Raw genomic sequence first — 56,423 nt, 5'->3', positions numbered from 1 at the left:
AACCGGCCGTCACCCGCTCCTTACCATCGAGTAATATCGCGCGGCAGGCCCCCGGAGGAGGAACCGTGCCACGGTCCGAACGCTCACCCCTGCTGCTCGCCGGCCTGCTGGCCGCCGCGGGCGTCGCCCATTTCGCCCAGCCCCGCCCGTTCGACGCCACCGTCCCGCGCTCCCTGCCGGGCACGCCCCGGGCGTGGACGTACGCCAGTGGCGCCGCCGAACTCGCGCTGGCCGCCGGGCTCGCCCTGCCGCGCACCCGCAAGGCCGCCGCGCTGAGTGCCGCCGCCTTCTTCGTCGGAGTGTTCCCCGCCAACGTCAAGATGGCCTGGGACTGGCGGCACCGCCCCACCCCGCAGAAGGCCGCCGCCCTCGGACGGCTGCCGGTGCAGGTGCCGCTCGTGCTGTGGGCCCGCGCCGTCGCCCAGGGCACCGGAGGCCGGTCGTGAGCGCGCTCCCCGCCGTCGGCGACACCGTCGAGGACTTCACGCTGCCGGACGAGACCGGCACCCCGCGCCGCCTGTCCGACCTGCTCGCCGACGGCCCGGTCGTCCTGTTCTTCTACCCGGCGGCCCTCACCACCGGCTGCACGGCGGAGGCCTGTCACTTCCGCGACCTGGCCGCCGAGTTCGCCGCGGTCGGCGCCCGGCCCGTCGGCGTCAGCGGCGACCCCGTCGAACGCCAGCAGGAGTTCGCCGGGCGCCACAGCCTGGGCATGCCGCTGCTGTCCGACGCCGACGGCGCGGTCCGGGAGCGGTTCGGGGTGAAGCGCGGATTCAGCCTGGCCCCCACCAAGCGCGTGACCTTCGTCGTCGGCCGGGGCCGCACCCTGCTGGAGGTCGTCCGCAGCGAACTGAGGATGAGCACGCACGCCGACCGCGCCCTGGCCGCGCTCCGCGCCCACCGGGCGTGACGGGGCCACCCGCGCCACGTCCCGGTTGATACCGCATCGCCCTGGGATGATCCTGGACGGCATGGAGGATTCCTCCGCCGCGATGATCGTCGACGCCCGCGGACTGGTGACGGGGTGGAGCGACGGCGCGCGGCGGCTCACCGGGTACACGGCCGAGGAGGTCGTGGGGCGCCCCGCGCGCGACCTGCTCGCGCGGGACGCGCTCACCGGTCCCCTGTCCGGCACCGGCCCCTCCGGCACCGTCGTGGTCCGCCACCGGGACGGCCGCGCGGTGAGCCTGCGGGTGCGGGTCCGCCCGCTGCCGGGCGCCGACGGCGCACCGCGGGGTTGCGCGGTGACCGTCGAGGCGCCCGGCGGCCCGGCGGCCGCCCTCGTCGACGACGCCGTACGGCAGGCACCCCTGTCGATGTCCGTCCTCGACCCGGGCCTGCGCTTCGTGCACGTCAACGAGGCCTCGTGCCGGATGCTGGGCAGATCCGCGGAGGAACTGATCGGCCACCGCCTGTCCGACACGCTGGCGGACTTCGAGGGCGACGCACAGAGCTTCCTGCACCATCTGCGGGTCGTCGCCGACCGGGGGCGGCCCGTCCAGTACGAGAGCTACTCGCCCGCGCCCGCCGGCACCCGCCCGCACGCCTGGACCGTGGAGATCTGGCCGGTCCACGACGCCTCCGGCGCGCTCACCGCCGTCGCCATGGCCGCGCTCGAGAGCACCGAACAGTACCGGGCGCGCGAGCGGCTGGACCTGCTGAACGCGGCCGCCGAGGTCGGCACCACCCTCGACGTCGTACGCACCGCCGAGGAACTGGTCGAGCTGCTCGTGCCCCGGTTCGCCGGCTTCGCCGCGGTCGATCTGCTCGACTGGGTCCTCGGCACCGACGAACCCCTCGACACGCCACCCGAGCACGCCGCCCTGCGCCGGGCCGCCCACGGCTCCGCCACCGAGGGCTTCCCCACCCCCGCCGTGCATCTCGGCGGCCCCGAGGTCCACCCGTCCGACAGCCCGCCCGCCCGGGCCATGCAGGAGGGCCGCGTCGTCCTGAGCGGCCCCGGCGACCCGGAGTTCGACCGGTGGATGCGCACCCGCGACGCCGCGGCCCCGCACAACCGCCCCTTCCGCACCGCCGTCAGCTCGATCCTGGCCGTGCCCCTGCGGGCCCGCGGCACCACCCTGGGCGTCGCCCTGGCCATCCGGACCGCGCCCCGGGAGCCGTACGCCACCGAGGACGCCGTCCTGGCCGAGGAACTGGTCGCCCGGGCCGCCGTGTCCATCGACAACGCCCGTCGCTTCGCGCGCGAACGCTCCACCGCCCTGGCGATCCAGCGCAGCCTGCTCCCCAAGGACCTGCCCGGACAGGCCGCGGTCGAGGTGGCCCACCGCTACCTCCCCTCCGCGTCCGCGGCGGGTATCGGCGGCGACTGGTTCGACGTGATCCCGCTCTCCGGCACCCGCGTCGCCCTCGTCGTCGGCGACGTCGTGGGCCACGGCATCCCGTCCACGGCGACCATGGGCCGGCTGTGCACGGCCGTGCGCACCCTCGCCGACGTCGACCTGCCCCCCGACGAGCTCCTGACCCACCTCGACGACCTCGTCACCCACCTCGCGGCCGTCGGCGGGGACAGCGGCGACGCGGAGATCGCGGAGCTGGGCGCCACCTGCCTCTACGCCGTGTACGACCCCGTCTCCCGGCGTCTGGCCCTGGCGGCGGCCGGCCACCCCGCGCCCGTCCTCCTCCTGCCCGACGGCACCACCCGGACCGTCACCATGGCCGCCGGGCCACCGCTCGGGGTGGGCGGGCTGCCCTTCGAGGCGACGGAGCTGGAACTGCCGGAGGGCTCCGTCGTCGCCCTCTACACCGACGGACTGGTCGAGGGCCGCGACCGCGACGTCGACCACGCCACCGCGGAAATGTGCCGGGCGCTGACCGCACCCGCGCACTCGCTCGACGCGCTGTGCGACGGTGTGCTCAAGGCCGTGCTGCCGGAGGAGCCGGGCGACGACGTCGCGCTGCTGCTGGCCCGCACCCGGGCGCTGGGCGAGGACCGGGTGCGCACCTGGGACGTCCACCCGGACCCGGTCGGCGTGGCGGCCACCAGGCGGTCCGTCGGCGAACAGCTCACCGAGTGGGGGCTGGACGACACGGCCTTCGTCACCGAACTCGTCGTCAGCGAGCTGGTCACCAACGCCATCCGGTACGGCGAGCCGCCCATCCAGTTGCGCCTCATCCGCCACACCGCCCTCATCTGCGAAGTGTCCGACGCCAGCTCCACCTCGCCCCACCTGCGCCGCGCCCACGCCTACGACGAGGGCGGCCGGGGGCTGCTCCTGGTCGCCCAGCTCACCCAGCGCTGGGGCAGCCGCCAGACGGACACCGGCAAGACCATCTGGGCCGAGCAGCCCCTGCCCGCACGGTGAACCGCCCGTGCGGTGCACCGCCCGCGCGGGCCCGTGCGGCCCGGCGCCGACCGTCTACTCCCCGCCCTCCTCCGCGGCCACCCGGGCCAGCGTGCGGCCCGTGCGCGCGGACCGCGCCCGCCGCGGGTCAGGGGTGCCGCGCCCCCCTCCGCCGCCGGCCGTCTTCACCAGCAGCCACGCCGCGTCCTCACCGGAACCGGCGCCCGGGCCGCCCCGGAACCGGGTCAGCGCGTACTCGCCGCGCAGTTTCGCACCGTGCAACCGGAACCGGGCTTGTCCGCGTGCGAGGGACTCGGCGAAGTCGACCGGACGGCCCCGGCGGTCGTGGCTCAGCGGCTCGTAGGTGCCGTGGTCCCACACGATGACCGTGCCGCCCCCGTACTCACCCGCCGGGATCACCCCCTCGAACTCCTCGTACTCCAGCGGGTGGTCCTCCGTCGGCACCGCGAGCCGCTTGTCGCTCGGGTCCGCCGACGGGCCCTTCGGCACCGACCAGGACTTGAGCACGCCGGCCACCTGCAGGCGGAAGTCGAAGTGCAGGGTGCTCGCGTCGTGGATCTGCACGACGAAGCGGGGCTCCCCGCCTTCGCCGGGCGCCCCGTCGCCGGCGGGCTCACCGGTCCGGCCGAAGTCCCGTTTGCCGTGGTAGTCCCGCAGTCCGTCGTCCTCGTCCTCGCCGCCCACCTGCCGCTCCTTCCGGAAGATCCCGGCCCGCGCGCCGACCCGGGCCGGGTACCCCGCTCAGAACTCCTCGTGCACGTCCGGGTCGCCGCCGATCCGGCGGTGGGCGCGGTCCGCCACCGCACGCATCTGCCCTGCGTCCAGTTCGAAGCCGAACACGTCCAGGTTCGCCCGCTGCCGTGCCGGGTCGGCGGACTTCGGGATCGGCACCGCGCCCAGCTGGGTGTGCCAGCGCAGGACCGCCCGGGCGGGCGTCACACCGTGTGCCGCGGCGACCGCGGCCACGGCGGGATCGTCCAGCAGGTCACTGCCCCGCCCCAGCGGGCTCCAGCTCTCGGTGCGGATGCCCTTGCGCTCGTGGTACGCGCGCAGCTCGTCCTGCGGGAACAGGGGGTGCAGCTCGATCTGGTTGACCGACGGCAGGACACCCGTCTCCTTCTCCAGCCGCTCGATGTGCTCCGCCGTGAAGTTGGAGACGCCCACCGAACGCACGAGGCCCTCCTCGCGCAGCTTGACCATGGCCTTCCAGGAGTCGACGTACTTGTCCACGCGCGGCAGCGGCCAGTGGATCAGGTACAGGTCGACGTACTCCAGACCGAGCCGGGCGCGGGACTCCTCGAAGGAGGCGAGCGTCTCCTCGTAGCCGTGGTGCCGGCCGGGCAGCTTGGTCGTCACCACGACCGCCTCGCGGGGGAGCCCCGCGGCGGCGATCCCGCGGCCGACGCCGGTCTCGTTGCGGTAGTTCACCGCCGTGTCGATCAGGCGGTACCCCGCCCGCAGGGCCTCGCTCACCGCCCGCTCGGCCTCGTCGTCGGTCATCGGCCAGGTGCCCAGGCCCAGGGCGGGGAGCGTGGTGCCGTCGTTGAGCGTGTACGCCGGGATGCTGATCACCGTGGGACCTTTCCTCGACTGTGCGCGGCGGTGTGCCGCCCGGTCCAGCGTCGCCCACCCGGGGACCCGTGATCAACCGGACGGCGTGGCGGAGGGTCTGCCACGATCTCCGCATGACGATGCGGAGCGCGAAGGACACGGCGACGAGCCCGACGAGGGACAGCGCGCAGGACACGGTGACGGACCCGACGAAGGACAACGCGAAGGACACCGCGACGGACGCGGCGGCGGAGCGCGCGGCGGCCCGGGCGGCGGGGATCGAGGTGCTCCCCGCCGCCGGCCACATCGGCGCCGAGATCCAGGGCGTCGACCTCGCGGCCGGACTCGGCGCCGCACAGGTCGCGGCGGTGCGGGCGGCCGTACTGCGCTGGAAGGTGGTGTTCTTCCGCGACCAGCGCCTCGACCACGCCGGACACGTCGCGTTCGCCCGCCTCTTCGGCGATCCGGTCGTGCTGCCCCGGCGCGGCAAGGCCTCCCCGGCCGGCTACCCGGAGATCGAGACCACCGCCGACCGGCTGGAGCTGGGCGGGCGGTTCGGGATGGAGCACGAGGAGTGGCTGCGGCGCCGCCGCCACACGCTGCTGCGCGGCTGGCACTGCGACCACGGCGCCCGCGTCGACCCGCCGGCCTTCACGATCCTGCGCGCCGAGACCGTCCCGCCCTACGGCGGCGACACCACCTGGGCGAACCTCGCCACCGCCTACGCCGGACTGTCCGCCCCGCTGCGCGCCTTCGCCGACACCCTGCGCGCCGAACACCGCCTGGGCGTCGGCTACCAGCCCCGGCCCGGCGACGACGCCTACGTCCGGCACCTCCTCGACCACCAGACCGCGACCGTGCACCCGCTGGTCCGCGTCCACCCGGAGACGGGGGAGCGGGTGCTGTTCGTCAACGGCTACTACGTCGAACAGATCACCGGGCTCTCCCGTCCGGAGAGCGCGGCGATCCTCGGACTCCTGACCGAGCAGGCCACCCGCCCCGAGTACACCGTCCGCTTCCGCTGGGAGCCGGGCAGCGTCGCCTTCTGGGACAACCGCGCCACCGTCCACCTCGCCCCGGGCGACAACGCCCACCTCGACCACCCGCGCACCATGCACCGCGTGATGCTCACCGGCGACGTACCGGTCGGGGTCGACGGCACCCCCTCCGAGCCGTTGCTGGGCAGCGAGGCCGGCCGCTGGTGAGCGCGGACGGCAGCCGGCGCCGCGTCACCCGAGCGGGATCGTCACCTCGTCCTCGACCGGCGGGTCCACCTCCTGCGCCCGGTTGCCGGTGGCCGCGTAACAGCGCAGCCGCACCGCCTGCGGCGTCACGTCCAGGCGCAGGAAGCACTTGAAGAAGGGCGGGCTGTACGTCGCCGAACCCGGCGAGAACAGCTGCGTGTAGATCTTGCGCACGGGCAGCCGGAACCGCTTGCGGCGATCGGGCCGCCGCGCGGTGCCGAGCAGTCCGGCGACGATCCGGGTGCGCAGGGTGACCCGTGCGCCGTCACCCGGCGGGCGGCCGGTGCGGATGCCGAGGCGCTCGGCGATCACGGCCGTCGCCTCGGCCTCCGTCAGGGTGAAGAAGCGGCGCATCCGCAGGCGTCGGCCGTACAGGGCGCTGTAGAAGGCGAGGGAGTCGCCGCGCAGCGGATAGGAGCGGAAGTCGTCCTCGGTGACACCGGCCACCGAGACGCGCGGGATGGTGTGGGTGGCGTGCATGAAAGCGCCGCCGCCGCCCGCCACGACGTACTGGACGGTCCGGCCGTCCACGTCGACCGGATAGCGCTGGTAGTTGTGGATGTCGCCGCCGATCGCCGCGACGTAGTGGTGCGCGGGATCGCGCACGATGTCGTCCACCGTGCCGCCGCCCTCGACAGGGCACGGGTGGTGCTCGCCGTCCACGTACAGGGGCGATCCGGTGAACAGGATCTTCGGCCGGTCGCCCGCCGACACCTCGCGCAGCCAGGCGCCCTGCTCGGCGTCGACCGTGCCGAGCAGCCCGGTGTCGATGCCGACGATCCGCACCGGACCGGCGTCGACGGCCCAGTACGGTCCGGGCTGGACGGCCTGCTGGGCGGGCGCCGGGCGCAGCTTGCGCGCCTCGTCGAGGTGCCGTCCGTCGTCCGGGCGCGGCCGGTGCCACAACAGGGACCGCAGCCGGGCCGGGGTGAACGGGCGCGGCGCCGGCTCCGGCGGCAGGGGCGGGGCGTCGTCGCAGAAGACACGCATGAACCCGGCGAGGTCCTCGTACCAGTCGTGGTTGCCCGGTATCGCGTACACGGGGGCCCGGTAGTCGGCGTAGGGGCGGAAGAACTTGGGGCCGTAGTCGTCGGCGCTGCCCACCGGGTAGATCACGTCGCTCGCCAGGACCGCGAACCGGGTGTCCCCGCCCGCCTTCAACAGCCCGGGCACGACGGCGTACTGGGGCTCGTCGCCCTCGCCCGTGTCGCCGATGACCAGGAAGGAGAACCGGTCGGGGTCGTCCCGCCTGATCACCTTGTCGGCCGGTGCCCCGGCCGCCGCCCGCTGCGCCACCCAGCGGGAGCGGGTGCGGCCCGTGGGGTCCCCGAACCAGGAGGCCAGCACGCCGTTGCGGGCGGCCCACAGGGTTCTCGGGTTCAGCCAGGACAGCTTCTCGGTGCGCTGCGGCATCAGCGCCCGGTAGGTGCCGGGCTCGGCGGAGCCCCAGCCGGCGCCTTCGGCGGAATCACGTGAGGAGTTGGACACCCGGGCACCGTAACAACGTCCACCCGGGGGGCCGGACGAGGGATCGCTCGCCAAGTCCCGCCCCCGCCGGGCCGTTTCGCGTCCTCCGGGTCAGAACGTCCGCTTCAGGAGGTCGAATACGGCCTCCCAGTGGCGTTCCGTCGCCTTCTCGTCGTACGCGGCGGTGTCGGCCTGGGTGTAGCCGTGGTGCGCCCCCGCGTAGACCTCGCAGCGGTGGGGCACGCCCGCCGCGGTCAGCGCCGCCTCCAGCCGCTCCTGCTGCTCGGGCGGCATGCCCGGATCGTGGTCCGCGTGGGCGAAGTACGCCTCGGCGGTGAGGTTCCCGGCCACCAGGTGCGGACTGTGCGGGCCCTCCGTCGCCAGGTTCCCGCCGTGGAACCCGGCCACCGCGGCGACCCGGTCCGGACGGGTGCCGGCGGTGCGCAGGGCGAGCCCGGCGCCCATGCAGTAGCCGATGAGCGCGACCGGTCCTTCGGCCGCCTCCGGAGCGCGGGCCAGCCACTCCAGGTAGGCGTCCGCGTCCCGCACCGCCCGGTCGGGGGTGAGCGACTTCATGATCGGACCGAGCCGCTGGAAGATGTCCGGACGTGCCTGCGGGTCGATGAACTCGGGCAGATCCACGACGGGCGCCCGCCCGCTGCGGTAGAAGACGTTGGGCACCAGGACGGTGTACCCGCCGCCGGCCAGCCGGTCGGCCATCGCCCGCAGCCGGGGCCGCAGCCCGAAGGCGTCCATGTACAGCAGGACCGCCGGGTGCGGCCCCCCGTCGGCGGGGTGGGTCAGATAGGCGTCGGCGGTGCCGTCGTCGGTGGGGATGTCGACGTCGGTCCCCTGTACTGCGCTCATCGCGGGGTCGTGCCCTTCTCTCGTTCCCTCGGTTCCTCGGGTGCGGCCCGTCACTCGAACCGCGTCGTGTCGCCCGCGCCCCGCCGCACGATCTCCGCCTCGCCGTCGGAGAAGTCGACGACCGTGGTCGGCTCGGTGCCGCAGTCCCCGGAGTCGACGACCGCGTCCAGCACGTGGTCGAGCCGGTCCTTGATCTCCCAGCCCTGCGTCATCGGCTCCTCCTCGTCGGGCAGCAACAGCGTGCTGGACAGCAGCGGTTCGCCGAGTTCGGTCAGCAGGGCCTGGGTGACGACGTGGTCGGGGATGCGCACGCCCACGGTCTTCTTCTTCGGATGCTGGAGCATGCGCGGCACCTCCCTCGTCGCGGGCAGGATGAAGGTGTAGCTGCCGGGCGTCGACGCCTTGATCGCCCGGAACACGTCGTTGTCGATCTGCACGAACTGGCCGAGCTGCGCGAAGTCCTGGCAGACCAGGGTGAAGTGGTGCCGGTTGTCCAGGCGGCGGATCGACCGGATGCGGTCGATCCCGTCACGGCTGCCCAGCCGGCAGCCCAGTGCGTAGCAGGAGTCCGTCGGATACGCGATCAGCGCTCCCGAGCGGACGCTGTCGGCGACCTGGGCGATGCTGCGCGGCTGGGGGTTGTCGGGGTGCACGTCGAAGTACTTCGCCATTCACCGAGCTTATGCCCGCGCGCCCGCCCCGCCCGACAGGCCCCGCGCGCCCGCCCCGCCCGACAGGCCCCGCGCGCCCGCCCCGCCCGGCAGCCCCGGTGCTCCGGCCCCCACGCCGGCGCGGAGCCGGGCGCGAGGCCATGGGGTAACGTCCCCGGCCTGGGCCGGATACGAGGCGAGACAGGGAGAAGGCCGACGTGGCGGGCCGAAAGGACGCGGGACGGCAGCGGACCTCCGGGGCCGGTGAGCACGCGGGATGGGCGCAGGAACTGCTCGAGCACCTGCGGCCGGGCGGACGCGACCTGAACCGGGTCGTGGCCTGGCTCGCCGCCACCGCCCACGCGAGCGTCTCGCTGCGGGACGACTGCGGCCGGCTGCTGGCCGGCACCCGCGTCCCGCTGGACGAGGGCCTGGTCGCCGACGTCACTTCCGGCCGGATCGCCTCGGCCGCCCTGGAGGACCGGGGGCGCCACCTGCGGCTCGTGCGGGTCGAGCGGTCCCTCCCGGCCCGGGCCGCCGTCCTCGCGGTGGCCCGCGGGGCACCTTTCGACCGGCGTGTCTCCGACATCGTCACGCACGCCGCCCAGGTGGTGGAGCTGTTGCTGGCCGGCCACGAGTCGGCCGCGGCCGGCCACCGGCTGCGGCGGGCCACCTCCGACCTGCGCCTGGCCATCCTGCAGTTGCTGATGGTCGAGGACACCGTCTCCGCCCGCCGGGTGGCCGCCGGACTCTGGCCCGGTCTCCTCGACACCGACACGGCCCGCGTCTACGTCGTGGAGAGCGGCCCCGCCGAGCGGGACCGCCTCGCCGAGGAGTGCCTGTCGGCGACGGGTAAGGAGGCGCTGGTCGTACGGTGCCCGGCGGTGGACGGACACGTGATCGTCCTCGCGCCGCGCGACACGGCCGGGCGGGAACTGCGCTCACTGGTCGGCCGCCGCCCCGGCGTGTTCCTCGGCGGCAGCGCACGGCAGGGGCTCGCCCGCACCGCGGCGGCCTACGGCCAGGCCGTCAGCGCCCTCGCGGTGGCCCGGTTCCGCCCTCAGCAGGCGGCCCTGTACGCCGAGCGGACCCGCCCCGAGCGGCTGATGGTCCCGGCGGAGCTGCACGACTGGACGGCCGGCGTGCTGAGCCCGCTCGACACCCTGGCGCACCACACCCGCGCCGAACTGCTCGCCACCACCCGGCTCGGCCTGGAGTTCACCGCCGTCAACGCGGCCAAGATCCTCGGGGTCAGCCGCAACACGGTCCGCGCCCGCATGGACCGGGTCGAGTCACTGCTGCGCACGGACTTCGACGACCTGACCGTCCGGGCCGTCGTCCACCTCACCCTGAACGCTAACGTCGGGCTCGCCGAACCCCCGCCCGGCACCGGCGCACGGTCCGGGGCGGCCCGGCTCACCGACCTGCTGTCCGGGCCCGCGCTGCGCACCTGGGCCGCCGGCCTGCTCGGCCGTCTCGACCCGGACGGCCGGGACCTGCGCCGCACCCTGCGCACCTGGATCGCCGCCGGCGGCAACGCCGAACGCGCCGCACACCGGCTCGGCATGCACGCGCAGACCGTCCGCGAGCACGTCCGCAGCGCCGAGCCGGTCCTCGAACGGCAGCTGCTCGCCGCCGGGAGCGACCTGTACGAGGTCGTGCTCGCCCATCTGGCGGCCGGCGACCTCGACCCGCCGTCCCTGCACGGGACGAAACCGGGCCATCCGGACTCACCTGTGCACGAGTGAGTCCCCCTGGCCCGGCAGCGGGCACCGGCACTGTTCACAACGGCGGAGCCGTCCACGTAGGTTCGACGGGACGGGGGCACGACCGGAACGGGGGACCGGTCGCGCCCCCGGGTGCCGCTCAGCCGTGGGGGAGGATCACCGCACGGCCGTTGACCTTGCCCTCGTGCAGCCGCTCGTAGGCGAGCGGGGCGTCGTCCAGCGAGTACGTCTCGGTGTGCACCGACACGGCGCCGGAGCGGGCCAGGTTCAGCACCTCGATCAGCTCGCTGCGGCTGCCCCAGTACGGCGCGTTGACCGACACCTCGAACGGCAGCATGCCGAACCCGACCGGCAGCGAGCCGCCCCCGATGCCGACCAGCGTGACGTCGCCCTCGACGGCGGCGACGGCTCCGGCGGTCCGCACGGTGGGCGCGACGCCGACGAAGTCGAACACGGCCTCGGCGCCGAGACCGCCGGTGATCTCACGCACCGCGTCCGCCGCCCCCGCGTCCGACAGCACCGCCTCGTGCGCGCCCACCGCACGGGCCAGCCGCAGCTTCTCCTCGGTGACGTCCAGCGCGACGACCCGGGCGGACGTCAGGGCGCGCAGCAGCTGGATGGCGACGTGGCCGAGACCGCCGGTGCCGATGACCACCGCGGTCGAACCGGGGACCAGCTTGGGCAGCGACCGCTTGATCGCGTGGTACGGGGTCAGCCCGGCGTCCGTGAGCGGTACCGCCGCGACCGGGTCGAGCCCGTCCAGCGGGACCAGGTGGCGCGGGTCGTCGATCAGCAGGTACTCCGCCATGGAACCCGGACGGCCGAGCCCCGGCGGACGGATGCCCAGCCGGTCGGCGCGCAGGCAGTAGTTCTCCTTGCCCTCCGCGCACTTGGCGCAGGTGCCGCAGCCCCAGGGCCCGTACACGGCGACCGCGTCGCCCTCGGCCAGTGTGCTCACCCCGGCGCCGAGCGCGGCCACGGTGCCGACGCCCTCGTGGCCGAGGGTGAGCGGCAGCTCGTAGGGGAAGCCCTCGGCGGGCCAGCTCATCACCGCGATGTCGGAGTGGCAGACGCCGGCCGCGGTCACCTTCAGCAGCACCTGGCCGGGGCCGGGTTCCGGGTCGGGGACCGTGACGACCTCGGGCGGGGCGCCGATGGTGCGGTACTGCAGTGCCTTCATGTTCGGCCTCCTTCGTTCTCCCCCCTGGCGGGTGACCGGTGTCAGACGGCCGTGTAGGCGCCGTCGACCAGGTGGTAGCTGCCGGCGACGAAGGACGCGCGGTCCGACAGCAGGAAGGCGATCAGCTCGGCGACCTCCTCGGAGCGCCCGAGGCGGCCGGCCGGGTGCAGGGCGACCAGGCCCTTGTAGGCGGCCTCGTCCATGCTCTTCAGCAGCGGGGTGTCGATGAAGCCGGGACCGACGGCGTTGATCCGGACGCCCTGGGCGGCGTACTCGGCGGCGGCCGCCTTGGTCAGCCCGACCACGCCGTGCTTGGCGGCGACATAGGCGGGCGAGCCCGCGAAGCCGACCGAGCCGAGGATGGAGGCGACGTTCACGATCGAGCCGCCGCGGCCCGCGGCCAGGATCGCGGGCAGCTCGAAGCGCATCGAGTAGAAGACGCCGTCGAGGTTGGTGCGCACCACCCGCTGGTAGGCGTCCACGTCGTACTCACCGGTCGGGGCGCTGGGGCCGCCGATGCCGGCGTTGTTCACCGCGAGGTCCAGTCCGCCATAGGTGTCGACGGTGAACCGGACCGCGGCCTCGACCGACTCCGGGCGGGTCACGTCCAGCTCGACGGCGGCGGCGCGCACGCCCTGCGCCGTGAGGTCGGCGACGGCCCGGTCGGCGCCCTCGGTGTCGAAGTCGGCGACGACGACGTTCGCGCCGCCGGAGCCGAGCCGGTGGGCGGTGGCGAGGCCGATGCCGGAGGCGGCACCGGTGACGAGGGCGGTGCGCCCGGCGAACTCGGCGGCGGAAGTGGTGCCGGTGGCGGGGGTGGTGTCGGTGGTGCTCATGGTGCTGTTCTCACTCTTCGATGGTGCCGGCGGGGGTCGCGGCCGCGGCCTCCGTGATCAGGGCGTCGTAGGCCCGCTCCACCAGGGCGGCGAGGTCTGCGGCTCCCGAGTCCCCCTCACCGCCGCGCGCCCACAGGCGCAGGGCGGCGATCAGAACCCCGGCGGCGGCGTCGACGACGGCGGCCGGGCGCACGTCCCGGGCGGTCTCGTCGATCCCCAGCCGGGCGGCGACGATGCGGATCGACTCCTCCTGGGCGTCGACCCGGATGCGCTGGTAGGCGGCGAACAGCTCGGGCTCGGTGCCGGCCAGGGCCAGCAGGCGGCGCATCCGGGGACGCACGTGCCAGGCCGGGTCCTCCCCGTCGGCCAGCCAGTCCCGCACGGCCCTGCGGTAGGCGAGCAGCGGCGGCTCCCCGGCGGGGCGGGCCCGCAGCAGCGCGTTGATCCGGTCGCCGTCCCGGCGGACGAAGTCGAGCGCCGCGTCCTCCTTCCCGGCGAAGTGCCGGCTGAACGTGCGGCGCGTGACGTCCGCCCGCTCGGCGATCGCCTCCACGGTGGTCGCCGCCGGCCCGCGCTCCAGGATCAGGTCGCAAGCGGCGGTGGCCAGCGCGTCGCGGGTCTGCCGCGCCTTGCGCTGCCGCCGGTCGTCGGTGGGGGAGGGCTTCGTCGCCGTCATGCCTCCGAGCGTACACCCGGAAATGTCTCACTGAGACATATGACCCACTGGGACACATGGCCCGCTGGGACATCACTCGCCCGGACTCCCGCCCTCACCCCACCTGCCGCAGTGCCGAGCGGGCCGCCGCGACGGCCTGCTCGGCGTAGCCGCGCCCGAACAGCACGGCGTGCACCAGCAGCGGGAAGAGCTGGTGCACACCGACGCGGCCCGTCCAGCCGTCCGCGAGCGGAGCCGCCTCCTGATAGCCCGCCAGGATCCGGTCCAGGTGCGGACAGCCGAAGAGGCGCAGCATCGCCAGGTCGCTCTCCGGGTGCCCGCCGTGCGCCGCCGGGTCGATCAGGTGGACCCGCCCGTCGGCGCCCCACAGCACGTTGCCGTTCCACAGGTCCCCGTGCAGCCGGGCCGGCGGCCGCGCGGGCCCCGCCAGCTCGGGCAGCCGCTCGCAGACCCGCTCGACGTCGGCTGCCTCGGCCGTGCGGACGGTGCCGGCGTCGACCGCGCGGCGCAGATACGGCAGCACGCGGTGCGCGGCGTACCAGCGGGGCCAGTCGTCCCCGGGGACGTTGCGCATCGGGGCGAGCCCGATGTACGCCTCCTCGGGTCCGCCGGGCGGCGCGGCGCCGAACGCCGGTGCCCCGGCGGCATGCAGCCCGGCCAGTTCCCGGCCGAACCGCTCCGCCGCCCCGGCGCTCGCCGGCCCCTGCGCCACCCGGTCCGTGACCAGGGCGCGCTCGTCCGCGCCGTGCACCGCCGGGATCCGGACCGTCCCGGCGTCCGCGAGCCAGCGCAGCCCCGCGGCCTCGGCCCGGGCCGCGCCCGGGGCTTCCTGGAACTTGACGACGACCGTGCGGCCGTCGTCGAGGGCGACTTCGGTGAGCGCCCCGGACAGCGGACGCTCACCGGTCACCGCCCGGCCGGTGAACCGGGCCGCGACGGAGGAGGGCGAGCTGGTGGGAGTCATGTCCACGAGCCTAGGACGCTGCCGCGGCCGGGCCGGGAGCCCACCGCGGCCGGGCCGGGTCCCGTCGCGGCCGGATCACGTCCCCGCCGCGGCCGGCGGGCGCGATGCCGTGCCCGGCTGCCGCCGACCCGGTGAAAAGCGCCGGGTGCGCCGATCGGAGAGCCCGGGCGCGGGGGAGCAATGGGACTATGACCAGTTCAGCGTTCCATCGCACCATCACCCTGCCCGCCCCCGTGTGCCGGCAGGCCGCACAGCACCTGGAGCAAGCGGTGCACAAGGCCATCGACGGTGCCGCCACGCCGTGGCGCGCCTTCCGCGGCGCCGACGGCGACGACTTCGCGTTCTCCGTCCCGGTCGTCGAGCAGGCCGCGGGCTGTCTGCTGGTACTGGCCGCCGAGAGCGCCCAGAGCCTGCGGCCCTCCGCGCTGCGCGCCCTGATCACCGTCGCCCTGCACCTGCGGGACGCGGCCGAGGCCGTCCGCCGCCCGGCGGCTCCCAGCGTGGCCTGGTGAAGGCGCCCTCCGGCACGGGCCGGGTGCCGATGAGGTGATCCGTCAGGTGCCGACGAGGTGAACCGCCCCCCACAGGGCCACCGTCGACGCGGCGACCGTGGTCGGCACGGTGAGCAGCCCCAGCAGGGTGAAGCGGCCCAGCTCCACCTCGATGCCGTGCCGGTGCAGGATGCGCCGCCAGAGCAGGGTCGCCAGCGAACCGACGTAGGTCAGGTTGGGTCCGAGGTTCACTCCGATCAGCACGGCGAGGACCTGGGCCGGGCCGGCGGGCGCGGCCAGCGGGAGCAGGGCCAGTACCGCCGGCAGGTTGTTGACCAGGTTGGCCAGCAGCGCGGCGACCGCCGCCACCGCGAGCAGCGCCGGCAGCGAGTCCCCGTCCGGCAGCAGCCGCCCCAGCTGCGCGGCCGGTCCGCCCACCACCACCGCCTGCACCACGACGCCGAGGGCGAGTACGAACAGGCAGAACAGCGGGGCGGCGGCGCCCACCATCTCCCGGGGCGTGACATGGCGCCGGGCCAGCGCCCGCACCCCGAGCACCAGCACACCGCCGAGCGCCGCCCAGGCGGGCTCCACCCCGGCCGGCGAGGCCACCGCGAACCCGGCCAGGGTGAGGGCGACGACGACGACGGTGAACCGCGGCACGGCGGGCGGGGGCGGCGTGGCCGGCACGGTCGGTCCGGCCCCGGGGGCACCGCCCGGCGCCTTCGGGGCCGCCGGGCCGACCCGCGCGGGAGCGACGGGCACGGGAGCGAGGGGTGCGGGATCGGCCAGGTCCGCGCGGAAGAACCCGCGGAACACGGCGTACTCGACGACGATCGCGGCCAGCCAGGGCAGCGCCATCAGCGCGGCGAACCGGGTGAAGGACAGCCCGCTCGCCGTGAACGCCAGCAGGTTGGTCAGGTTGGAGACCGGCAGGAGCAGCGAGGCGGAGTTCGCCAGGTGCGCCGTCGCGTACACGTGCGGGCGTGCTCGGGCGCCGGCCCGGGACGCGGTGGCGAGGACCACGGGCGTGAGCAGGACGGCGGTGGCGTCCAGACTGAGCACGGCCGTCACCGCGCAGGCCACGGCGAACACCCCGGTCAGCAGTCGTCGCGGACTCCCGCCGCACCGGCGGGCCACGGCCGCGCCGACCGCCTCGAACAGGCCCTCCTTCGCGCACAGGTAGGCCAGCATCAGCACCAGCGCGAGGAAGACGACGACCGGCAGCAGCGTGCGGGTCTGCTCCCACGCCTCGGTCGGGGTGACCGAGCCGAGGGCGACGACCAGCACGGCGGCGGGCACGGCGGCGACGGCCTCCGGCAGGCCCCGGGGACGCAGTACGGCGAAGGCCAGGACAGCCAGCAGCAGGGCGACGGGGACGGCCTCGGAGAGGACGGTGGTACTCAGGACTTCTCCTCCACACCGGAGAGCCGGGCGGGAACCCGGTGATCGGCGAACGGGGTACAGGGTCGCACTCCGGACGGGACGACGTGCGCAGGGCGGGATGTGGCCGAGGCCACGCCGTGGGCGAGAGCCGGGCCACGTCCCGCGCGGTGCGCCGCGGGCTACCGTCCGCACGGACCCGTGTTCCCCACGACGAGCAGTTCGGACGGCCCGCCAGTGCACACAGATCTCTCCCCCGTCATCGCGGCGACCGCCCAGTGGCTCACCCGCGCCTACCCGGCGTCCGGGGGTGCGCTGGCGGACGCCCTGTGCGAGGTGCAGGCCCGGCAGGCCGTGACGGTCGCGGCCCGGCTGCGCTGTCCCACCCCGATGGACGTGGCGCTGCTCGGCGTCGTGGGCCCCGGTGGTGCCGCACGGCTCGACTGGATCACCGGTGCCGACGGTGCGTCCTTCGCCGGCCCCGACGCGGACGCCTGGCGTACCTGGGTGGACGAGGTCGTCGCCAGCTGGGCCGCCTGCCTGCTGACCGAGCCCGCGCTCGCCGGTCCCGCCGTCGCCGCGCCGGCCGACGGCGGCCCCCCGGCCGGACCTCCGGTGGAGTTCCGGCGCCTGCCGGCACCCGACGAGTCCGACCGCCGGGCGGCGGCCCTGCTGCGCCATCCGGACCTCGTCGCCCCCGTCGCCGCCCTGCACCACGCCCAGCTCCTGGCCCGCCTGGATCCGGGCCGGGCCCTCGTCGCCTGACGGGCGACGGGCGGCCGGCGGGCATGGGGCGGCAGTCGGCGGCCGGCGGGCACGGGACGGCAGTCGGCCGGCGGCTGTCGCTGTGTGCAGGCATCGGGCGCCAGTCGGCCGGCGACTCCGTGCGGGTGTGTGTGGGCGGGTGTGTGCGGGCGGCCGGCGGCAGGATCCGGACGGCAGGCATACGAGGCCGGGGGTGATGCCCGGCGCCGCCCGACGTGGGCCTCAGGCAGCCGTCTCCAGGTTCGCCACCGGGGACACCCGCGGCGCCGTCGTCCCGCGCTCGCGCAGCAGGTGGCCCGCACCGATCGTGCCGGCGATGATCAGCCCGCCCGCGATCAGGGCGCCGCGGGCGCCGGCCATCTCCATCAGGAGGCCCAGCGCGGGCGGCCCGCCCAGGCCCCAGACGGTGCCGATGCTGCCCCACACCCCGAGGACCCGGCCCCGCAGGTGGGCGGGCGGGTCGGTCTGGAGCACGGCCGTGCCCGCGGTGTCGGAGACGGACTCCACGACGGCCATCGGCAGCACCATCACCAGCAGGACGGCCAGCGACGGCGACATGCCCGCCACCACCTGGAGCAGCCCGCCCGCCGCCGCCAGCGCCCCCACCACCCGTACGGAGGGGCGGCGCAGCCGGGCGCCCAGGACGGCGCCGACGATGCCGCCGGCCGCCAGCACCGTGGACACCGTGCCGAACGATCCCGCGCCGCCCGCGAGCGGCCCGGTGACCAGCACGGCCAGGGTCAGCTGGTAGTTGCGCCCGAAGACCGCGCTCACCCCGGTGACACCGGCCAGCGCCAGCAGCCGGGGGCGGCGCACGAAGAACGCGAGCCCCGCGCGCACGCTCATGGTGTCCGGCGGACCGTCCTCCCGCGCCGTCCGGGTCTGCGCGGCGGCACCGCGCGCCGGACGCAGGAACGGGATGACCGCGGCCACGAACAGGAACGACAGCCCGTTGGCCGCGTACGCGGCGGCCGTGCCGAGGAAACCGACCGTCACACCGGCCAGCGCGGCGCCCGTGAGCCGGCCCGCCTGGTGCACCAGCGCGCCCACCCCGATCGCCGAGGGCACGTCCTCGCGCGGGACGAGGTCGTTGCCGAGCAGGGAGCACGCCGGGCCGTCGACGGTGGCGATGACACCGGTGACGGCGGCCAGCACCATGAGCGTGGTCAGGTCGAGGCGGTCCAGCGCCACCATGACCGCGGTCACGAACGCGACCGTGCCGAGCAGCGCCTGGCTGACCGCGGCGGTCAGTCTGCGCGGCCAGCGGTCGACGGCCGCACCGCCGAACACGCTGATCAGCAGCGCGGGCGCGGCCTGCACGGACATGGACAGACCCGTCGCCGCAGCGGACCCGGTGATCTGCAGGACCAGCAGGTTCTGCACGGTCAGCTGCATCCACGTACCGGCGTTCGACACGAAGTTCGCGACCGACCACCAGCGCATGCTGCGGTACCGCAGGGAGCGCCACGGCGAGCGGGTCGCGGACCCGGACGGCGCGGCGGGGGAGGACGGCGGGGCGGGGGCGGAGGAAGAAGACACAGGGGCGCCACTCGAAGGCGGGTCGGGGACCCGGAAGGGAAACGGACGGGAACGAGTAGGCCGGCTGCGCTGCGCGGCCGTTCCACTGGGCCGGAAACGGCGCCGACCATCGTGACAGAAGGCATCGGCGAGTCGTCGCCGGTCCGCGCTCCGCCCGCTGCCCGGCCGGGTCAACGACCGCCGGGAGGAACGCACTTGACGGGCCGAGTGGATTTGAACACAGGAACGTGATCACGGCACCGGTACCTGCCGCCCGCCCGTCGGCCGCGACCGCGGTCACGGAGCGTGACACCGTCGGTGGACACCGGCGCATGCGGGCGCCCCGGCGGGGCACCCGGGGCAGGCTCTTCGGCGCTCCGTGAGTGCGCCGGGCGCACCGCTGAGGCGCGCACCGGTACTCCGGTCGCGCCCGCCGAGGGAGAAAGGTCGTCCTCATGATGCCGACGGCGGCGTTCGGCCCACGGGGGGAGTCCCGGGCGCCCTGGGACCGTGTCCTGGTGACCGGCGGCGCAGGATTCCTCGGCTCCCACCTGTGCACCCGGCTGCTCGACGCGGGCGCGGGCGTCGACTGCCTGGACAACCTCTCCACCGGCCGTGCGGAGAAGGTGGCCCACCTGGCGGGGCGCCCCGGCTTCCGGTTCCTGGAGGGAGACGTATCGGGACCCGGCTGCGCCGACGCCCTCACCGGCCCCTACGACCTGGTCCTGCACCTCGCGGGCCCGGCGCCCCCGGCCGCCCGGCCGAGGCGGCCCGTGGAGGTACTCGAAGCGGGCAGCCTGGGCACCCGTACCGCGCTGAACGTCGCCGGCCGGGACGGCGCCCGGTTCCTGCTCGCCTCCTCCGCGCCGGCGTGCTCCGACGCCCATGCCGGCCTCCCGGACGACGCCGATCCGGTACGTCCCCACCGTGCCTGCGCCGAGGCCGTCCGGTTCTCCGAGGCGCTGGTCGCCGCGCACGCGGAGGCCCACGGCTCGAACGCCGGGATCGTCCGGCTGTTCTCCGGATACGGACCCGGCATGCGGACGGACGGCGCGAGCACGCCGGCGGCCGCCATCGAGCAGGCCCTGGCCGGGCGGCCGGTCACCGTCGTCGGCGACGGCAGCCGGACCCGCCCCCTGTGCTATGTCGACGACATGGTCGACGGCGTCCTGCTGGTCGCGGCCGGCCGTTCGGTGCGGCCGGTGGACATCGGCGGCGACGAGGAGCCCACGGACGCCGAGATCGCCCGGCTGGTGATCGAGCTGACCGGCTCCGACTCGCCGCTGACCTTCGTCGAGGACCCCGGGCACGGGCACGCCGAGCCCCGGCCGGTCACCGGCTTCGCCCGTGAGATCTTCGGCTGGCTGCCGGGGGTGAGCTGGCAGGACGGACTCGAACGCACCGTAGCCGCCCTGCGCGGACGGCACCCGGTTCCCGGGGCGACCGGCGGGGCCGCGCGGGAGGAGACGGGGGAGTGGTGGGCGTGACGTGAGAGCGGGGCCGGGGGGAGCGGTGGGCGTGGCGTGAGAGCGGGGCCGCCCAGCACAAGCGCGTGAGAGGGCCGTTCACCGTGGCGAAGGGCCCTCTCACGTGTGGCGGCGGTGACCGCTCAGCCGGACTTGCCCCGGCCCGACATCGCGTCCCGCACCCGGTCGACCATGCCCGCGCCGGGGGCGAGCAGCTTGTTCATCGGCGGCTTGTCCGGGGCGGCGGGGTGGGGCCGGGTGGGCGCCGTCTTCTTCGCCTGCCGGACCTTGTCGCCCAACTGGTCCAGGGCGTCCGCGGGACACGCCTCGCGGAGCCTCGGGAACAGGTTGCCCTCCTCGTCGGCGATGTGCTCACGGATCTCGCTCATCAGGTTGCCGATCAGCCGGTCGAACTCGGCGTCGTCCGCCGCGCACCCCTCCAGATCCTTCATGATCTGCTCGGCGCCGGCGTGATCCTCCAGCTCCTTGTCCGCGAGGGCGTCCCCGTTCGCCACGTGCTCGCGGACGGCCGGGTACAGATACGCCTCCTCCGCCACCGAGTGCCGGATCAGCTCGATCGTGGCCTGATCGGCGTACAGCTTGCGGTCCTTGTGACCGGGCGGCAGCGCCTCGATCCTGCCGAAGAGCTCCTCGACCTCGCGGTGATCGGTCGTCAGCTCGTCGATGACGTTTCCTCCGTGTCCCATGCTCCACCTCCAGCGAAGTCGTGGCGGTCACGGGACCGACCCGCCACGGGGGTAGGGACCACCGGGTCCCCGGGGGCGCCGCGGGCCAACGCCCGTCTCAGCTTCCGAGCTTGGCCCGCACACCGCCCGCCCGGGACGCCGGTCCGGCCGTGGCGCGGACCGTGCGCTGCACCAGGTGGGCGTCGCGCCGCAGACCCCGGGCGGCGTGCCGTCCGCGCCACAGCCACGAGGGCGCGGCGCCCGTGTCGTCGGCCGCGATCAGCAGGCCGCCCATCATGGACAGGTTCTTCAGGAAGTGGATGCGCTGCTGGGCCCGGTCGGACGCGTCCTCCGCGTCCCAGAACCGGTGCGCCGCCAGCGTGGTGGGGACCAGGGTCGCCGCGAGGGCCAGCGCGGCCACCCGCGGACACCGGCCGAGGCCGAGCATGAGGCCGCCCACCACGTGCACGGCGCCGTTGAGCCGTACGAGTTGCTCGGTGCTGTCCGGCAGCACCGACACGCGGTCGGTCACTGGCCGCACGACAGGCTCGGCCGCCGGTGCCACGTCCTGCGGCCTGCGCAGCGACTGCAGGCCGCCCGCGACGAACATCGAGGCGAGCATCGGCCGGCCGGCCAGACGCAGAAGACTCATGACGCTCTCTCGCTCTCTCCGAGGGGGTGCGACGGGATCACCAGCGGGGTGGTGCCCCTCTGGGATCATCTGGTGCCCCGGCCGGGCGGCGCCATTCGGCGTGCGGGGCGGCACCGGTACGGTCCGGCACCCCGCCGGGCGGGAAAAACGCAGGTCACGGACTGGTGAGGATCTGGGGCGACAAGTTCTTGATCATGGTGTTGGTCCAGCGCATCTGGCGCAGCGTCCGCCGTACGGACTGGGTCTCGGCGATGTCGTGGCCGAACCTCGCGATCACGTCGGCGTGGCCGAAGTCGTCGCGGCTGCCGGGCTGTCCGTCGCAGCCGAAGCGCGATGCGGGTCCCTCCGTTGTGGGAGCGCTCCCAAGCGGGCAGGATGGTGGGGTGACCGCGACTGCCTCCGTACGCCCCTACCGACCGGCCGATGCCCCGGCCCTCGACGACATCTGCATCCGGACCGCGCACAACGGCCGCGACAGCAGGCCGGAGTACGTCGACCCCGCCATCCTCCCGGCCGTCTTCGCCGCCCCCTACGTCCACCTGGACCCCGGGCTCGCCTTCGTGCTGGACGACGGGGCGGGCCGTGCCGTCGGCTACGTCCTCGGCACGGCGGACACCGCGCGCTTCGCCGAGGAGTTCCGGGTGAAGTGGCTGCCCCGGGTCGCGGACCGCCACCCGGCGCCGCAGGGACCGCCCGGCACCCCGGACGAGGTCATGGCCGGGCTGCTGCACGACCCCGAGCGCATGGTCGTCCCCGAACTGGCCGCGTACCCGGCCCACCTGCACATCGACCTGCTGCCCGAGTGGCAGGGACGGGGCCACGGCCGGGCCCTGATGCGGGCGTTCTGGCGTGCTCTGCGGGAGCGCGGGGTACCGGCCGTCCACCTGGTCATGGCGACGGCCAACACCCCGGCCAGGGCCTTCTACGACCGGCTGGGCTTCCACGAGATCGCGGCGGCCGGACTCGACCCCGCCGACGTCACCTGCCTGGGCCGTACGACGCAGGAGACGGTGCCGGACTGGCGGACGGGGCGTCAGTCCGCGCCGAGCTGATACACGTTGAAGGCCCGGCGGATGACCGGCTGTGCCACGTTGCGCACCCGGACCCCGCCGGCCGTCATCCCGTGCTCCGAGCCGAGGTGCGCGTGGCCGTGGACGGCCAGGTCGGCGCCGGCCGTGTCGATCGCCTCCGCCAGCAGATAGCTGCCGAGGAACGGATGGATCTCCGGCGGCTCCCCGGCCAGCGTGTCCGCGACGGGGGAGAAGTGGGTCAGTGCCACCCGGGCCGTACAGCCCTTCTCTCCCAGTTCCTTCAGCGCGGCGTGCAGACTGTCCGCCGAGCGGCGGGTGGTACGGACGAACTCCTTCATCACCGGCTCACCGAACTCGCCCGCGCTGCGCCCGACGAAGCCGCCGCCGAACCCCTTGGTCCCGGCGATCCCCAGCCGGCCGCCGGCACACTCCACGACGGTCGCCTCGCCCTCCAGCACGGTCACGCCGGCGTCCCGCAGGACGGCGGTGACCTTCTCGGGCTGCTCGTCGTGGTGGTCGTGGTTGCCGAGCACCGCCACCACCGGGACCGGCAGGTCCCGTACCTCCCGGGCCACCACCCGTGCCTCCTCGGGCGTGCCGTGACGGGTGAGGTCCCCCGCCAGCAGCAGGAGGTCGGCACAGTCGGGCAGGGTGTCGAACGCGGGTCGCAGCAGGCCTTCGCTGTCGGGCCCCATGTGGATGTCTCCGACGGCGGCGACGCGGATCATCACAGCTCCTCGGCATGGTCGGGGCGGGTGGTCTCCGCCACCACGACGTCGGTGTGCACGGTCAGCCCCGCCAGCTCCTCGCGGGCGAGACGCAGCACGGCATCGCGGCACTGCGCGGACGGCACGGTGCCCGTGAGCGCGACCGCCCCGGCCCTCAGCTCTGCGCGCACGCCCAGCTCACCGAGTTCCTCGGCGGCGAGCCGCTCCTGCAGGTGGGCCACACGGTACGCGGCGTTCTGAGTGCTCTCGGTGCTCTCGGCGTGCCCGACGTGCCCGGCGTGCCCGGCGTCGTCACGGTCCCCGGCCGCGGAGGCGGGGCCGCTCGCCGCGGGACCCTGGTGTCCGACGGGGTCGCTCATGACTGCTCCTCCTTCGCGGCGGTGACCGGCGAACCGGACGGCGGGACGATCTGCAGCCGTTCGAGGATGAAGAAGAACGCGGCGGGCATCGGCTCCTCGCCGCACTCCCGGCGCAGCGCCTCCCAGTCGATCTTCTCGCGCAGGGTGCGGGCGATCGGCAGCACCGCCCCGAAGTCGCAGTGGTGCTCCGAGAAGGCCGCCAGCAGACCGCGCAGCAGATCGGTCGGCGACAGGACCGGCATGAGCACCGAATCGACCGACAGGTCCCGGGCCCGGGCCAACAGCTCCGTCGTGACGGGATCGTGCGCCATCTCGAAGATGAGGTCCACCTGCTGACCGAGGCAGTCCGCCTTGAGCAGCCAGTCCTCGGGCGGCGTGTAGACCACCAGCCCCGCCGCGCGCAGGGTCGCGGCGACGGCGTCCGCGTCCTCGGGCCTGATGCAGAAGTCGACGTCGTGCTGCAGGTTCTGCGTGCCGCCGTGCGCGTACACGGCGACGCTCCCCGCCAGCGCGAAGGGGTGCTCCGCCTTCTTGAGGATCGAGCCGACCTGCTTGGCCGCCTGGAGGATCGCCTGGTTGCGGTCGAGCGGCAGGTCCTCGTGCCGGGGGACGGGCCCGGCCTCCCCGGCGGCCGGGCGCAGCTCGGAGACGCCGGTGCGCCTGCCGGGAGCGTGGTCGTCGGCGGGCTGCGTCATCACTGTCCCCTTCCGGATGTCGCCATCGGCGGACCGGAACGGACCGGCCCTCCCCTTGCCCGTTCGGGTACCCGGCGCCGTACCGCCGACACCGTGGCCCATGGCGGGGTGGGGTCCGCGGGGAACGGGCACTCGGCCCGCATGAGCGACAAGCGGATGCCACAGCAGACCGATCCCGCCGACCGCCGGACCGTGGAACGGCTGGTGGCGGCGTTCCTCGAGGAGACCGAACGGCACGAGCCCGCGGCCGCGGGCGAGGCCCGCGAGGGCTGGGAGCGCGGCGCGCTGTCCGAGCGGGCCGCCCAGGACCTCGCCACCTGGGTCACCGCCAGGGTCACGGACACCGGCTTCACCGAGGACGAGGGACCGTACGTGGCGGGCCCGGTCCGGATCACACCGGCCGACAAGGACACCGTGCACGCCTGGCTGCGCGCGCAGGGGCACGCCGTGTGAGAGCCGCGCGAGCCAGGTGACCGGTGCGCGTGCGGGTGCCACGTCGGGCTCGGCCCGGCGCCGCCCCGCCGGGCTCCCGCTCCGGTCGGCCCTCCGGCCGTGCGGTCGTCAGCCGGAGCGCGGGCGTGTCCCGGCGCCGGAGGGCGGCCGCCACTCGAACATGAGCAGCGTCGCGTCGTCCCGCAGCCGGTCCTCCTGGGTGGCCAGGATCGAGTGGATCAGCCGGCGCAACGACTCCGGGGCCAGCTCCCCGCCCGCCGTCGCCCGGATGACGTAGTCGGCGAAACGTTCGAGCCCCAGCAGCTTGGCCTCGCGGGTGCGGGCCTCCACGACCCCGTCGGTGTACATCAGCACCCGGTCTCCCGGCTCCAGGACGATCCTGTGCGTCCGGCGCTCCTGTGCGGTGAGCAGGGACGGCATACCCATGGGCGGGTCCGTGTCGCGCTCCATCGCATCGATGATCAACCGCTCGTCCCGGATCAGGATGGGCGCCGGATGACCGCAGTTGACCCAGTGCAGCAGCCCCGTGACCAGGTCCAGCTGCGCGACGACCGCCGTGCAGAACTTGTCCGGCAGCCAGTTCGACAGCGCCTCGTCCACACTCCGCACGAGTTCGGGCAGGGGCAGCCCGCTGCGCCGGGCGTTGCGGCAGGCCGCCAGCGCCACGGTGCTGGTGAGTCCGGAGGCCAGGTCGTGTCCCATGGCGTCCAGAACCGCCACGTGCAGGGTCGTGTCGGTGAGCGCGTGGTCGAAGGCGTCGCCGCCGATCTCGTAGGCGGGTTCCAGTACGGCCGTCGACACGACGGTGCCGTCGCCGATGGTGCGCGGAGGCAGCAGCGCGCGCAGCATCTCGGCCGGCAACTGCATCCGCTCGGTGCGGGTGCGCCGGACGAAGGAGTCCTCGTAGGCCCGCTTGGACGTGATCATCATGGCGAGCAGCGAAGCGAGCGCCCGGCCGCGGGTCAGCGAGGAAGCGGTGAGGGCGGTCTCGTCGACGGCCAGTACGCCCAGCCGCTCCGCCCCGTCGAGCAGCGGGAACCAGGCGGTGATACCGCCGCCCGTCCTGGACTCCTCCACCCGCAGCGACTGCGTGCGGTACGCCCATCCCGCCAGGGAACCGTCCACCGGGAGCGCCGGTGCCACGGCCGTCTGGGGGACGAGGCAGCGCTGCTGGATGTCGACGAGGTAGACGACGGCCTGCCGCAGCCCCAGCGCCTTGGCGGAACGTACCGTGGCGGTGCGCAGGTCCTGGGTGAGGTGGGCCGGATCGGCGAGGAACCGCCGCAGCGCCGCGTCGTCCGGGTCCGACGTGGACACCTCGTCTCCTCTCGTCGGGAGCCCGCCGCGGCGGGGACGATGCCCAGCAGTCTGGCACCGCGCCCCCCGCTCCGCCCGTCGAGGCGGCCGCCCGCGCGGTGCTTCGGCCCCACGGGAAGGGGCACGCGTCACCCTGTACGCCCCCGAGCGCCGAGGAGTGGTGCCGCATGACCGAGTACGAGCGTTCCCGCACCATGCACGCCCCGCCCGAGCGGGTCTTCGACCAGGCCGCGGACGTGGGGCGACTGGACACCTGGCTGCCCCGCGACCTGCACGTGGAACCGGAGGAGCCGCCCGCCGTCACCGTGCACGAGGACCGCACCGACCAGGACACCTCGGCGCTGCTGAGCGCCCGGCCCGAACAGATGCGGCTCGAATGGGGCACGCGCGAGCAGGGCAGCTACGCCGGCTGGCTGCAGGTCGCCGGACTCGACGGCGGCACCAGCGAGGTCACGGTGCACCTGTCGTTCCTCGACGACAGCCACGACCCCGGAGGGCAGGCGGTCACCGAGGCCCTCGACGGCAGCCTGCGGCGGCTCGAGGAGCAGGTGCGCACGCACACGCCGTAAGAAGGGGGAGCCGCCGTCCCGGACGAGCCGTCCGAGTGCTGAGGGGGCGGACGAGGCGCGCGGCGAGGCGGGCGGTTCTTCTGTGACGGGACCGCGCTGCGCCGGCCTCGTCCCGGCCCGCCCGCGCCGCGGCTTCGTCGTCACCGGCGCACGCGCGAGCTGACGCCACGTCACGCGCACCCGTGCAGAGCCGGTTGGCTGATCGTTTGCAGCCGTCCGGGTGGGCGGCCGCCCCGGCTGGCCGAGGCGGCCGTCACCCGAATGGACCCCGCTCAGTACTGGTGACGGCCCAACCGGTGTCTCCTGGAGGGTGTCAGCGGCGTCCAGGCTGGGAGGCCGATCATGTACGAAATGTGCGTGGGCCCGGAGAAGGCGGGCGGAGCGTTGGTGTGGCACGTGTTGGCCAAACAGGCCGCGGCCACACTGTGCGGACAGCAGCTCCGCGAACGTATGGAGGCATCCGACGGTGAACGGGCGCGTCACTGCCCGGACTGCATGGCTTCCTTCGAGAAGTTGATGGCAACCACACCGTGCTGACCGACCGTCCGCAGCCGTCCGCCCCGTCGCCCCGCGCGGCGGGGCGGACGGCGTGTCGGGGGAGGGGGGAGGCGGGAGCGCCGACCGGGGGCATGGACCTGGGTTGCTCCGGTGGTCTTCGCCGGGCGGGGTGCCGCGGCCGTTTCCGGTGATGCCGCAGCCATTGACTGGTGCGACGGCCGCTACGGCGCTCCGCGCACACCGTCGGCGAACCCGCTCCGGTCCTCCAGCCCCACCCTCGTGAGGTAGCACATGCCGCAGACCGGCGACTCGGCCCCGGCAGGTGCCTTCCGGCGGCTGGACCGGGTGGACGACATGGCTCGGCCGGCTCGCGGGACCTCGGCCCCCGCGGAGATCGGCGAGCCTGGACCGGGTGGACCGCCGACGGCCTGACGATCACTCGGGTGGCGCAGTGTCAGGGCGGGGAGCCGGGGAATTCGCCGGACAAGCTCCGCGCGCGCCGTCCTCCAGCGCCCGGGGCGGCGGCAGGAGACGCCGCGGCCGGTATCCCCGAGTCGGTCGCGGCGCCTCCCTCTCGTTCCGCCGACCGGCCGCCCCGGGCGGGGGCCGATGGGTGTCGGCCGCCCGGCCATTTGGGTGTCGTCCCCGATGGCCGGCCGGGGGCCCGGCGTGTGACCGTGGAGCGACGCCGAGCCCCGAGGGCTCTTCGGGGGCCGGGGGGACGTTCCAGGCAAGCCTGTTCCGCCCGTCGGCGGGCTCTGCCGCGTGGTCGGGGTCCGGGCGTGCCGTGCGCACCCGCGGTGCCGGCGGCCGGCGGCCGGGCGGCGTGCCGCCACGGAGGCGGTCCGGCGGGAGCGCTCGACGTCCGGCCTCGTCGCCGTACGCCGGTGCTCTGTTCCTCCCGGAGGGGTGTCATGCCACGGCGTCACGGGCGGTCCACGACGGTTCGGCCCGATGACGTACGACCGACCCGACGACGCACGATCGACCTCGCCATGTCCGACCGGAGAGACATGGCCGACGACCACGACGGACGACGCAGGACCGACGGCCACGACGGACGACGCAGGACCGACGGCCACGACGGACGACGCAGGACCGACGACCACGACCGAACCGACTCACGGCAGGCGACGCACGACAGACGACGCACGACCGAAACGACTCACGGCAGACGACGTACGACCGACGAAGGAGCATGCGCATCCATCCCCGTCAACTGAAGCCCTCCCGGCCCTCCGCGCAGTCAAAGGCGGTGACCCGTGGGACACGCTGACACCCTGCTCGCCATGGGCGGTGCCTTCGTGGCCGCCGCGTTCCTCGCCCGCCTCGGCGGCAGGATCGGACTGCCGACGATCCCCTTGTTCATGCTCGCCGGCATCCTGCTCGGTCCCCACACACCGGGCTTCGTCCTGGTCGAGGACGCGCACGACTTCGAGATGCTCTCCGCGCTCGGACTGGTGCTGCTGCTCTTCTACCTGGGCCTCGAGTTCCACCTGGACGACCTCAAAAGCGGCGGCAGACGTCTGCTCAGCGCCGGGGGCATCTACCTGCTCCTGAACGTCGGGGCCGGGCTCGGCTTCGGGTTCGTCCTCGGGTGGGGTGTGCGCGAGGCGCTGGTGCTGGCGGGCGTGCTCGGCATCTCCTCGTCCGCCATCGTCACCAAGATCCTCATCGACCTGGGCCGCATCGGCCGCCCCGAGACCCGGCTCATCCTCGGTGTCATCGTCGTCGAGGACATCTTCCTCGCGCTCTACCTGGCAGCTCTGCAACCGGTCGTCGCGGGTGCGCACGGCATGGCCGACACGCTCCTGCAGGCCGGCAAGGCCTTCGGCTTCCTGCTGGTGCTGGCCGCCGCGGCCCGCTACGGCACCCGCCTCGTTGGCCGGCTGATCGACACGCGGGACAACGAACTGCTCGTCATCAGCTTCCTCGGGGCCGCGGTGCTCGTCGCCGGGGTCTCCGAAGTCCTCGGCGTCGCCGACGCGATCGGCGCCTTCATGGTCGGATTGATCCTCGCCGGCACCCCCTCGGGGCCGCGGATCCGCGAACTGGTGCATCCGCTGCGCGACGCCTTCGCGGCCATCTTCTTCTTCGCCTTCGGACTCGCCATCGACCCCGGTGACCTCGCCTCCGTCGCCGGTCCGGTCGCCGCCGCCGCGGCACTGACCGTCGTCATGAACGTCGTCGCCGGGCTGTGCGTCGCCCGGGTGTACCACTACGGCAGCGAACAGGCCGCCGAGATCGCCACCACCCTGGTCGCGCGGGGGGAGTTCGCGCTGATCCTGGCCGCCATGGCCGCCGGTGCCGGACTCGACGCGCGGCTCGCCCCCTTCATCGCCGGATACGTCCTCGTCCTCGCCGTCCTCGGACCCGTCGTCGCGGGACGCGCCCACCTGCTCGCCGGTGCGCTCCGCGCCGTGGGCCGACTGCTGCCGGGCGGGACGGAACGGGACACGGTGGCGGGCGGCGGGACCGGCGCGGAGCCGCAGTCGGACAGCCGGCCGGTGCCGGTTCCCGCCCGGGCCTCCTCTTCGTCCGGGGCGTCGTCCTCCCCCGCGAAGGGCGCGGAGGCGGAGGGCTGACCGGGAGAGGAGGGCGCGGGTGACGACGCCGCGGGTGGCCGGTCCTCGCCCCGGGCACGACGGCACCGCGTGACCCGGTGGGACAATCTGCCCACAGGGCTGTTGCCCGGCGTCGTGGCCGGAGCGCCCGGGACCGGAAGGAGCCGTCAGCATGATCGAGTGGGTGCCCCTGGGCAGCGGTGCCAGACCCGTTCCCAGGCCGGTCGCGGCTCCCCTGGTGTGGGCGGGAGCGTTCGGCGGCGCCCTGCTCCTGGTCGCGCTCCTCAACGGCACCGTGGGCTCGGGGCGTCCGGGTTTCGCCCTGGTCGCGCTCTCCCTGCTGGCCGCCCTGCTCGGACTGTGCGCGCGGTTCACGGCCGCGCCGGGGACGGCGGTCCTGTGCTGGCTGACCCTCAACGGCTTCGCCGTACCGCCGGCCGGCACGCTCACGTGGACCGGCCGCCGGGACGCCTTGTGGCTGGCCTGTCTGCTCGCCGCGGCCCTCGTCGGTACGGCACTGGCCCGCCTCGTGCACGCGCGGGCCGCCTACCGACGGCTGACCACGGCGACGGGCCCCGACGCGTCGGAGCCGGGGGCCGGTCCCGGCACCGTCTGAGCCCGCCGGGCACGTGGCCGTCGCGGGGCCCAGAGCACCGGCGACCTGTCGCCGGTGGCCTGCCGCCGGTGGCGGGCGCCGGTGGCCGGGGAGGGCCGGACGGGAGACCGGTCCGCCCTCCCCGGCACGGTCCGTCAGGCCGTGTGCAGGGTCAGGCCGTAGCGGTTCAGGATCTCGTTGACCGGCTGGAACCAGGTCTCCCCGCCGCCGGAGCAGTTGCCCCAGCCGCCCGAGGTGACGCCCTGCGCCTGGTCACCGCTGATGAAGGAACCGCCGGAGTCGCCGCCCTCGGCGCACACACTGGTCTTGGTCAACTGGTGCACCACCGCGCCGTCGCTGTAGTTGACCGTCTCGTTGTGCGCGAGCACGGTGCCGCAGTGCCAGTGCGTGGTGGACCCGGAGCGGCAGATCGAGGCGCCCACGGGGGCCACGTTCGAGCCGCGTACGAGCTGGTCGGAGACCGTGCCCCAGCCGAGTACGACCGGCACCGTCCACCAGCCGCTGCCCACGCTGACCCACGCGTAGTCGTTGTCGGGGAACGAGGAGCCCTGGAACGTCCCGATGTACGAGCCGTCCCAGCCGCTCACCCCGGCGCCGGCCCGGCCGCAGTGACCGGCGGTGACGAATCCGCCGTGCACCGAGAAGCCGATGGAGCAGCGGACGTTGCCGGTGTAGTAGGGGTCGCCGCCGACGGTGCCCGCGGCGAAGGTCTGCGGAGCGGACGGCACCGTGCGCACCGTGACCGGCCCGGCCCGGCGGGCCCCTTCCAGGAAGCCGCGGACATCGTTGTCAGCGCGCTGGCCCGCGACCACGTCGACGACCACGGTGTTGGCGCGCTGGTCGACGTGCCAACTGGCGACGCCGGCGGGGGCGTCGAGGCGGTCGACACGTGCCTTGGCGGCGTCCAGTCGCCGCGCGCTGTGCCGGACGGTGCGCACCTCGGCGCCGGTGGCGCGGACCGCGCGCACCGTCGAGGGCGCGGCGTCCGAAGTGACGGCCACGGCCAGTCTTCCGGTGCGGGCGTCGAACCAGGAGCCGCCGTAGGCCTCTCCGGCGGCCCGGCGTGCCGCGGGTTCCAGGTCGGTGGCCTCGCGTTCGGCCGCCAGCCGGTCCTCGGCCTCGGCCCGGGTGAGGCCGAAGTCGCGACGCATGGCGTCCAGGAGGCCGGTGGAGGCCGGCTGCTCGGCGGAGGGAGAGGTGGAGGGGGAGGCGGCGGGGGCGTCGGCCGCCGAGGCCGGCAGCGTGCCGACCGCGCTGAGGCTGCCGAGCACGAGGAGTCCGGCCAGGCCGAGGTGCCTGAGTCTGCTGCGTCTCACGGAGTTGCCCTTCGTCGTTCCAGCAAGGTGGGGGTGGAACAGATGGCATGGCGCAACCGCGGGTTGAGAGCGCTCTCATCGGGTCGCTTCGAGCTTAGCCAGCGTCTGTCATCAGGTCCATGCCAATGCAGGGCCTTTCCGGGGCGCCGCTTCTCCGGCCCCGCTCGCGCCCTCCCCAGGAGGCCCGCCTCGCTTTCCGGCGGCTCCGCGCCGCTCCCCGGCTGCCCCGCCCCGCTCCCGGCGACCCCGCCCTGTTCCCCGGTGGCCCCACTCCCGTTGGTTGACCCGTCGCGGACGGGGCACTCAGGCTGCGTTCTCGCAATGACGGCCCCATGACGGCCACTGGACGTGGGAGGCACACGTGGCGGTTCGGCACAGGCTGATCGAGGCGACCCCCGAGGCCGTCTGGGACGTCCTCGCGGACGGCGACCTGTACGTGGAATGGGTGGTGGGGCCCTCGGAGGTCACCCCCAAGAGCGGGCAGTGGCCACAGGTCGGCGCGACGATCGCGTACGAGGTGCGGCTCGGTCCTCTCCGGCTGCACAACGAGACGGTGGTCAGGCACTGCGTGGAGGGCTCCGAACTGGAGCTGGAGGCGAAGGCGGGCGCGCTCGGCACGGCCCGCATCGCCATCGAACTGCGTCCCTGGGGCGAGCAGTGCCTGGTGATCGTGGACGAGCACCCGCTGCGCGGGCCCGGCGGCCTGGTGCACAACGTCGGGGTCGAGGCGCTGATCCAGATCCGGCACCGCACCATGCTCGCCAGGCTCGCGAAACTCTGCGAGTCCGAGGCCCGGTCCCGGCCCGGCGACCTGAGCCGTCCCGACCCGTCCGGCGCGCCGGGCTCCGTGACCCACCGGCCGGGAACCGGCCGTGCCTGACGCCGTCGTGGTCGGAGCCGGACCCAACGGCCTGGTCGCGGCCAACCTGCTGGCCGACGCCGGCTGGAGCGTGACGGTCCTGGAGGAGCAGCCCGTGCCGGGCGGCGCGGTGCGCCACGACAGCGAGGTCGCCCCCGGATTCGTCAACGACCTGTTCAGCTCCTTCTACCCGCTCGCCGCCGCCTCCCCGATCCTGCGCGGACTGCGGCTGCAGGACCACGGCCTGCGCTGGGCCCACGCGCCCCACGTGCTGGCCCACCCCCTGACCGACGGCACCTGTGCCGTCCTCGACCGCGACGTCGCCGTCACCGCCGCCTCCCTCGACACCTTCGCGCCCGGGGACGGTGCCGCCTGGGAGGGGCTGCACGAGGTGTGGGACCGCTACCGGGCCGACATCGTGGACGCCCTGTTCACCCCCTTCCCGCCGGTGCGGGCCGGAGCGCGGCTCGCCCTGCGGCTGCGCGGCGCGGGCGGTCTCAGGCTCGCCCGCACCCTGGTCCTGCCGGTGCGCCGCATGGGCGAGGAGGAGTTCCGCGGCGAGGGCGGCAAACTGATCCTTGCGGGCAACGCCCTGCACGCCGACCTCGCCCCCGAGGCGGCCGGCAGCGGCGGCTTCGGCTGGCTGATGTCGATGCTCGGACAGACCTACGGCTTCCCGGTGCCCGTCGGCGGCGCCGGAGCCCTCACCGAAGCCCTGGTCCACCGGTTGCGTGCCCGGGGCGGCACCCTGCACTGCGGGCGGCGCGTCGAACAGGTCCTGGTCCGCGACCGGCGCGCGGTCGGTGTGCGCACCGCCGACGGGGAGACGGTCGCCGCCCGACGCGCCGTCCTCGCGGACGTCTCCGTCCCCGCCCTGTACGGCCGGCTCGTCGCCCCGGACGACCTGCCGGACCAGGTCCGCACCGACGTGCGGCGCTTCCAGTGGGACTTCGCCACGTTCAAGGTGGACTGGGCGCTGGACGGGCCCGTGCCCTGGCGGTGCGAGGACGCGGCACGGGCCGGTACCGTGCACCTCGCCGACGGTCTGGACGAACTGACCCGGTTCGCCGCCCAGATCGCCATGCGGCAGGTCCCCGACCGCCCCTTCTCGCTGTTCGGTCAGATGACCACCACGGACCCGACGCGCTCACCGAGCGGCACCGAGTCCGCGTGGGCCTACACCCACGTGCCCCACGACATCCGCGCCGACGCGGGCGACGAGGGCATCACCGGCAGCTGGGACACCAGGGAACAGGAGCTGATGGCCGACCGGGTGGAACGCCAGGTGGAACGGTTCGCGCCCGGCTTCCGCACGCTGATCCGGGCCCGTCGGGTGCTTGCCCCGCCGACGCTCCAGGCCATGGACGCCAACCTGGAGGGCGGCGCCATCAACGGCGGCACCACCGCCATGCACCAGCAGCTGTTCTTCCGGCCCGTGCCCGGCACCGGACGGCCGGAGACACCGGTGACCGGTCTCTTCCTCGCCTCCGCGGGCGCCCACCCGGGAGGCGGAGTGCACGGCGCGCCCGGCGCCAACGCCGCGCGTGCCGCCCTGCGTCAGCACCGGTTCGCGGGGCTCGCCCGGGTGCAGCGGGTCCTGACCCGGCGGGACCGGGCCGGCGACCGCAGGTGAACGCCGCTGCCCATGTGACAGACCTCCGGGGAACCCTGACGAACCCCCGAGCAATCCCGGGCGACTCCCAGCAGTCCCGGGCAACTTCGAGGAAAGGGCCGAGCGGTGACGGACAGCCCCCTCCAGAATCGTGTCGTCGTGGTGACCGGCGCCGCGCGCGGACTCGGCGCCGCCCTGGCCCGCGCCTGCGCCCGCCGTGGCGCCCGGATCGCGCTGCTCGGCCTCGAGAAGCCGCACCTGGACGCCCTCGCGGCGGATCTGCCGGCCCCCGCGCTCGCCGTCGAGACCGACGTCACCGACCCCGCCGCACTGGCCGAAGCGGCCGATGAGACGCGCCGGCGCCTGGGCAAGCCCTCGGTCGTCGTGGCGAACGCGGGCATCGCCCACGGCGGACCGTTCGCCACCTCCGACCCCGCCGAGTGGAGCCGGGTCGTCGACGTGAACCTGACCGGCAGCGCCCACACCGCGCGGACCTTCCTGCCGGACCTCCTCGACACCGCGGGCTACCACCTGCAGATCGCGTCGCTGGCCTCGCTCGGCGCCGCCCCCATGATGAGCGCCTACTGCGCCTCCAAGGCGGGCGTGGAGGGCTTCACCCACTCGTTGCGCGCCGAAGTGGCCCACCGCGGCGTGGCCGTCGGCATCGCCTACCTCAACTGGATCGACACCGACATGATCCGCGACGCCGACCGGTACCCGGTCCTGCGGGAACTGCGCGCCCACATGCCGCCCCCGGCCCGCCGCACCTTCCCGGCGGACGACGTCGCCGCCCGTCTGGTCCGCGCCGTGGAGCGCCGGCGTACCGCCGTGTACGTGCCGGGGTGGCTGCGCCTGGTCCAGGTGGGCCGCGCCACCCTGCCGCCCGTGGTCGCACGGCTGTCCCGTCACGAACTGCCCCGGCTCGAGGTCAGGGAACCCCTGGGCCACACCGGGCCGCTCGGCGCGGGCGGGCTGGCCGACCGTGCGGCGGGCCCGGGGGAGTAGCCGCCGGAGCGGGGCGCATCGACCGGGCCGGCGCGCCGCGAAGTGCGGGGCCGCTTCGCCGCCGACGCGGCCGGTGCGCGTGCCGCTACCCGGCGCCGGGGGCCGGAGTACCGCCGGACCCCCCGGACCCGCGGTCCAGCACCGCGGTTTCCGTTTCCGCCCGCCTCCCCGGTCCTGATCCCGCGTCCGTCCCCCTCTCCGTCCCCCTCTCCCTCTCCGTCTTCGGCGCCGCCCCGTCGGCCTTCGCGTCGGCGCGCCGGCAAACGAAGGTGTGGGTGAGGCCCGTCTGCCAGCCCGGCAGCGGCAGGACACGGACCCCCGCGAACCCGGCCCGCCCCAGCCGCGCCGCGAACGCCGGAGCCGTGTCGAACGCCGCGACGCTGCGCCACAGGTGCCGGTACAGGTCCCGGTCGCCCGTCGCAGTCCCCAGCGGCAGGATGACCCCCCGGCACACCGCGTCCCACATCAGCCGGTCGGCGCGGCGGCCGCCGAGCGCGTACTCGTGCACCGCCAGCCGGCCCGCGGGGGCGAGCAGCCCGTGCACCGTGCGCAGGACGCTGTCGGGGTCGGTCAGGTTGCGGAAGAGGTAGGCGGCGAGGACCGCGTCGAAGGAGCCGTGTGCCTCGGTCCGCTCCAGATCCTCGGCCGTCGCGTGCACGAAGCGCACCCGTTCCGGCCAGTGCTTGGCGCGAGCCCGCTCCAGCATGCCGGCCGAGGCGTCCACCCCGACGATCTCGGCGGCGGGGAAGGCCGCGGCCAGGGCGGCGGTCGAGGCTCCCGTGCCGCAGCCGAGGTCGAGCACCCGGCTTCCGGCGCCGCCCTCGGCGAGGCCCAGCCGGCCGGCGGAGCGGCGCAACTGGGAGTGATAGCCGGGGTTCAGCGCGACGAGGCGGTCGTAGTGGCCCGCCCCGCGGTCGAAGGCGTCGGTCAGCGCGGCGTCGCGCAGCAAGGGCATCGAGGGCTCCCGGACGGTCGGTGCTCGGTGGACGGCGGTTCAGCGGACGGGCAGGTGCCGGCGCCGCAGCCACGGCAGTTCGGCCGCCGTACGCAGCATCGGCAGGACGGGGACGCGCAGGCCGAGCGCGAGGTCCTCGGACAGCGCCGAGCGGCCGTCGAGGAAACGCAGCAGCCGCGCGGCGGGCACACGGTCGAACAACCGGAAGAAGAGGTCGGGTCCATCCACCCGGCCGGTGTCAAGGGCGCGCAGCAGCACCGCGTCCATCAGCCGGGCGCGGGCCGGATGCGGGGGCGGCGGCACCGGGCGGCGGCCGGCGCGCACCGCACGCGCGACGGCCTCGGACTGCCGCTGCACGGCCGCGAAGGTGTAGCCGGTGGACGCCCGCGTCGCCCCGCCCGCCACGCCGATCCGGAAGACGCGGTCGCTGCCCGCGGCCCGCCGCTCGAAGACGGCGTCGGTCATCGGGATGACGCCCTGTTCGGTGGACAGGACCTCCAAAGCACCGGTGCGCAGCACGCGGCGCGTGTAGTCCTCCAGGAGGCGGTCGTACGCCTCGGCCGACAGGGGCGCCGGGCCGAACTCGGTGTACTCGACCAGCGCGGTGTGCCGCCCCGTCGGCAGCACGTAGCCGAACGACAGGCCCCGCCGCGGCTGCGCGGTGCGGAAGTCCATCAGGTCGACCACCTCCGGGTCGAAGACCGGCCGCTCGGTACGCACGAACCAGCCGCGGAAGTGCTGGAGCAGACGGGTGCGGGCGGCCGGCAACCGGTCGGGCGGGCGCGAGTCGAAGACCCAGCGGGCCCTCAGGTCCGTCGGGGAGCCCGTCGCGTCCGTGGCCCCCACCCGCACGGTGCCGTCCGGCAGGCCGGTCACCCCGTCGACGGTGGCCTCGACGCGCCGCAGCCCCGGACGGCCCTTCAGATCCCGCTCCACCAGCGCCTCGAAGTCGTCGGAGCGGATCATCTTGTAGCGGGCGGGCGCGATGTGCCGCCGGACGACCGCACCGTCCCGGCCGTGCACCCGCAGCCACTCCCACGTCGCCGTCGTCGCCCGGTCGAAGCGCCCGGGCCCGGCCTCCCAGAAGCACCAGGTGCGGCGCGGGGGCCGCAGCGGTCCAGGCGGCGGGTCGACCAGGACGACGGAGGGCGCCACCGCGTGCGGCGCCGGTGCGGGGAGCCGGTGAGCCAGGGAGAGACCCGCCGCCCCGGCACCGACGACCACGATGTCCGCGTCGAGCACGCCGCCTCCTACCCGTCCGTCCGCCCCGCCGGTTCGCTCCGGTCCGGCGGAGTATTCCGCCCGGTGCCGTCCGTGGGCGTGAACGGCACGCTGAACTCCGTGGTCCGGGTACCCGCCCGGCGGGCGATACCACCGGGCGGGTGACTGCCGGACAGAACCGGCCCCGGGGGCGTCGCGCCGGAGGCGAAGGGGGGAAGGCATGACGCCCGACCACACGAGAGGATCCGCGATGCGCCCCTGCACGGCCGAGAACGGCAACCACCGGCCGGACGGACCGCCCGCGGTCCGGGTCGCGCGATGACGCGGACGCTGACCGGGCGCACCGGCCACGTCGTGCTCGTCGGGACCCATGAGTGCCTGGTGACACCCGCCGACCGGACCGCACAGGGGCATGCCGCCCGCACCCCGCTCTCGGTCGCCCGCACCTTCGCCCGGACCGGCCCCTTCCGCCCCCGCGACCTGGTGCGCGGCACCGCCAACGAGGTCCTCGCGGGCTGCGGAACCATCCCCGGCGTCGGCGTGCCGACCGTCCTGGTCTCCGGGAAACCGGCCGCCGCCCGCGTCACCGGCGCACCGGCCCGCACCGGGGCGGCGAGGGGCGGACGGCGATGACCGGGCGCGAACTGGACGCCGCCGGCATCACCGATCCGGACCTGCGGGCCGCCTACGCCCGGTGCCGGCTCCTCAACGCCCGCCACGGGCGCACCTACTTCCTGGCCACCCGCCTCCTGCCCGCCGGCCGCAGGCCGGCCGTGCACGCCCTGTACGGGTTCGCGCGGTGGGCCGACGACATCGTCGACGACACGGGGTCCGCCGCCACGCCCGCCGAACGCGCGGCCGCCCTCGCCCGCCTCGACCGGCTCCTGCGGCGGGCGCTCACCGGCGGCCGGCCGGCCGACGAGCCCGTGGTCGTCGCCCTGGCCGACACGGCCGCCCGGTACGCCATCGAACCGGCGCACTTCACCGACTTCATGGCCTCCATGCGCGCCGACCTCACGGTCACCGACTACGCCACCTACGCCGACCTGCGCACCTACATGCACGGCTCGGCCGCCGTCATCGGCCTCCAGATGCTCCCGGTGCTCGGCACCGTGACCGCCCGCGCCCTGGCCGCCCCGCACGCGGCCGCCCTGGGGGTCGCCTTCCAGCTGACCAACTTCCTGCGGGACGTCGGCGAGGACCTGGACCGCGGCCGGATCTACCTCCCCGCCGACCTGCTCGCCGCGCACGGCGTCCACCGGGACCTGCTGCTGTGGAGCAGGCGCACCGGCCGCCGCGACGCGCGCATCACCGCCGCGCTGCGGGCCGCCGAGGACCTCACCCGGGGCGTCTACCGCGAGGCCGAGCCCGGACTCGCCATGCTCGACCCCGTCGCACGGCCCTGCGTCCGCGCCGCCTTCCTGCTCTACCGGAACATCCTCGACACCGTCGCGGACGGCGGATACGCGGTCCTGCACCACCGCGCGGTGGTGCCCCGCCGGCGCCGCGCGGCCGTCGCGGCCGACGGGCTCGTCCGCGTGCTCGCCGCCCGGCTCGGCGCCCGGCGCGCACCGACGCCGGTGCCCCGCCGCGTCGAGGCCCTCGACGCCCTCGACGTGGAGGAGCCCCGATGAGCCCGGACCCCCGGCCCCGCCGGGGACGCCTTCCCTGCGGCTGCGGCTGCGGCGCCGCGCGGTCACCCGGGGACCGGCAGCGGCCGACGTGGCGCGCGGCACGGCCCGCTCTCGTCGCCGCCGCCCTCAAGCGGGCCGAGGCCTGCCGCCGGTGGCGCGAGGACCTCGCCCACGCCGAACGCCGCGGGCGCCTGCGGGCCCGCGGCCGGTTCCCCGGCTGAACGGAGTGTCACCCCGATGCAGACCTTCCTCCCCCACCCCGGCTTCCGGGACTCGGCCCTGGTCCTGGACCGACGCCGCCTCGGCAAACAGCGCGTGGAGGCACTTCAGGTGCTGCGCGGACTCACCGTGCCCGGCTACGGCTGGCGCAGGCACCCGGCGGTGCGGATGTGGACGGGCTACGAGGAGGCCCTGGTCCGCTACGGCCTGGACGTCTGCCGGGTCTGGCGCGAGCAGGGTCACCAGGACAGCTGCGCGGCCTCACTCGTCGCGGGGCTCGCCGAGATCCGCCCCGGGGAACCGGTGCGGGACCAGCCGGAGCTGGCCGCCGCCGGGGAACTGCCGCCCTGGCTCGGCGACGAGGCCTTCCACCGCAGCCACCGCTCGGCCCTGGTCCGCAAGCAACCCGAGGTGTACGCCGAGCTGTTCCCCGGAGTCCCCGACGACCTGCCCTACGTGTGGCCGGATTCGGACCGGGAGCGCGGGGAGGCGGGGGACGGGACCCCTTAGGGCCGGCGGCGGGAGACGCGGTGGGGTCAGGTCTGCTGCTCGCCCGCCAGTTCCTTCATGTCGACCGTCTCGCCGGCCGGCGGCTGCCCGGGATCCACCGTCTCGCCGTACTCGCTGAACGTGACGCTGCCGGGGTTCTCGCCACCCTCGGTCGTGGTCTTGAGGATGTACGGCTCGCCCTCCGTCGCGACGTAGAGCGTGAGCTTCTCGCCCCCCGCGGCGTCCTTGGTCAGCGCCAGGGCCTCCTCGCCGTTCACGTCCGTCGTGGAGCCGCGCTTCATGCCCTTGCGCTCCGACTCGTCCTCGTCCATGGCGGCGATGAAGCCCTGCTTGTCGCAGATCCCGGAGGTCGTGGCGTCGTTCGCCGGCATCTTCACCCACTTGTCCGTGAGCTTGGGCGCCATCTTCCGCGCCGCGTCCGGCTGCTGCTTGAGGGCCGTCTGCCAGTACTGCTCGTCGCCCCGCAGATAGAGGGTCGCGTCGGTGTGCCGCACGTCCGCCCGGGTCTCGCCGGCGCCGATGGTGCCCTGGCAGTTCTTCTCCTGGTCGACCGAGACGTCGACGGTGACGGTGCTGCCGTCCTCCGTGCGGGTGTCGCCCTTCACGTGCACGGACTTCGCCTGCCGGGTGGCCTCGACGGCCTTTGCGGCGATGTCGTCGGCGCTCTGCCCCTCGAACGGCTTGCCCTCGTCCTCCGAATCGCCGCCGCAGCCGGCCAGTAAGGAAACACAGACGCTCGCGGTCGCCACTGCGATGGCCACTTTGCTGGTGCGCACTGGAAGTCCCTTCCCATGTCGGTTCATTACCGTCAAATCCCGTGCTGTACCGATGTGTTGGCATCGGGACTCTCCGACTACCCGCGATGGAGGGAACATGCACGTGATGGAGGATCCGTGACGGGCGGGTGAATGGCGTCCGGCGCGATTGGTCCCCGACGGCGCACCCGAAGTGGACCCGGTGGCGAGCCGCCCCGGTCCCTAGCGTCGTGGCCATGAACACCACCACCTCGCGCGGAGCCCTGCTCGCCGCGCTCGCCTGTGTCCTCGTCGGGGGCTCCTTCACCGCCAACAGCCTGCTGGGCGACTATCCCTACGCGGGCGGCCAGTTCCTGCGCTACGGCCTTGCCTTCCTGCTGCTCGTCCCGCTGGCGGGCCCCGGCGCGGCCACCCGGCTGCGCGCGCTCGGCCCCGGCCACTGGGTCCGCCTGGCGCTGCTCGCGGCCGTGGGAATGGTCGGGTTCAACCTCGCCGTCCTCGCCGCGGAACGCACCGCCGAGCCCGCCGTGCCGGGCGTCCTCGTGGGCTGCGCGCCCGTGGTGGTCGCCGTCGTCGTCCCCCTGCTGGAGGGGCGGCGCCCGCAACACCTCGTCCTGTACGGGGCGCTGTTCGTGGCCGTGGGGGCCTTCACGGTCCAGGGCTGGGGGCGCACCGACGGCGCGGGCATCGCCTTCTCCGTGTGCGCGCTGGCCGGCGAGGTGGGGTTCGCCGTCCTCGCGGTGCCGGTGCTGCGGCCCCTGGGCCCGCGGCTGCTGTCCGCCGTGGTGTGCGGCGTCGCGGCGGCCGAGTCGGCCCTGGCGGGTGTCCTGGCCGACGGGGCCGGGTGGCTGCGCCGGCCGGACGCGGTGGAGGCGGGCGCGCTGCTGTGGCAGGCGGTGGTGGTCACCGTCGTCGGCTTCGTGTGCTGGTACATGGGCATGCAACGGATCGGGGCCGAGCGCGCCACCCTGTTCTCCGGACTGATCCCGGTCGCCGCCGTCGGCACCGCACCGCTCGTCGGCACGGGATCGTACGGGCTCGCCCAGGCCGCGGGCAGCGCCCTGGTCTTCGCCGGGGTCGCCCTCGGGTCGGGCGCCTCGCTCCCGTTCGCGCGCGGACGACGGCCCGCGACGGGGCCTCAGGTGGTCGTCGAGCGGTCCTTGGAGAAGCTGTAGAGGTCCTTCGAGGTCGTGATGAGCTCGCGCTGCTCCTGCCGGGAGCCGACCATGGGCTGCGAGCCGTTCAGCGGTACCTGCGCGCTCTCGGGCAGGAACCTCACGGTCGCCAGGCCGACGGCACCGGCGACCATCAGGTAGTAGGCGGGCATCAGGTCGTCGCCGGTGAGGCTCACCAGCGCCTCGGTGACCAGCGGCGTGGTGCCGCCGAAGGCCGCGACGGCGAAGTTGAAGCCGATGGCCATCGCGGCGTAGCGCACGGCGGTCGGGAACAGCGCCGGGAGGGTGGCGGCGCTGGGCGCGGCGAAGCACGCCAGCAGGGTGGACAGCAGCAGCACCCCGAGGACCGGCGCCCAGACGCCGTCCGACCTCAGCAGCAGGAACGCCGGGACGGCGAGGACGATCATCGCCGCGGCGCCGACGGCGTACAGGGGGCGGCGGCCGACGTGGTCGCTGAGCCGGCCGAGGAACGTGATCAGCAGCACGATCCACACCATGCCGATCAGCACCAGCACGTCCGCGAAACCGCTGGAGCGGCCCAGCGTCTCCGTCTGGTACGTCGGCAGGTAGCCGGTGACCATGTAGTTGGTGACGTTGTAGAGCAGCACCAGGCCCATGCAGACGAGCAGCGGACGCCAGTGGTCGCGCACGATGGTGTTGAACTCGCTGCCCGCCGACTCCTGGGCAAGCCCCTTCTCGTGCTCGTCGAGCTGCTGCTGGAAGGCGGGGGACTCCTCCAGCTTGAGCCGCATGTACAGGCCGATGACGCCGAGCGGTCCGGCGATCAGGAACGGCAGCCGCCAGCCCCAGGCGAGCATCTGGTCGTCGGTCAGCGACAGGTTCAGGACGGTGACCAGCGCCGAACCCAGGGCGTAGCCGACGAAGGTGCCGAAGTCGAGCCAGCTGGAGAGGAAGCCGCGCCGCCGGTCGGGTGAGTACTCGGCGACGAAGGTGGTGGCGCCGCCGTACTCGCCGCCGGTGGAGAAGCCCTGGACCATCCGGGCGAGCAGCAGCAGGACCGGGGCGGCGATGCCGATGGTGGCGTAGCTGGGGATCAGGCCGATGGAGAAGGTGCCGAGCGCCATCATGATCATGGTGGTGGCGAGGACCTTCTGCCGGCCGACGCGGTCCCCGAGCGGGCCGAAGACCAGACCGCCGAGCGGGCGGACGACGAAGGCCGCGGCGAAGGTGGCGAACGAGGAGATGACCTGGGCGGCGGGGGAGGCGCCGGGGAAGAAGACCTTCCCGATGGTGGCGGCCAGATAGCTGTAGACGCCGAAGTCGAACCACTCCATGCAGTTGCCGAGGGCCGAGGCCCCGACCGCGCGCTTGAGCAGCGGCCCCTCGACGACCTGGACGTCCTCCTCGCGAAAGGCCCGCTTGGTGCGGCGCAGCCGGCGGGCCAGCTCCTCGCGCACCTGCCGCGGCAGGTGCGCGACCGTGCTCGGCATCTTCGCCCCGTTCCGGGGGCCGGACCCGTCGTCGGGCTTCGCGTCGACCACGCCGCTGCCTTCCTGCCGCTCCGTCACGGTTCGCCTCAGCGAATTCTGTGCCGCAACACGGGGCAGGCGCATGCCGGAGCCGCTGCCCGGGGCGGCGCGGGTGCCCCGGGCAGCGGTCGTGGTACGGCTCAGGGCTGGGCCGGCATGCTCCAGCAGTTGGAGCCGGCCGGTTTGCCGGAGAGCCGGTCGGTGAGCCAGGAGATGGCGTTGCCCTGATCGGTGAGCAGCGGGGCGAAGTGGTTCAGCAGGCCGCTGCCCACCCCCGGCAGCAGCACGGGGACGTACGTGACCTTCGCGCCCTTGTCGCACCAGTCGACGGCCAGCCGGCGGGCCTGGCCGTGCGGGACCAGGTCGTCGGCGGTGCCCGTGGCGACGCGGACCGGCCCCGCGGGCTTCAGGTCGCCGATGCGCTGCTCGGCCAGGAAGTCCTGGAGCGCGGGCTCGGCCCGGATGACGTCACTGAGGGACTGCCCGGTCTTCGTCCAGTCCGTGCTGCTGTCGCCGCCGTACCCGAAGAGCGCGTCGCCCACGCACATGGTCGACAGGTCCTTCAGCGCCGCCTCGCCGGCCTCGTTGACGTACCGGTCGGCGATGGGCCGTAGCGCGGGCTCGGTCTGCAGGAAGCCGTTGAGCGACCAGCCCAGCGCCCCCGCCAGGTCGCTGCCGTCGATCGCCTTCGTCACCTCCGTCAGATCGGCGGGCGGTGCGCCGGCGTAGGTGCCGGCCAGTCGGACGTCGGGCGCGTAGGCGGGCTGGAGCTCGGCCGCGGCCGCCGTGGCGCCGCCGCCCTGGCTGTACCCGAACAGGCCCACGCGGGACTCGGAAGTGACGGACGCCGAGTCGAGGGAACGCGCGGCGCGTACGGCGTCCAGCACCGCGTGGGCCCCGTCGACGCGGTTGACGTAGGTGTGCAGCCGGTCGGTGGTGCCGAGGCCCACGTAGTCGGTGACGACGACGGCGACGCCGCGCAGCAGTAGCCGGTAGACCGACAGGTCCTCGTAACCGACGGACACGGTCTGCCCGTTGAGACGCAACGGGTGCTCCAGCGCCATCGAGGCCGCGCACTGGTCGCCCTGCCCCATGGTGCCGGGCGCGACGGCGACCAGGGGGCGCGGTCCGTCGCCGTGCCACCTGGCGGCCGGTTCGATGTAGGCGCCGGTCACGGCGACCGCCTCGCCGTTCGCGTCGGTGGACTTGTACATCAGCCGGGTCGCCCGCCCCGGAAGGGGCCCGTCGATGCCGGGCAGGCTCAGCGCGAGGGGCAGCGGCTCGCTGCGGACCAGCGTGCCGTCGGCGCCGGGGAGTTCGGCGGGCGGGGTGTAGAAGGCGGGTATCTCGACGCCGCGGGAGGTCGTGGCCGCCGGGTCACCGGCCGCGGAAGCCGGGACGGCCTGGGCGCCGAGGGCGAGCGCGGCGGCGATCGCCGCGGCGAGCATGCGGGGACGTGGGGGCATGGCGAACCTCCTGGGGAAGGGCCGGATCCGGTCGTCCGCGGCCGTGTGGGGTCAGGGCCGTGGTCGCGCTGCTCCTGTGGGGCTACCGGACCGTAACCGGACAGGGATTACCAGGGGTAGCGCCTGTCTCGTTACGGTTCAGTAACTTGACGCCGCGTCTAACAAGGGCGCGGGCAGACGCACCGGGCCGCCGCGGCCGGGAACCGGATCGTGAAGGAGCCGGCTTCCCGGGCCGCGGCGGCCGACGGAGTCCACGGTGCGACCAGGGGCCGCTAGCGACGGCTCCGTACCAGCAGGTACAGGAAGTACGGCGTGCCGATGACCGCCGTCATGAGGCCCGCGCCGAGCTGGGCCGGGGCGATGACGGTGCGGCCGAGGAGGTCGGCGGCGCACACCAGCGTGGCACCGAGCAGGAGCGCGACCGGCACGACCCGCACGTGCCGGCGGCCCACGAGGGCGCGTGCCGCGTGCGGGGCCACCAGTCCGACGAAGCCGACGGTGCCGGCGCAGGCCACCGCGGTGGAGCTGAGCACCACGCTCAGCACCAGGAAGCCGAGGCGCCCCGGAGCCAGCCGCATGCCGAGCAGGCGCGGCGTGTCCTCGTCCAGGGAGACCAGGTCCAGCTCGGTGCGCCGGGCGAAGGCCACGCCGATGCCGACGACCAGCGCCAGCGCGACGGGCACGACGTCCGGCATGGTCCGCCCGTAGGTCGAACCCGACAGCCAGGTCAGCGCCTTGGTCGCGTTGAACGGGTCGGTGAGCACGATCAGCAGACTGATCAGCGCCGCCGTCCCGGAGGCCACGCCGATCCCGACGAGCACCAGCCGGTTCTGCCGGAAACCGCCCCGGGCGGCGAGCCCGAAGACGAGGACAGCGGTGACCGTGGACCCCGCGAACGCGGCTCCCGCCACACCCCACGTCCCGGCGGTCGGCACGGTGGTCACCAGGACGACCGCGCCGAGCGCGCCACCGCCGCTCACGCCGAGGACGTTGGGTTCGGCGAGCGGGTTGCGGGTCACGGCCTGCACGAGGGTGCCGGCCAGGGCGAGCGCCGCACCCGCACCCAGCGCCGCGAGGACCCGGGGCACCCGCGTGTCGAGCACGAAGGTGACGGCCCGGCCCGCCCGCCCCTGGGCCCAGTTGACGACGTCCCCGAGCAGCAGCTTGCTGTCGCCCACCAGTACGGCGGTGATCACGAGCCCCACCAGGACCACGACCAGGACGGCGAGCGTGGTCAGGAACACCGCCCGGCTCGGGATCCGCAGCCGGTCCGGCGCCCCGGCCCCCGAGGTGTCCCGCACCCGCAGCGCCATGGCGACCAGGAACACGGCACCGACCAGGCTCGTGACGACGCCCGTGGGCACGGCCACCGAGCGTTCGGCCGGGACCAGGGAGCGCAGCAGCACGTCCGAACCGAGCACCAGCGCCGCACCGGTGAGCGCCGCCGCGGGCAGCGCCGCACGGGAACGGGAGAAGCCGCGGAACCGGCGGCCGAGCGGGCGCACCAGGGCGGGTGCGCACAGGCCGACGAAGCCGATGGGCCCGGAGAGCGTCACCGCTGCGGCGGACAGCAGCGCCGCGAGCACGACCACCGTGACCCGGGTGGTCCGCACCGGGACGCCGAGACCGCGCGCCGCGTCGTCGCCGAGGGCCAGCGCGTCCACCCGGCGGGCCGTCAGCATCAGCCCGGCCAGTGCGATCAGGGCGATCGGCAGCATCTGCAGGACGCCGTCGAAGCCGTTCTGGGCGATGCTGCCCTGGTTCCACGCGTAGAGGCCCTTCGTCTGCTCCGGGAAGAGCAGCAGCAGCCCCTCGGTCATGGAGTTGAGGCCCAGCATCAGCGCGGTGCCCGCCAGCACCAGCCGTATGGTGCCCGTGCCGAGCCCGGACAGCCCGAGCACCACGGCCGCCGCCGCGAGGCCGCCCACGAAGGCGACCCCGGAGGAGGCGAGCAGGGGCAGCGACACCCCGGTGGCGCCCGCCAGCCCCAGCGCCAGGTAGGAACCGGCGTTCACCGCGAGGGTGTCGGGGGAGGCGAGCACGTTGCGGCTGACCGCCTGGAGCACGGCGCCGGCCGCGCCCAGGACGGCCCCGACCAGGAGCCCGGCGGTCATCCGGGGAAGCCGCGAGGCGACGACGACGGACGCGTCGTCCGGGTCGGCCCGCCCGGTCAGGGCTTTGAGGACCTCGGACGGTCCGACGGCGGCGGTGCCCTGTGTGATGTCGACGACGGCGAGCACGGCGACCAGCAGGACGATCCCGGCCGTCACCGCGGCCGCGCCCGACCGGGAGGCGGGGACCGTCGACGGACGGGCCGCGGTGGGTTCGGTTGCGGTGACGGCCATGACCCCGCTACTTCGTCAGGGCGCCGACGACGGCGTCGATGTACGCCTCCATCGACCCGGGGCCACCGAACATCCAGATGCCGTCGTCGAGACGGTGCACGTCCCCGGCCTTCACGAACGGCAGGGACTTCCACACGGAGTTCTTGGCCAGCTCACCGGTGAAGGGGGTGGCGCTCGGGTCGTCGTCGTTGCCGATGTAGGCGAACTGCGTGTCCTTGGGCAGCTCGGTCAGGCCCTCGACGTCGGTGGTGCCGAGACCGTAGGCCGCGTCGCCCTTCACCGTCCAGGCGTTCTTCAGACCGACCGCCTCGTTGACCTCACCGATCAGCGAGGTCGCCGTGTAGGGGCGGATCGAGACCTGGTTGGAGGCGACGTAACCGTCGGCGAAGGCGAGGTTCCTGCCCGCCAGGCCGGCGTCGGCCAGGGCCTTCTTGCCCTCGGCGACCTTGGTCTCGAAGTCCTCGCGCAGCGACCGGGCCTTGTCCGTGGTGCCGGTCGCCTTGGCGATGAGGTCGACGTTCCCCAGCATCCGGTCGATCTGACCGGTGCCGTCGGCGGAGGTCACCTCGATCACCGGCGCGACCTCGCGCAGCTGCTTCACGGCGGCCGGGGTGAGGTCCGTGGTGGCGACGATGAGGTCGGGGGCGAGGGAGGCGACGGTGTCCATGCTCGGCTCACCGCGGGTGCCGATGTCCTTCGGCTCGTTCTTGAGCGGAACGGCGCTGTCCCAGGTCCGGTATCCCTTGACGTCCGCCACGCCCACCGGGTCGACTCCGAGCGAGACGAGGGTCTCGACGACGTTCCACTCCGTGGCGACGACCTTGGTGGCCGGTCCGTCGAGCTTCACCTCGGTGCCCTTGCCGTCCTTGAGCGTGATCGCCTCGGATGCCTTCTTCTCGGTCTTGTCGGCGGCGGGTTCGGTGGTGCCGCAGGCGGCGAGGGTGAGCGCCGCGGCGGTGGTGGCGGCCGCGGTGAGCAGGAGGCGTCTCATGAGGTGGTGCCGAGCCTTTCGGGGTTCCGTATGTGGTGGCGGCCGATCGGGCGGGTGCGCAGCCGGCCGGTGAGGGGGTCGGTGTCGACGTCGATCCGGATGCCGTACACGGCGGTGAGCCGCTCCGGCGTCAGTACGTCCTCCGGCGGGCCGTCGGCGACGATCCGGCCCGCTTCGAGGAGCGTGATCCGGTCGGCGACGGCGGCGGCCTGGTCGAGGTCGTGCAGGACGACACCGACGGCGATGCCGTGGTCGTCCGCCAGGTCGCGGATCAGGTCGAGCAGTTCGACCTGGTAGCGCAGGTCGAGGTAGGTCGTGGGTTCGTCCAGGAGCAGTACGCCGGTCTCCTGGGCGAGGCAGCTCGCGAGCCACACCCGCTGCAACTGCCCGCCCGAGAGGTGGTCGGCGCCGCGGTCGGCGAGGCCGGCGACGCCGGTGAGGGCGAGGGCCCGGTCGACGGCGGCCGGGCCGTCCGGATCGGGGCGCCCCCAGCGGCCCCGGTACGGATAGCGGCCGAACTCGACGACGTCCCGCACGGTCAGCCCGCCCGGCGTCGGCCGTCCCTGCGTCAGCAGGGCGACGTACCGCGAGAACTCACGGGACGTCAGGGCCATCGCGTCGGTGGAGCCGTCCAGGCTGAGCGTGGCGCTGCGGGCCCGCTGCAGTCGGGCGACGGTCCGCAACAGCGTCGACTTCCCACTGCCGTTGGGGCCCACCAGGACGGTCACTTCACCGGGCCTGAGCCTGACTCCCGCGTCGTGCACGACATCCACGCCGTCGTACGCGACGGTCACGCCCGTCGCCGACAGCTCATGACCGCGCAGGCGCGGCGTACCGGCTGCGTCTTCAGCTGATCTCACGTAGCGAAGGTTAGCCTAACCTAAAAAGTGCTGGTAGGGGCGGGGCTCACACGACCCGCCCGGCACTCGCCCGACCTCGGCCCGCCGGCGGTGCGGGCGGTCTCAACTCGCCTGCCACATCTGTGGTTTCCACAGTCCCGCCCGGTTCAGCGACATCGGGCAGTGGAGGTAGATCTCGTCGATCTCCAGGAGCAGTGCGAGGTCCGGGCGTCTTCCGTCCCGCGCCATGGCGTCGAAGAAGGGCGCGTCGGTGAGGATGCGGGCGCGGCCGTTGACCCGGAGCACCTCCTTGCCGCCGGGGACCAGGTACAGCAGTCCGGCGTGCGGATTGTCCAGGACGTTGTGGAAGCTGTCCCCGCGCCGGTTGCCCGCACGGTCCGGCAGGGCGAGGGTGCCGGCGTCGAGGACGTGGGTGAAACCGGGGGTGTCGCCGCGGGGCGACACGTCGCAGTTCCCGCCGGCGTCGGAGGTCGCCAGGAGGCAGAAGGGCGAGCGGGACAGGATGTCCAGGTCGTCGTCCGTGAGCCGGTCGTGCACCTTCTCGATGACGACGGGCCAGGGTTCGCCCAGCAGCTCGCGCAGCTGCGCGCGGGAGCCGAGCTCGACCCAGCCGTCCTCTGCGGTGTCCGGCCGGTCTCCGGTCGTGTCGATCGTGTGCGGCAAGGCCGGGCTCCCTGGGGTGTGCGCGGAACGGCCGGAAGGGGCACCTCCGGCGGTTGTTGCACACAAAACATTATCTGATCTTAGGTTCGCCTTACCTGACCCTCGGGGTCGTCCTCAGAACGCGTACCGGATCCGCAGCCAGGGCGCGTGAGCGGCCACCAGTGCACGCAGCCGCGCGACCGCGTCCGCCTTCACGCCGTTGCGGTACCGCACGTTCACCGCGCCGTTCTCGGAGCGCTTGGCCTGCTGGATCTGAGGCCGCCACAGCACCTCCTCGGCGCGCGGGTGCCAGCCGAGGTTCACCTCGTGCAGATCCCGGTTGTGCGTCAGCATGATCACTTCGGCGGCTGCCTGCCGCTTGACCCGGTCCGGCAGGACGTCGTCGAGGTGCCGCAGCAGGCCCGCCCAGTCCTCCTCCCAGCCCGGCCGCACCACCACGGGGGAGAGGTTGAAGTGCACCTCGTAGCCGGCGTCCAGGAAGTCGCCGGCCGCGGCGATCCGCTCGGAGACCGGGGAGGTGCGCACGTCCAGCAGCCGGGAGTCGTCCGGCGGCATCAGCGAGAAGCGAATACGGGTGCGGCCGCGCGGGTCCAGGGCCAGCAGGTCGGGATTGACGAACTTCGTCGCGAAGGAGGCCTTGGCCGTCGGCCACAGCCGGAAGGCGTGCACCAGGTCCGCGGTGTTGTCGCAGATCAGCGCGTCCACCGAGCAGTCGCCGTTCTCGCCGATGTCGTAGACCCAGGCTTCGGCGTCGCACTGGTTCGGTTCGGGCTTGGGCCCCTGCCGGGCGATGTGCCGGCCGAGGTGGGCGATGATCCGGTCGATGTTGGTGAAGACGGTGACGGGATTGGCGTAGCCCTTGCGCCGCGGCACGTAGCAGTAGGCGCAGGCCATCGCGCAGCCGTTGGAGCCGCCCGGCGCGATCCAGTCCGCGGAGCGGCCGTTGGGACGGGTGGCCGGTGTCTTGCGCTCGCCCAGCACGAGCGTCTCGCCCTTGACCCGCACCCAGCGCTCGACGTTGCCCTCGTTGCCGTGCAGCCCGGGGATGCCCCAGTGGGAGTCCACCTCGATCACGCGGGCGTCGGGGAACCGGGAGAGGACCTGCCGGCCGCGCGGGGAGGCGGCCGCGGCCGGCTCGGCGTGGATCTCCCGCACCGGCAGCAGCCGGCGGGCGGCGGCGGAGTCCCGGAACATCGGCCCGGCGGCGGGCGCGGCGGGCGCGGCGGGCGGCAGGCCGGGCGCCGCCAGGGCGTCGAGGCCGAACAGGGTGCCGGAGCCGTCGTCGGACGGGGTGGACGGGTCGTGCATGAGGGCTCCGGGAGGAGGGCGCGGGGGTGACCGGGCGGCTCCGCCGCGGTCCGGTCCCTCCACTGTACGAAGCGCACGGCACCGTCCGTCGTGTCACGCGGCCCTTCGGGGGCATACGCGGGACACGGCACCGCCCCGGTGCCGACAATCCGAAGGGATGTGCACCGTGCTGGCCATCGTCGCGGCTGTTCTGTTCCTCCTCGCGTGGCTGATCAACGCGGCGGAGGTGTCGACCAACGACGTCTTCACCTCCACCAACATCATGCTCATCGGCCTCACCCTGCTCGCCCTGCACGTCGCCGGGATCGGCAGCGGCTGGGCGGCCCGCGGGCGCCGCCGCTGAGTCCTGCCCCCTCCCATCCCCGTCAGGGAACGCGCGCGACGCCCGCGTAGATGCCACTCTCCTCCGGCGTGGGCGGCTCCTCGCCCTCGCCGGACCACTCGGTGGCCGTCACCAGGCCGGGCGGCACTATGTCCAGGCCGTCGAAGAACCGGGCGACCTCGGCCCGGGTGCGGAAGCCGAGCCGGATGCCGCCCTTGGCGTACTGGGCGATCACCTGCTCCGCCAGCTCCGGGAAGAGGTCGATCGAGGCGTGCGACAGGACCAGGTGGCTGCCCGGGGGGAGGGTCTCCACCAGTGCGCGCACGATGCCGTGGGCGTCCTGGTCGTCCGGGACGAAGTGCATCAGGGCGATCAGCGACAGCGCGATCGGCCGGTCGAAGTCGAGGACCCCGCGGGCGTGCCGCACGATCTGAGCCGGCTCGCGGACATCGGCCTGGATGTAGTCCGTGGCGCCCTCGGGGCTGCCGGCCAGCAGCGCCTGAGCGTGCCGCAGCACGATCGGATCGTTGTCGGCGTAGACGACCCTGGCCCGCGGCACCGTCCGCTGGACTATCCGGTGCAGGTTGGGCTCGGTGGGGATGCCCGCGCCGATGTCCAGGAACTGGTCGACGCCCTGCGCTGCGAGGTGCGCCACCGCGCGGTTCATGAAGGCGCGGTTCTGCCGCGCCGCGTCCCGCGCCTGGGGCGGAAGCGTCTCGCCCACCGCCTCGTCGGCCGGGTAGTTGTCCTTGCCGCCCAGCAGCCAGTCGTAGACACGCGCGGGATGGGCCCGGCTCGTGTCGATGGGGGGAGGCTGGGAAGGGTCCGTCGTCATGGCAGGCTCCGTGGTCCGGGAGGTGACGCTGCGCCGGGTTCTCGATCATCGTACTGCCGTGCCATTTGGCCATGTTCCGTGCGTGCGGCGGAAGTCGGCGACGGCTCGGCATTCGCCGGAAGCGGCCCCGGAGCGGTTCCCGCCGCTCCGGGGCCGCACGGAGGCCGGCTCAGCCGGTGGGTGTACGCAGGACGGCGACTCCCCGGCCCGGCAGGACGACCGCTCCCGCGTCGTCGGCGGCGCCCACCAGGACCTCCCCGGCGGGGCCGGGAACGGTCACCGTGTCGTCGGTCCGGTTGACCAGGAACAGGAACCGTCCGCCGGGGCCGCGGCGCACGGTGGCCTCGACCCTGCCCCGCACCTCGGCGGGCAGTTCGCTCGTCACTCCGGCGGGCGCCAGGAGCCTCGGCAGCAGCGCGGCGAGGCCCTCGGCGCCGAGCCGGGTGGAGACGTAGGCGGCCGAGCCGCTGCCCGCGCCGCGCCGGGTGATCGCCGCGCGGCCCGCCTGCGCACCCGTGCGGTAGCGGGCGAGAACCTCCACCTCGGGCGCGGTGACGGTGATGCGGTCGGTCCACAGACCGCCGGTGCCGCCGTCGTCCAGCTCCACGCTCTGCCCGGCGGGCAGCGGGCCGAACTCCTCGACGCGGATGCCCAGCAGGTCGCGCAGGGCGCCCGGGTAACCGCCGAGCCACACGTGGTCGTTCTCGTCGACGACACCGGAGAAGTACGTGGTGACCAGGTGCCCGCCCTGCTCGGCGTAGCGCGTCAGGTCCTTGGCCAGCTCCGCCGTGACCAGGTGCAGCACCGGCGCGATCAGCACCCGGTGACGGCTCAGGTCGGCGCCGGTGGTCACGACGTCGGCGCGCACGCCCAGGGCGAGCAGCGCGGAGTACCAGTCGAGCGCCTCCTGGTGGTAGTCGAGCAGCGAGGTCGGGTGCGAGTCCTGCTCGCTCGCCCACCGCGACTCCCAGTCGAAGAGGATGGCGACCCCGGCCGGCTCCCGCTCGCTGCCGGCGACCGGCGCGAGGGTCTTCAGCGTGTCGCCGAGCGCGACGACCGAACGGAACAGGTCGCTGTCCGCCCCGGCGTGCGGGACCATCGCCGAGTGGTACTTCTCGGCGCCGGCCGCCGACTGGCGCCACTGGAAGAAGCAGACCGCGTCCGCGCCGTGCGCCACGTGCGTCAGCGAGTCGCGGGCCATGTCGCCGGGCCGCTTGGCCTGATTGACGGGCTGCCAGTTCACGGCACTGGTGGAGTGCTCCATCAGGAACCACGGACGGCCGCCCGCGATGCCGCTGGTGAGGTTCGCCGAGAACGACAGCTCGTCGCGGGCCTGCGGGTGCGGCACGACGTAGTGGTCGTTGGCGACGAAGTCCACCTCGGCGGCCCAGTCCGCGTAGTTCATGCCCTTGGTGCCGGGCATCACCATGAAGTTGGTGGTGACGGGGACGTCGGGGGTCACCTCCCGCAGGAGGTCCCGCTCCGCGCGCAGGTGGTCCTTGAGCGCGTCCGAGGAGAACCTCTTGAAGTCCAGCTGCTGGGTCGGATTCGGGTGCGAGGCCGCCAGCCGCGGCGGCAGCACCTCCGCCCAGTCGCCGTAGCGCTGCGACCAGAACGCCGTGCCCCAGGCGTGGTTGAGCGCGTCCGTCGTGCCGTACCGGGCGCGCAGCCAGTCCCGGAACGCACGGGCCGCGTCGTCGGAGTAGTCGTAGACGTTGTGGCAGCCCAGCTCGTTGTTGACGTGCCAGGCGACCAGCGCCGGGTGCCCGGCGTAGCGGGTGGCGAGTTCGCGCACCAGGCGCAGGGCGTGCTCGCGGAAGACCGGCGAGGTCGGGCGCCAGTGCTGGCGCGCTCCCGGCCACAGCGTCTCGCCCCGCTCGGTGACCGGGAGTATCTCGGGGTGCGCGGTGGTCAGCCAGGGCGGCGGGGAGGCGGTCGCGGTCGCCAGGTCGACGCCGACGCCGTACTCGTGCAGCAGGTCCATCACCTCGTCGAGCCAGGCGAAGTCCCAGGTGTCCGGGCCCGGCTGGATGCGGGCCCAGGAGAAGATGCCGAGCGACACGATGTTCACGCCGGCCTCGCGCATCAGCCGTACGTCCTCCTCCCACACCTCCCGGGGCCACTGCTCGGGGTTGTAGTCGGCGCCGTAGGCGAGGCGGGGGGCGGGCGCACCGTCCGTCCCGCGGTGCGCGCGGGAGTGGAGGGTGGAGATCATGGCGGTCCTTCCGGTGGGGGCGTGCGCTACTTCTCGACGGTGAAGCCCTGCTCCTCGCCGTACTCGACCGAGGCCTCCTGCCAGGACTCGAAGCCCTCGGCCAGTGTGGTGCCGGAGACGTAGGCCTTGCCGACGGTGTCGTTGAAGACCGAGTTCGCGTAGACCTGGTAGGGCAGGTACGACCAGTCGTCGGGGACCTCGGCGGCGGACTCGGCGAAGATCTTGTTGGCCTTCTGGCCGCCGAAGTACGGGAAGGCGGTGTCCTGGAACTCCGTGGACCGCAGATCCGCCGTGGTCGCCGGGAAGGCGCCGTTCTCCAGCCGGGTCCGCACGCCGTCCCCGGTGTTCGCGTACTCGACGAAGGCGTACGCCAGCGCCTCGTTCCCGCCCAGCTCCGGGAGCGCGAGCGCGCTGCCGCCGTTCTCCGCGCTGACCTTGCCGCCCGCGGTCCACTGCGGCATCGGGGCGACGCGCCAGTCACCGGAGGCCGCCTTAGCGCCGGACTCCAGGTTGGCGGGCATCCAGGCCCCGGTCGCCAGCGTCGCTATGCTGCCGTCGGCGAGGCCCTTGTACCACTCGTCGGTCCAGGCGGGCGCGGAGGCGAGCAGCTTCTCGTCGATGAGCTGCTGCCAGGTGCCGGTGAACGTCCTGGCACCCTGGTCGGAGAAGTCGATCCGCACCTTGGTGCCGTCGACCGTGTAGGGCCGCGAACCGGCCTGCCACAGCATGCTGGTGGCGAATCCGGCGTCGCCGTTGTCGGCGGTGATGTACGCCTTCGGGTCGGCCTTGTGCAGGTCGCGGGCGGCGTCCAGGTACTCGGCCCAGGTGGTGGGCACCTCGATGCCGTACTTGTCGAAGACCTTCTTGTTGTAGAAGAGCGCCATCGGTCCGGAGTCCATCGGCAGCCCGTAGATGCCGTCCGACCCGGCCTTCACGCCGTTCCACGGGCCGGGGGAGAACGTGGCGGAGAGCTTGTCGGCGCCGAAGGACTCGAGGTCGGTGAGCTGCTCGGTCAGGGCGAACTGGCCCATCGCGTAGTACTCGACCTGGGCGACGTCCGGGACGCCCTTCTTCGCCGAGACGGCGTTCTGCAGGGCCGTGTACTGGTCCTTGTTGGTACCGGCGTTGACGAGGTTCACCTTGACGCCCGGGTGCGCCTTCTCGAAGCCGGCGGCGACCTGCTTCAGCGTGGGTTCCCACGCCCAGACCGTGATCGTGCCGCCCTCCTTCAGGGCCGCCTGGACGTCCGCCTCGGAGACCGCCTTCCCGCTCGACCCCGCGTCGTCGGAGTCGCCGCAGGCGCTCGCCCCCAGGGCGAGGGCGCAGACGAGGGCCGTGCCGCGCAGGAGGCGGCGCGCGTGCGTGGACAGGTGTGTGGGCATGGGCGTGCTTCCACTTCTTCGTGGCCGGAACCGGCACCGTTGCGGGCTGACGAGGACGTTGGCGATGGGCGGAGCGGGCGGGGCTACTCCTTGACGCTTCCGGCGGCGAGCCCCGACTGCCAGTACTTCTGGAGCAGCAGGAACGCGGCGATCAGCGGCAGGACGGTGATCAGCGACCCGGTGACGACGAGGTGGAACACGGGCTCGCCGCCCGCGGTCGCGGCCTGCTGGTTCCAGCTGTTGAGCCCCAGGGTCAGCGGATACCAGTCGGGGTCCTTGAGCATGACCAGCGGCAGGAAGTAGTTGTTCCAGGTCGCCACCATGGTGAACAGCAGGACGGTGACGATGCCGGGTGCCAGCAGCGGCAGGGCCACCCGGAAGAAGGTGCGGACCTCGCCCGCCCCGTCGATACGGGCGGCCTCCATCAGCTCGGCCGGGATCGCCTCGGTGGCGAACACCCACATCAGATAGAGGCCGAACGGCGAGATCAGGGACGGGACGATCACCGCCCAGGGCGTGTCGGTGAGCCCCATCTCGCTGAACATCAGGAAGGTCGGCACCGCCAGCGCCGTCCCCGGCACGGCCACCGCGCCGATGACGACGGCGAAGACGGCACGCCGGCCGGGGAAGCGGAACTTGGCGAGCGCGTAGCCGCCGAGCACGGCGAGGAAGGTCGCGCCGCCCGCGCCGAGCCCCACGTACAGCAGGGTGTTCAGCAGCCAGCGGGTGAAGACGCCGCCGTCGTAGGTGAACGTCTCGCCGATGTTGTCCCACAGCGCGAAGTCGCCGTCGAACCAGAGGCCGAAGGAACGGGACAGCCCCTCCTGCGTCTTGGTGGCGCTGAAGGCCAGCCAGACCAGCGGCACCAGGCTGTACAGCAGCACCAGCGAGGTGAGCAGGGTCAGCGGCACGCTGCGCCGGGGCCGGTCGGCGGAGTGCCGGCGCCGGGACGCGCGCAGCCGGGGCGAGGGCCCCGGGGTGCGAGAGGGCGCGGGGGCGGACGGGT

Annotated in this window: 54 protein-coding genes and 2 pseudogenes (2 of these 56 only partly in view); 23 read left to right on the top strand and 33 right to left on the bottom strand. The window is 74.3% G+C overall.

Annotation, left to right across the window (positions count from 1 at the left end):
- The 4 genes from EV562_RS32010 to EV562_RS31995 all read left to right on the top strand — a co-directional run.
- Positions 1–34 carry the 3' portion of a helix-turn-helix transcriptional regulator gene (locus EV562_RS32010; RefSeq protein WP_243860288.1) on the top strand. The gene continues 794 nt to the left of window position 1, outside the view, so the window shows 34 of its 828 coding nt (coding positions 795–828); its start codon lies off the left edge, out of view; the stop codon is at positions 32–34.
- Positions 35–65: 31 nt separating this feature from the next.
- Positions 66–446 carry a DoxX family protein gene (locus EV562_RS32005; RefSeq protein ID WP_133890357.1) on the top strand — a complete coding sequence of 127 codons (381 nt, stop codon included), beginning with the start codon at positions 66–68 and terminating at the stop codon, positions 444–446.
- Complete coding sequence (locus tag EV562_RS32000) at positions 443–910, top strand: peroxiredoxin (protein ID WP_133890356.1); 468 nt, start codon at positions 443–445, stop codon at positions 908–910. The genes EV562_RS32005 and EV562_RS32000 overlap by 4 nt, the downstream gene beginning before the upstream one ends.
- Before the next feature lie 61 nt (positions 911–971).
- Positions 972–3,326, top strand: a complete 2,355-nt coding sequence (locus EV562_RS31995; RefSeq protein WP_166662097.1) for a SpoIIE family protein phosphatase — start codon at positions 972–974, stop codon at positions 3,324–3,326.
- 54 nt (positions 3,327–3,380) lie between these two features.
- Here EV562_RS31995 and EV562_RS31990 read toward each other — a convergent pair whose 3' ends face one another.
- Together EV562_RS31990 and EV562_RS31985 are read right to left on the bottom strand one after the other, a co-directional pair.
- Positions 3,381–4,010: a DNA polymerase ligase N-terminal domain-containing protein gene (locus EV562_RS31990; protein ID WP_133890354.1), complete on the bottom strand. Its 630-nt coding sequence runs from the start codon at positions 4,008–4,010 to the stop codon at positions 3,381–3,383.
- A gap of 57 nt (positions 4,011–4,067) precedes the next feature.
- The gene (locus EV562_RS31985) at positions 4,068–4,898 is read right to left on the bottom strand and encodes an aldo/keto reductase (protein WP_133890353.1); all 831 of its coding nucleotides are present in this window, start codon (positions 4,896–4,898) and stop codon (positions 4,068–4,070) included.
- Between the two features lie 119 nt (positions 4,899–5,017).
- Here EV562_RS31985 and EV562_RS31980 point away from each other — a divergent pair, with 119 nt between their 5' ends.
- A complete protein-coding gene (locus EV562_RS31980; protein WP_133890381.1) occupies positions 5,018–6,082 on the top strand; it encodes a TauD/TfdA family dioxygenase in 1,065 nt (354 codons plus the stop codon).
- A gap of 24 nt (positions 6,083–6,106) precedes the next feature.
- Here EV562_RS31980 and EV562_RS31975 read toward each other — a convergent pair whose 3' ends face one another.
- From EV562_RS31975 to EV562_RS31965, 3 genes are all read right to left on the bottom strand, one after another.
- Positions 6,107–7,609: a metallophosphoesterase gene (locus EV562_RS31975; protein WP_133890352.1), complete on the bottom strand. Its 1,503-nt coding sequence runs from the start codon at positions 7,607–7,609 to the stop codon at positions 6,107–6,109.
- Positions 7,610–7,699: 90 nt separating this feature from the next.
- Positions 7,700–8,455: a dienelactone hydrolase family protein gene (locus EV562_RS31970; protein WP_133890351.1), complete on the bottom strand. Its 756-nt coding sequence runs from the start codon at positions 8,453–8,455 to the stop codon at positions 7,700–7,702.
- A gap of 50 nt (positions 8,456–8,505) precedes the next feature.
- A complete protein-coding gene (locus tag EV562_RS31965) occupies positions 8,506–9,126 on the bottom strand; it encodes an L-threonylcarbamoyladenylate synthase (protein ID WP_166662096.1) in 621 nt (206 codons plus the stop codon).
- 197 nt (positions 9,127–9,323) lie between these two features.
- On the opposite strand from EV562_RS31965, the gene EV562_RS31960 reads away from it, so the two are divergent.
- Positions 9,324–10,853, top strand: a complete 1,530-nt coding sequence (locus EV562_RS31960) for a helix-turn-helix domain-containing protein (RefSeq protein WP_133890350.1) — start codon at positions 9,324–9,326, stop codon at positions 10,851–10,853.
- A gap of 118 nt (positions 10,854–10,971) precedes the next feature.
- Here the strand turns inward: EV562_RS31960 and EV562_RS31955 are convergent, their stop codons facing one another.
- The 4 genes from EV562_RS31955 to EV562_RS31940 all read right to left on the bottom strand — a co-directional run bounded on the left by EV562_RS31955 (position 10,972) and on the right by EV562_RS31940 (position 14,488).
- On the bottom strand, positions 10,972–12,012 hold the full coding sequence (locus tag EV562_RS31955) for an NAD(P)-dependent alcohol dehydrogenase (RefSeq protein WP_133890349.1): 1,041 nt from the start codon (positions 12,010–12,012) through the stop codon (positions 10,972–10,974).
- A gap of 41 nt (positions 12,013–12,053) precedes the next feature.
- Positions 12,054–12,848 (bottom strand): SDR family NAD(P)-dependent oxidoreductase, encoded by a 795-nt coding sequence (locus EV562_RS31950; protein ID WP_133890348.1) that lies wholly within the window; start codon positions 12,846–12,848, stop codon positions 12,054–12,056.
- Positions 12,849–12,858: 10 nt separating this feature from the next.
- Positions 12,859–13,524, bottom strand: coding sequence for a TetR/AcrR family transcriptional regulator (locus EV562_RS31945; protein WP_133890347.1), 666 nt, complete (start codon positions 13,522–13,524; stop codon positions 12,859–12,861).
- Positions 13,525–13,618: 94 nt separating this feature from the next.
- Positions 13,619–14,488 carry a fructosamine kinase family protein gene (locus tag EV562_RS31940; RefSeq protein WP_133890346.1) on the bottom strand — a complete coding sequence of 290 codons (870 nt, stop codon included), beginning with the start codon at positions 14,486–14,488 and terminating at the stop codon, positions 13,619–13,621.
- A gap of 188 nt (positions 14,489–14,676) precedes the next feature.
- Between EV562_RS31940 and EV562_RS31935 the strand changes: the two genes are divergently transcribed.
- Complete coding sequence (locus EV562_RS31935) at positions 14,677–15,000, top strand: hypothetical protein (protein ID WP_133890345.1); 324 nt, start codon at positions 14,677–14,679, stop codon at positions 14,998–15,000.
- Positions 15,001–15,042: 42 nt separating this feature from the next.
- Here the strand turns inward: EV562_RS31935 and EV562_RS31930 are convergent, their stop codons facing one another.
- Complete coding sequence (locus EV562_RS31930) at positions 15,043–16,386, bottom strand: SLC13 family permease (protein ID WP_133890379.1); 1,344 nt, start codon at positions 16,384–16,386, stop codon at positions 15,043–15,045.
- A 213-nt stretch (positions 16,387–16,599) separates the two neighbouring features.
- Between EV562_RS31930 and EV562_RS31925 the strand changes: the two genes are divergently transcribed.
- Complete coding sequence (locus EV562_RS31925) at positions 16,600–17,127, top strand: hypothetical protein (protein ID WP_166662095.1); 528 nt, start codon at positions 16,600–16,602, stop codon at positions 17,125–17,127.
- Between the two features lie 222 nt (positions 17,128–17,349).
- Here the strand turns inward: EV562_RS31925 and EV562_RS31920 are convergent, their stop codons facing one another.
- Complete coding sequence (locus EV562_RS31920) at positions 17,350–18,666, bottom strand: MFS transporter (protein WP_133890343.1); 1,317 nt, start codon at positions 18,664–18,666, stop codon at positions 17,350–17,352.
- A gap of 434 nt (positions 18,667–19,100) precedes the next feature.
- On the opposite strand from EV562_RS31920, the gene EV562_RS31915 reads away from it, so the two are divergent.
- Complete coding sequence (locus tag EV562_RS31915; protein ID WP_133890342.1) at positions 19,101–20,132, top strand: NAD-dependent epimerase/dehydratase family protein; 1,032 nt, start codon at positions 19,101–19,103, stop codon at positions 20,130–20,132.
- Positions 20,133–20,254: 122 nt separating this feature from the next.
- Here the strand turns inward: EV562_RS31915 and EV562_RS31910 are convergent, their stop codons facing one another.
- The 3 genes from EV562_RS31910 to EV562_RS35920 all read right to left on the bottom strand — a co-directional run bounded on the left by EV562_RS31910 (position 20,255) and on the right by EV562_RS35920 (position 21,726).
- Positions 20,255–20,818 carry a hemerythrin domain-containing protein gene (locus EV562_RS31910; RefSeq protein ID WP_133890341.1) on the bottom strand — a complete coding sequence of 188 codons (564 nt, stop codon included), beginning with the start codon at positions 20,816–20,818 and terminating at the stop codon, positions 20,255–20,257.
- Between the two features lie 97 nt (positions 20,819–20,915).
- Positions 20,916–21,449: a DoxX family protein gene (locus EV562_RS31905; protein WP_133890340.1), complete on the bottom strand. Its 534-nt coding sequence runs from the start codon at positions 21,447–21,449 to the stop codon at positions 20,916–20,918.
- A gap of 154 nt (positions 21,450–21,603) precedes the next feature.
- A complete protein-coding gene (locus EV562_RS35920; protein WP_279588521.1) occupies positions 21,604–21,726 on the bottom strand; it encodes a hypothetical protein in 123 nt (40 codons plus the stop codon).
- A 106-nt stretch (positions 21,727–21,832) separates the two neighbouring features.
- Between EV562_RS35920 and EV562_RS31900 the strand changes: the two genes are divergently transcribed.
- A complete protein-coding gene (locus EV562_RS31900; protein ID WP_166662094.1) occupies positions 21,833–22,501 on the top strand; it encodes an N-acetyltransferase in 669 nt (222 codons plus the stop codon).
- Here the strand turns inward: EV562_RS31900 and EV562_RS31895 are convergent.
- The 3 genes from EV562_RS31895 to EV562_RS31880 all read right to left on the bottom strand — a co-directional run bounded on the left by EV562_RS31895 (position 22,483) and on the right by EV562_RS31880 (position 24,262).
- A complete protein-coding gene (locus tag EV562_RS31895; RefSeq protein ID WP_166662093.1) occupies positions 22,483–23,208 on the bottom strand; it encodes a metallophosphoesterase in 726 nt (241 codons plus the stop codon). The genes EV562_RS31900 and EV562_RS31895 overlap by 19 nt on opposite strands.
- On the bottom strand, positions 23,208–23,429 hold the full coding sequence (locus EV562_RS36035) for a BON domain-containing protein (RefSeq protein ID WP_133890378.1): 222 nt from the start codon (positions 23,427–23,429) through the stop codon (positions 23,208–23,210). The genes EV562_RS31895 and EV562_RS36035 overlap by 1 nt, the downstream gene beginning before the upstream one ends.
- 134 nt (positions 23,430–23,563) lie before the next feature.
- Positions 23,564–24,262 carry a nucleotidyltransferase family protein gene (locus EV562_RS31880; RefSeq protein WP_133890337.1) on the bottom strand — a complete coding sequence of 233 codons (699 nt, stop codon included), beginning with the start codon at positions 24,260–24,262 and terminating at the stop codon, positions 23,564–23,566.
- A 141-nt stretch (positions 24,263–24,403) separates the two neighbouring features.
- Between EV562_RS31880 and EV562_RS31875 the strand changes: the two genes are divergently transcribed.
- On the top strand, positions 24,404–24,715 hold the full coding sequence (locus EV562_RS31875) for a hypothetical protein (protein ID WP_133890336.1): 312 nt from the start codon (positions 24,404–24,406) through the stop codon (positions 24,713–24,715).
- Positions 24,716–24,823: 108 nt separating this feature from the next.
- Here EV562_RS31875 and EV562_RS31870 read toward each other — a convergent pair whose 3' ends face one another.
- Positions 24,824–26,032 carry a PP2C family protein-serine/threonine phosphatase gene (locus tag EV562_RS31870; RefSeq protein WP_243860284.1) on the bottom strand — a complete coding sequence of 403 codons (1,209 nt, stop codon included), beginning with the start codon at positions 26,030–26,032 and terminating at the stop codon, positions 24,824–24,826.
- Positions 26,033–26,199: 167 nt separating this feature from the next.
- Here EV562_RS31870 and EV562_RS31865 point away from each other — a divergent pair, with 167 nt between their 5' ends.
- The 3 genes from EV562_RS31865 (at position 26,200) to EV562_RS31850 (ending at position 30,279) form a co-directional block, all read left to right on the top strand.
- The gene (locus EV562_RS31865) at positions 26,200–26,601 is read left to right on the top strand and encodes an SRPBCC family protein (RefSeq protein WP_133890334.1); all 402 of its coding nucleotides are present in this window, start codon (positions 26,200–26,202) and stop codon (positions 26,599–26,601) included.
- A 1,760-nt stretch (positions 26,602–28,361) separates the two neighbouring features.
- On the top strand, positions 28,362–29,684 hold the full coding sequence (locus EV562_RS31855; RefSeq protein ID WP_133890332.1) for a cation:proton antiporter: 1,323 nt from the start codon (positions 28,362–28,364) through the stop codon (positions 29,682–29,684).
- 151 nt (positions 29,685–29,835) lie between these two features.
- The gene (locus EV562_RS31850; RefSeq protein ID WP_133890331.1) at positions 29,836–30,279 is read left to right on the top strand and encodes a hypothetical protein; all 444 of its coding nucleotides are present in this window, start codon (positions 29,836–29,838) and stop codon (positions 30,277–30,279) included.
- A gap of 134 nt (positions 30,280–30,413) precedes the next feature.
- On the opposite strand, the gene EV562_RS31845 is transcribed toward EV562_RS31850, so the two are convergent.
- Positions 30,414–31,595, bottom strand: coding sequence for a S1 family peptidase (locus tag EV562_RS31845; RefSeq protein ID WP_133890330.1), 1,182 nt, complete (start codon positions 31,593–31,595; stop codon positions 30,414–30,416).
- A 361-nt stretch (positions 31,596–31,956) separates the two neighbouring features.
- Between EV562_RS31845 and EV562_RS31840 the strand changes: the two genes are divergently transcribed.
- The 3 genes from EV562_RS31840 (at position 31,957) to EV562_RS31830 (ending at position 35,071) form a co-directional block, all read left to right on the top strand.
- On the top strand, positions 31,957–32,475 hold the full coding sequence (locus EV562_RS31840) for an SRPBCC family protein (protein ID WP_133890329.1): 519 nt from the start codon (positions 31,957–31,959) through the stop codon (positions 32,473–32,475).
- A complete protein-coding gene (locus EV562_RS31835; RefSeq protein ID WP_133890328.1) occupies positions 32,468–34,087 on the top strand; it encodes an NAD(P)/FAD-dependent oxidoreductase in 1,620 nt (539 codons plus the stop codon). Before EV562_RS31840 ends, EV562_RS31835 begins: the two co-directional genes overlap by 8 nt.
- Before the next feature lie 105 nt (positions 34,088–34,192).
- Entirely contained in the window at positions 34,193–35,071 is an 879-nt protein-coding gene (locus tag EV562_RS31830) for an SDR family oxidoreductase (protein WP_133890327.1), read from the top strand.
- 253 nt (positions 35,072–35,324) lie between these two features.
- Here the strand turns inward: EV562_RS31830 and EV562_RS31825 are convergent.
- A pseudogene (locus tag EV562_RS31825) lies at positions 35,325–36,026 on the bottom strand (methyltransferase domain-containing protein); the annotation flags it as partial.
- Positions 36,027–36,065: 39 nt separating this feature from the next.
- The gene (locus tag EV562_RS31820) at positions 36,066–37,268 is read right to left on the bottom strand and encodes a lycopene cyclase family protein (protein WP_133890325.1); all 1,203 of its coding nucleotides are present in this window, start codon (positions 37,266–37,268) and stop codon (positions 36,066–36,068) included.
- A gap of 351 nt (positions 37,269–37,619) precedes the next feature.
- Between EV562_RS31820 and EV562_RS31815 the strand changes: the two are divergent.
- From EV562_RS31815 to EV562_RS31800, 4 genes and pseudogenes are all read left to right on the top strand, one after another.
- Positions 37,620–37,880: pseudogene (locus tag EV562_RS31815) on the top strand (phytoene synthase); the annotation flags it as partial.
- Positions 37,877–38,881 (top strand): phytoene/squalene synthase family protein, encoded by a 1,005-nt coding sequence (locus EV562_RS31810; protein ID WP_133890324.1) that lies wholly within the window; start codon positions 37,877–37,879, stop codon positions 38,879–38,881. The pseudogene EV562_RS31815 and the gene EV562_RS31810, both read left to right, overlap by 4 nt.
- Positions 38,878–39,102, top strand: a complete 225-nt coding sequence (locus EV562_RS31805) for a hypothetical protein (RefSeq protein ID WP_133890323.1) — start codon at positions 38,878–38,880, stop codon at positions 39,100–39,102. The genes EV562_RS31810 and EV562_RS31805 overlap by 4 nt, the downstream gene beginning before the upstream one ends.
- 16 nt (positions 39,103–39,118) lie before the next feature.
- Entirely contained in the window at positions 39,119–39,610 is a 492-nt protein-coding gene (locus EV562_RS31800; RefSeq protein WP_133890322.1) for an MSMEG_6728 family protein, read from the top strand.
- A gap of 26 nt (positions 39,611–39,636) precedes the next feature.
- Here the strand turns inward: EV562_RS31800 and EV562_RS31795 are convergent, their stop codons facing one another.
- The gene (locus tag EV562_RS31795) at positions 39,637–40,386 is read right to left on the bottom strand and encodes a hypothetical protein (protein WP_133890321.1); all 750 of its coding nucleotides are present in this window, start codon (positions 40,384–40,386) and stop codon (positions 39,637–39,639) included.
- Positions 40,387–40,601: 215 nt separating this feature from the next.
- Here EV562_RS31795 and EV562_RS31790 point away from each other — a divergent pair, with 215 nt between their 5' ends.
- Positions 40,602–41,540: a DMT family transporter gene (locus EV562_RS31790; protein ID WP_133890320.1), complete on the top strand. Its 939-nt coding sequence runs from the start codon at positions 40,602–40,604 to the stop codon at positions 41,538–41,540.
- Here EV562_RS31790 and EV562_RS31785 read toward each other — a convergent pair.
- The 7 genes from EV562_RS31785 to EV562_RS31755 form a co-directional block, all read right to left on the bottom strand.
- Positions 41,504–42,991: an MFS transporter gene (locus EV562_RS31785; protein ID WP_133890377.1), complete on the bottom strand. Its 1,488-nt coding sequence runs from the start codon at positions 42,989–42,991 to the stop codon at positions 41,504–41,506. The genes EV562_RS31790 and EV562_RS31785 overlap by 37 nt on opposite strands.
- Positions 42,992–43,170: 179 nt before the next feature.
- The gene (locus EV562_RS31780) at positions 43,171–44,496 is read right to left on the bottom strand and encodes a lipase family protein (RefSeq protein WP_133890319.1); all 1,326 of its coding nucleotides are present in this window, start codon (positions 44,494–44,496) and stop codon (positions 43,171–43,173) included.
- A 272-nt stretch (positions 44,497–44,768) separates the two neighbouring features.
- Positions 44,769–46,841, bottom strand: coding sequence for an iron ABC transporter permease (locus EV562_RS31775; protein WP_133890318.1), 2,073 nt, complete (start codon positions 46,839–46,841; stop codon positions 44,769–44,771).
- A 7-nt stretch (positions 46,842–46,848) separates the two neighbouring features.
- Entirely contained in the window at positions 46,849–47,832 is a 984-nt protein-coding gene (gene cdtB, locus EV562_RS31770) for a siderophore ABC transporter substrate-binding protein CdtB (protein WP_133890317.1), read from the bottom strand.
- A complete protein-coding gene (gene cdtA, locus EV562_RS31765) occupies positions 47,829–48,692 on the bottom strand; it encodes a siderophore ABC transporter ATP-binding protein CdtA (protein WP_133890316.1) in 864 nt (287 codons plus the stop codon). Before cdtA ends, cdtB begins: the two co-directional genes overlap by 4 nt.
- A gap of 102 nt (positions 48,693–48,794) precedes the next feature.
- Positions 48,795–49,355, bottom strand: a complete 561-nt coding sequence (locus EV562_RS31760) for an MSMEG_1061 family FMN-dependent PPOX-type flavoprotein (protein WP_133890315.1) — start codon at positions 49,353–49,355, stop codon at positions 48,795–48,797.
- 114 nt (positions 49,356–49,469) lie between these two features.
- The gene (locus EV562_RS31755) at positions 49,470–50,663 is read right to left on the bottom strand and encodes a spore photoproduct lyase family protein (protein WP_133890314.1); all 1,194 of its coding nucleotides are present in this window, start codon (positions 50,661–50,663) and stop codon (positions 49,470–49,472) included.
- Positions 50,664–50,820: 157 nt separating this feature from the next.
- On the opposite strand from EV562_RS31755, the gene EV562_RS31750 reads away from it, so the two are divergent.
- Positions 50,821–51,006 (top strand): hypothetical protein, encoded by a 186-nt coding sequence (locus EV562_RS31750; protein WP_133890313.1) that lies wholly within the window; start codon positions 50,821–50,823, stop codon positions 51,004–51,006.
- Positions 51,007–51,028: 22 nt separating this feature from the next.
- On the opposite strand, the gene EV562_RS31745 is transcribed toward EV562_RS31750, so the two are convergent.
- From EV562_RS31745 to EV562_RS31730, 4 genes are all read right to left on the bottom strand, one after another.
- Positions 51,029–51,820 (bottom strand): SAM-dependent methyltransferase, encoded by a 792-nt coding sequence (locus tag EV562_RS31745; RefSeq protein ID WP_133890312.1) that lies wholly within the window; start codon positions 51,818–51,820, stop codon positions 51,029–51,031.
- Positions 51,821–51,989: 169 nt separating this feature from the next.
- Positions 51,990–54,035 (bottom strand): beta-galactosidase, encoded by a 2,046-nt coding sequence (locus EV562_RS31740; RefSeq protein WP_133890311.1) that lies wholly within the window; start codon positions 54,033–54,035, stop codon positions 51,990–51,992.
- A gap of 26 nt (positions 54,036–54,061) precedes the next feature.
- Positions 54,062–55,417: a sugar ABC transporter substrate-binding protein gene (locus tag EV562_RS31735; protein ID WP_133890310.1), complete on the bottom strand. Its 1,356-nt coding sequence runs from the start codon at positions 55,415–55,417 to the stop codon at positions 54,062–54,064.
- An 83-nt stretch (positions 55,418–55,500) separates the two neighbouring features.
- Positions 55,501–56,423: the 3' portion of a carbohydrate ABC transporter permease gene (locus tag EV562_RS31730; protein WP_133890309.1), read on the bottom strand. The gene runs 31 nt beyond the window's last position; the window shows 923 of its 954 coding nt (coding positions 32–954); the start codon falls outside the window, past its right edge; it ends in the stop codon at positions 55,501–55,503.

Source organism: Streptomyces sp. BK208, from assembly GCF_004364245.1.
GTDB lineage: Bacteria > Actinomycetota > Actinomycetes > Streptomycetales > Streptomycetaceae > Streptomyces.
Note: the sequence above shows the minus strand (reverse complement) of the source record. Positions and strands in the feature narration are given on the sequence as shown.

Coding starts and splice junctions, on each gene's coding strand:
- EV562_RS31850 (WP_133890331.1), top strand. CDS start 29,836: ATGATCGAGTGGGTGCCCCTGGGCAGCGGTGCCAGACCCGTTCCCAGG.
- EV562_RS31895 (WP_166662093.1), bottom strand. CDS start 23,208: ATGATCCGCGTCGCCGCCGTCGGAGACATCCACATGGGGCCCGACAGC.
- EV562_RS31775 (WP_133890318.1), bottom strand. CDS start 46,841: ATGGCCGTCACCGCAACCGAACCCACCGCGGCCCGTCCGTCGACGGTC.
- EV562_RS31740 (WP_133890311.1), bottom strand. CDS start 54,035: ATGATCTCCACCCTCCACTCCCGCGCGCACCGCGGGACGGACGGTGCG.
- EV562_RS31965 (WP_166662096.1), bottom strand. CDS start 9,126: ATGGCGAAGTACTTCGACGTGCACCCCGACAACCCCCAGCCGCGCAGC.
- EV562_RS31810 (WP_133890324.1), top strand. CDS start 37,877: ATGACCGGGCGCGAACTGGACGCCGCCGGCATCACCGATCCGGACCTG.
- EV562_RS31995 (WP_166662097.1), top strand. CDS start 972: ATGGAGGATTCCTCCGCCGCGATGATCGTCGACGCCCGCGGACTGGTG.
- EV562_RS31955 (WP_133890349.1), bottom strand. CDS start 12,012: ATGAAGGCACTGCAGTACCGCACCATCGGCGCCCCGCCCGAGGTCGTC.
- EV562_RS31745 (WP_133890312.1), bottom strand. CDS start 51,820: ATGACGACGGACCCTTCCCAGCCTCCCCCCATCGACACGAGCCGGGCC.
- EV562_RS31750 (WP_133890313.1), top strand. CDS start 50,821: ATGTGCACCGTGCTGGCCATCGTCGCGGCTGTTCTGTTCCTCCTCGCG.
- EV562_RS31780 (WP_133890319.1), bottom strand. CDS start 44,496: ATGCCCCCACGTCCCCGCATGCTCGCCGCGGCGATCGCCGCCGCGCTC.
- EV562_RS31865 (WP_133890334.1), top strand. CDS start 26,200: ATGACCGAGTACGAGCGTTCCCGCACCATGCACGCCCCGCCCGAGCGG.
- EV562_RS31905 (WP_133890340.1), bottom strand. CDS start 21,449: ATGAGTCTTCTGCGTCTGGCCGGCCGGCCGATGCTCGCCTCGATGTTC.
- EV562_RS31910 (WP_133890341.1), bottom strand. CDS start 20,818: ATGGGACACGGAGGAAACGTCATCGACGAGCTGACGACCGATCACCGC.
- EV562_RS31940 (WP_133890346.1), bottom strand. CDS start 14,488: ATGACTCCCACCAGCTCGCCCTCCTCCGTCGCGGCCCGGTTCACCGGC.
- EV562_RS31950 (WP_133890348.1), bottom strand. CDS start 12,848: ATGAGCACCACCGACACCACCCCCGCCACCGGCACCACTTCCGCCGCC.
- EV562_RS31790 (WP_133890320.1), top strand. CDS start 40,602: ATGAACACCACCACCTCGCGCGGAGCCCTGCTCGCCGCGCTCGCCTGT.
- cdtB (WP_133890317.1), bottom strand. CDS start 47,832: ATGAGACGCCTCCTGCTCACCGCGGCCGCCACCACCGCCGCGGCGCTC.
- EV562_RS31875 (WP_133890336.1), top strand. CDS start 24,404: ATGAGCGACAAGCGGATGCCACAGCAGACCGATCCCGCCGACCGCCGG.
- EV562_RS31980 (WP_133890381.1), top strand. CDS start 5,018: ATGCGGAGCGCGAAGGACACGGCGACGAGCCCGACGAGGGACAGCGCG.
- EV562_RS31805 (WP_133890323.1), top strand. CDS start 38,878: ATGAGCCCGGACCCCCGGCCCCGCCGGGGACGCCTTCCCTGCGGCTGC.
- EV562_RS31755 (WP_133890314.1), bottom strand. CDS start 50,663: ATGCACGACCCGTCCACCCCGTCCGACGACGGCTCCGGCACCCTGTTC.
- EV562_RS31785 (WP_133890377.1), bottom strand. CDS start 42,991: ATGCCGAGCACGGTCGCGCACCTGCCGCGGCAGGTGCGCGAGGAGCTG.
- EV562_RS31880 (WP_133890337.1), bottom strand. CDS start 24,262: ATGACGCAGCCCGCCGACGACCACGCTCCCGGCAGGCGCACCGGCGTC.
- EV562_RS31800 (WP_133890322.1), top strand. CDS start 39,119: ATGCAGACCTTCCTCCCCCACCCCGGCTTCCGGGACTCGGCCCTGGTC.
- EV562_RS31915 (WP_133890342.1), top strand. CDS start 19,101: ATGATGCCGACGGCGGCGTTCGGCCCACGGGGGGAGTCCCGGGCGCCC.
- EV562_RS31970 (WP_133890351.1), bottom strand. CDS start 8,455: ATGAGCGCAGTACAGGGGACCGACGTCGACATCCCCACCGACGACGGC.
- EV562_RS31735 (WP_133890310.1), bottom strand. CDS start 55,417: ATGCCCACACACCTGTCCACGCACGCGCGCCGCCTCCTGCGCGGCACG.
- EV562_RS31935 (WP_133890345.1), top strand. CDS start 14,677: ATGACCAGTTCAGCGTTCCATCGCACCATCACCCTGCCCGCCCCCGTG.
- EV562_RS31945 (WP_133890347.1), bottom strand. CDS start 13,524: ATGACGGCGACGAAGCCCTCCCCCACCGACGACCGGCGGCAGCGCAAG.